The 55,921-nt window shown below is 67.9% G+C and carries 56 protein-coding genes and 1 tRNA gene (1 of these 57 cut by a window edge); 42 read left to right on the forward strand and 15 right to left on the reverse strand.

The annotated features are described in order from the left end of the window. The first annotated feature begins 157 nt into the window (after positions 1 to 157). Positions 158 to 1,213, forward strand: a complete 1,056-nt coding sequence (locus tag ACWEKM_RS21230) for a UDP-N-acetylmuramate dehydrogenase (protein ID WP_451622749.1) — start codon at positions 158 to 160, stop codon at positions 1,211 to 1,213. A 116-nt stretch (positions 1,214 to 1,329) separates the two neighbouring features. Here ACWEKM_RS21230 and ACWEKM_RS21235 read toward each other — a convergent pair whose 3' ends face one another. Continuing rightward, positions 1,330 to 1,962 carry an NAD(P)-dependent oxidoreductase gene (locus ACWEKM_RS21235; RefSeq protein ID WP_451622750.1) on the reverse strand — a complete coding sequence of 211 codons (633 nt, stop codon included), beginning with the start codon at positions 1,960 to 1,962 and terminating at the stop codon, positions 1,330 to 1,332. Between the two features lie 146 nt (positions 1,963 to 2,108). Between ACWEKM_RS21235 and ACWEKM_RS21240 the strand changes: the two genes are divergently transcribed. After that, entirely contained in the window at positions 2,109 to 2,720 is a 612-nt protein-coding gene (locus tag ACWEKM_RS21240) for a TetR/AcrR family transcriptional regulator (protein WP_451622751.1), read from the forward strand. 567 nt (positions 2,721 to 3,287) lie between these two features. On the opposite strand, the gene ACWEKM_RS21245 is transcribed toward ACWEKM_RS21240, so the two are convergent. Next, positions 3,288 to 4,328 (reverse strand): adenosine deaminase, encoded by a 1,041-nt coding sequence (locus tag ACWEKM_RS21245; protein ID WP_451622752.1) that lies wholly within the window; start codon positions 4,326 to 4,328, stop codon positions 3,288 to 3,290. A gap of 126 nt (positions 4,329 to 4,454) precedes the next feature. Next, positions 4,455 to 5,681 carry a pyridoxal phosphate-dependent aminotransferase gene (locus ACWEKM_RS21250; RefSeq protein WP_451622753.1) on the reverse strand — a complete coding sequence of 409 codons (1,227 nt, stop codon included), beginning with the start codon at positions 5,679 to 5,681 and terminating at the stop codon, positions 4,455 to 4,457. 259 nt (positions 5,682 to 5,940) lie between these two features. Between ACWEKM_RS21250 and ACWEKM_RS21255 the strand changes: the two genes are divergently transcribed. The 11 genes from ACWEKM_RS21255 to ACWEKM_RS21305 all read left to right on the forward strand — a co-directional run bounded on the left by ACWEKM_RS21255 (position 5,941) and on the right by ACWEKM_RS21305 (position 20,253). Next, positions 5,941 to 6,013: transfer RNA gene (locus tag ACWEKM_RS21255), tRNA-Trp, on the forward strand. A 106-nt stretch (positions 6,014 to 6,119) separates the two neighbouring features. Then, complete coding sequence (secE, locus tag ACWEKM_RS21260; protein WP_451376957.1) at positions 6,120 to 6,407, forward strand: preprotein translocase subunit SecE; 288 nt, start codon at positions 6,120 to 6,122, stop codon at positions 6,405 to 6,407. 80 nt (positions 6,408 to 6,487) lie between these two features. Continuing rightward, complete coding sequence (gene nusG, locus ACWEKM_RS21265) at positions 6,488 to 7,324, forward strand: transcription termination/antitermination protein NusG (protein WP_451622754.1); 837 nt, start codon at positions 6,488 to 6,490, stop codon at positions 7,322 to 7,324. A 172-nt stretch (positions 7,325 to 7,496) separates the two neighbouring features. Then, the gene (rplK, locus tag ACWEKM_RS21270) at positions 7,497 to 7,931 is read left to right on the forward strand and encodes a 50S ribosomal protein L11 (protein ID WP_451622755.1); all 435 of its coding nucleotides are present in this window, start codon (positions 7,497 to 7,499) and stop codon (positions 7,929 to 7,931) included. A gap of 99 nt (positions 7,932 to 8,030) precedes the next feature. Beyond that, a complete protein-coding gene (gene rplA / locus ACWEKM_RS21275; RefSeq protein WP_451622756.1) occupies positions 8,031 to 8,756 on the forward strand; it encodes a 50S ribosomal protein L1 in 726 nt (241 codons plus the stop codon). Positions 8,757 to 8,924: 168 nt separating this feature from the next. Further along, on the forward strand, positions 8,925 to 9,854 hold the full coding sequence (locus ACWEKM_RS21280) for a hypothetical protein (protein WP_451622757.1): 930 nt from the start codon (positions 8,925 to 8,927) through the stop codon (positions 9,852 to 9,854). A 193-nt stretch (positions 9,855 to 10,047) separates the two neighbouring features. Beyond that, on the forward strand, positions 10,048 to 10,881 hold the full coding sequence (locus ACWEKM_RS21285) for a DUF1396 domain-containing protein (protein WP_451622758.1): 834 nt from the start codon (positions 10,048 to 10,050) through the stop codon (positions 10,879 to 10,881). A 294-nt stretch (positions 10,882 to 11,175) separates the two neighbouring features. After that, the gene (gene rplJ / locus ACWEKM_RS21290; RefSeq protein WP_451622759.1) at positions 11,176 to 11,706 is read left to right on the forward strand and encodes a 50S ribosomal protein L10; all 531 of its coding nucleotides are present in this window, start codon (positions 11,176 to 11,178) and stop codon (positions 11,704 to 11,706) included. Positions 11,707 to 11,821: 115 nt separating this feature from the next. Next, positions 11,822 to 12,202, forward strand: a complete 381-nt coding sequence (gene rplL / locus ACWEKM_RS21295; protein WP_451622760.1) for a 50S ribosomal protein L7/L12 — start codon at positions 11,822 to 11,824, stop codon at positions 12,200 to 12,202. 560 nt (positions 12,203 to 12,762) lie between these two features. Beyond that, positions 12,763 to 16,248: a DNA-directed RNA polymerase subunit beta gene (gene rpoB, locus ACWEKM_RS21300; protein WP_451622761.1), complete on the forward strand. Its 3,486-nt coding sequence runs from the start codon at positions 12,763 to 12,765 to the stop codon at positions 16,246 to 16,248. A 105-nt stretch (positions 16,249 to 16,353) separates the two neighbouring features. Further along, the gene (locus tag ACWEKM_RS21305) at positions 16,354 to 20,253 is read left to right on the forward strand and encodes a DNA-directed RNA polymerase subunit beta' (protein ID WP_451622762.1); all 3,900 of its coding nucleotides are present in this window, start codon (positions 16,354 to 16,356) and stop codon (positions 20,251 to 20,253) included. 66 nt (positions 20,254 to 20,319) lie between these two features. On the opposite strand, the gene ACWEKM_RS21310 is transcribed toward ACWEKM_RS21305, so the two are convergent. From ACWEKM_RS21310 to ACWEKM_RS21335, 6 genes are all read right to left on the reverse strand, one after another. Further along, a complete protein-coding gene (locus tag ACWEKM_RS21310; protein WP_451622763.1) occupies positions 20,320 to 21,345 on the reverse strand; it encodes a M48 family metalloprotease in 1,026 nt (341 codons plus the stop codon). 42 nt (positions 21,346 to 21,387) lie between these two features. After that, on the reverse strand, positions 21,388 to 21,900 hold the full coding sequence (locus tag ACWEKM_RS21315; protein WP_451622764.1) for a Pycsar system effector family protein: 513 nt from the start codon (positions 21,898 to 21,900) through the stop codon (positions 21,388 to 21,390). After that, positions 21,897 to 22,952, reverse strand: a complete 1,056-nt coding sequence (locus tag ACWEKM_RS21320) for a hypothetical protein (RefSeq protein ID WP_451622765.1) — start codon at positions 22,950 to 22,952, stop codon at positions 21,897 to 21,899. The genes ACWEKM_RS21315 and ACWEKM_RS21320 overlap by 4 nt, the downstream gene beginning before the upstream one ends. Before the next feature lie 34 nt (positions 22,953 to 22,986). Beyond that, on the reverse strand, positions 22,987 to 25,104 hold the full coding sequence (locus ACWEKM_RS21325; protein WP_451622766.1) for a hypothetical protein: 2,118 nt from the start codon (positions 25,102 to 25,104) through the stop codon (positions 22,987 to 22,989). Further along, a complete protein-coding gene (locus ACWEKM_RS21330; RefSeq protein WP_451622767.1) occupies positions 25,101 to 25,829 on the reverse strand; it encodes a hypothetical protein in 729 nt (242 codons plus the stop codon). The genes ACWEKM_RS21325 and ACWEKM_RS21330 overlap by 4 nt, the downstream gene beginning before the upstream one ends. A gap of 121 nt (positions 25,830 to 25,950) precedes the next feature. Beyond that, complete coding sequence (locus tag ACWEKM_RS21335; protein WP_451622796.1) at positions 25,951 to 26,667, reverse strand: Crp/Fnr family transcriptional regulator; 717 nt, start codon at positions 26,665 to 26,667, stop codon at positions 25,951 to 25,953. Positions 26,668 to 27,073: 406 nt separating this feature from the next. Between ACWEKM_RS21335 and rpsL the strand changes: the two genes are divergently transcribed. From rpsL to tuf, 4 genes are all read left to right on the forward strand, one after another. Beyond that, entirely contained in the window at positions 27,074 to 27,445 is a 372-nt protein-coding gene (gene rpsL, locus ACWEKM_RS21340; RefSeq protein ID WP_003948652.1) for a 30S ribosomal protein S12, read from the forward strand. 2 nt (positions 27,446 to 27,447) lie between these two features. After that, entirely contained in the window at positions 27,448 to 27,918 is a 471-nt protein-coding gene (gene rpsG / locus ACWEKM_RS21345) for a 30S ribosomal protein S7 (RefSeq protein WP_389012175.1), read from the forward strand. Between the two features lie 39 nt (positions 27,919 to 27,957). After that, positions 27,958 to 30,084, forward strand: coding sequence for an elongation factor G (gene fusA, locus ACWEKM_RS21350; protein ID WP_451622768.1), 2,127 nt, complete (start codon positions 27,958 to 27,960; stop codon positions 30,082 to 30,084). Positions 30,085 to 30,241: 157 nt separating this feature from the next. After that, the gene (gene tuf, locus ACWEKM_RS21355; RefSeq protein WP_376533047.1) at positions 30,242 to 31,435 is read left to right on the forward strand and encodes an elongation factor Tu; all 1,194 of its coding nucleotides are present in this window, start codon (positions 30,242 to 30,244) and stop codon (positions 31,433 to 31,435) included. A gap of 84 nt (positions 31,436 to 31,519) precedes the next feature. Here the strand turns inward: tuf and ACWEKM_RS21360 are convergent, their stop codons facing one another. Then, complete coding sequence (locus ACWEKM_RS21360) at positions 31,520 to 31,861, reverse strand: hypothetical protein (protein WP_451622769.1); 342 nt, start codon at positions 31,859 to 31,861, stop codon at positions 31,520 to 31,522. 97 nt (positions 31,862 to 31,958) lie between these two features. Here ACWEKM_RS21360 and ACWEKM_RS21365 point away from each other — a divergent pair, with 97 nt between their 5' ends. Next, complete coding sequence (locus ACWEKM_RS21365) at positions 31,959 to 32,606, forward strand: hypothetical protein (protein ID WP_451622797.1); 648 nt, start codon at positions 31,959 to 31,961, stop codon at positions 32,604 to 32,606. Positions 32,607 to 32,628: 22 nt separating this feature from the next. On the opposite strand, the gene ACWEKM_RS21370 is transcribed toward ACWEKM_RS21365, so the two are convergent. Continuing rightward, positions 32,629 to 33,054 carry an ATP-binding protein gene (locus ACWEKM_RS21370; protein ID WP_451622770.1) on the reverse strand — a complete coding sequence of 142 codons (426 nt, stop codon included), beginning with the start codon at positions 33,052 to 33,054 and terminating at the stop codon, positions 32,629 to 32,631. Positions 33,055 to 33,209: 155 nt separating this feature from the next. On the opposite strand from ACWEKM_RS21370, the gene ACWEKM_RS21375 reads away from it, so the two are divergent. From ACWEKM_RS21375 to ACWEKM_RS21410, 8 genes are all read left to right on the forward strand, one after another. After that, on the forward strand, positions 33,210 to 34,088 hold the full coding sequence (locus ACWEKM_RS21375; RefSeq protein WP_451622771.1) for a helix-turn-helix domain-containing protein: 879 nt from the start codon (positions 33,210 to 33,212) through the stop codon (positions 34,086 to 34,088). After that, complete coding sequence (locus tag ACWEKM_RS21380; protein ID WP_451622772.1) at positions 34,085 to 34,294, forward strand: DUF397 domain-containing protein; 210 nt, start codon at positions 34,085 to 34,087, stop codon at positions 34,292 to 34,294. The genes ACWEKM_RS21375 and ACWEKM_RS21380 overlap by 4 nt, the downstream gene beginning before the upstream one ends. A 101-nt stretch (positions 34,295 to 34,395) precedes the next feature. Further along, positions 34,396 to 34,605, forward strand: a complete 210-nt coding sequence (locus ACWEKM_RS21385; protein ID WP_451622773.1) for a DUF397 domain-containing protein — start codon at positions 34,396 to 34,398, stop codon at positions 34,603 to 34,605. Between the two features lie 154 nt (positions 34,606 to 34,759). Beyond that, a complete protein-coding gene (gdhA, locus tag ACWEKM_RS21390) occupies positions 34,760 to 36,145 on the forward strand; it encodes an NADP-specific glutamate dehydrogenase (protein ID WP_451622774.1) in 1,386 nt (461 codons plus the stop codon). A gap of 328 nt (positions 36,146 to 36,473) precedes the next feature. Continuing rightward, the gene (locus tag ACWEKM_RS21395) at positions 36,474 to 41,036 is read left to right on the forward strand and encodes a DUF6531 domain-containing protein (protein WP_451622775.1); all 4,563 of its coding nucleotides are present in this window, start codon (positions 36,474 to 36,476) and stop codon (positions 41,034 to 41,036) included. 24 nt (positions 41,037 to 41,060) lie between these two features. Next, positions 41,061 to 41,528, forward strand: coding sequence for a hypothetical protein (locus tag ACWEKM_RS21400; RefSeq protein ID WP_451622776.1), 468 nt, complete (start codon positions 41,061 to 41,063; stop codon positions 41,526 to 41,528). 170 nt (positions 41,529 to 41,698) lie between these two features. Then, complete coding sequence (locus tag ACWEKM_RS21405) at positions 41,699 to 41,827, forward strand: hypothetical protein (RefSeq protein WP_451622777.1); 129 nt, start codon at positions 41,699 to 41,701, stop codon at positions 41,825 to 41,827. 263 nt (positions 41,828 to 42,090) lie between these two features. Then, positions 42,091 to 42,213 carry a hypothetical protein gene (locus ACWEKM_RS21410; protein WP_451622778.1) on the forward strand — a complete coding sequence of 41 codons (123 nt, stop codon included), beginning with the start codon at positions 42,091 to 42,093 and terminating at the stop codon, positions 42,211 to 42,213. A 52-nt stretch (positions 42,214 to 42,265) separates the two neighbouring features. Here the strand turns inward: ACWEKM_RS21410 and ACWEKM_RS21415 are convergent, their stop codons facing one another. Genes ACWEKM_RS21415 through ACWEKM_RS21425 form a run of 3 tightly spaced genes read right to left on the reverse strand, consistent with a single transcriptional unit; the run spans position 42,266 to position 44,832 of the window. Next, on the reverse strand, positions 42,266 to 43,198 hold the full coding sequence (locus tag ACWEKM_RS21415; protein ID WP_451622779.1) for a hypothetical protein: 933 nt from the start codon (positions 43,196 to 43,198) through the stop codon (positions 42,266 to 42,268). Next, on the reverse strand, positions 43,195 to 43,779 hold the full coding sequence (locus ACWEKM_RS21420) for a DUF6932 family protein (protein WP_451622780.1): 585 nt from the start codon (positions 43,777 to 43,779) through the stop codon (positions 43,195 to 43,197). The genes ACWEKM_RS21415 and ACWEKM_RS21420 overlap by 4 nt, the downstream gene beginning before the upstream one ends. Before the next feature lie 60 nt (positions 43,780 to 43,839). Continuing rightward, on the reverse strand, positions 43,840 to 44,832 hold the full coding sequence (locus ACWEKM_RS21425; RefSeq protein ID WP_451622798.1) for a helix-turn-helix domain-containing protein: 993 nt from the start codon (positions 44,830 to 44,832) through the stop codon (positions 43,840 to 43,842). 586 nt (positions 44,833 to 45,418) lie between these two features. Between ACWEKM_RS21425 and ACWEKM_RS21430 the strand changes: the two genes are divergently transcribed. Beyond that, complete coding sequence (locus ACWEKM_RS21430) at positions 45,419 to 46,294, forward strand: helix-turn-helix domain-containing protein (protein ID WP_451622781.1); 876 nt, start codon at positions 45,419 to 45,421, stop codon at positions 46,292 to 46,294. Beyond that, the gene (locus ACWEKM_RS21435) at positions 46,291 to 46,500 is read left to right on the forward strand and encodes a DUF397 domain-containing protein (protein ID WP_451622782.1); all 210 of its coding nucleotides are present in this window, start codon (positions 46,291 to 46,293) and stop codon (positions 46,498 to 46,500) included. The genes ACWEKM_RS21430 and ACWEKM_RS21435 overlap by 4 nt, the downstream gene beginning before the upstream one ends. 74 nt (positions 46,501 to 46,574) lie before the next feature. Here the strand turns inward: ACWEKM_RS21435 and ACWEKM_RS21440 are convergent, their stop codons facing one another. After that, positions 46,575 to 48,812, reverse strand: coding sequence for a type ISP restriction/modification enzyme (locus tag ACWEKM_RS21440; RefSeq protein WP_451622783.1), 2,238 nt, complete (start codon positions 48,810 to 48,812; stop codon positions 46,575 to 46,577). 709 nt (positions 48,813 to 49,521) lie between these two features. Here ACWEKM_RS21440 and rpsJ point away from each other — a divergent pair. From rpsJ to rplE, 14 genes are all read left to right on the forward strand, one after another. Beyond that, positions 49,522 to 49,830 (forward strand): 30S ribosomal protein S10, encoded by a 309-nt coding sequence (gene rpsJ, locus ACWEKM_RS21445; RefSeq protein ID WP_003948644.1) that lies wholly within the window; start codon positions 49,522 to 49,524, stop codon positions 49,828 to 49,830. Between the two features lie 18 nt (positions 49,831 to 49,848). Further along, on the forward strand, positions 49,849 to 50,493 hold the full coding sequence (gene rplC, locus ACWEKM_RS21450) for a 50S ribosomal protein L3 (protein WP_451622784.1): 645 nt from the start codon (positions 49,849 to 49,851) through the stop codon (positions 50,491 to 50,493). An 8-nt stretch (positions 50,494 to 50,501) separates the two neighbouring features. Continuing rightward, positions 50,502 to 51,167, forward strand: coding sequence for a 50S ribosomal protein L4 (gene rplD / locus ACWEKM_RS21455; RefSeq protein WP_451622785.1), 666 nt, complete (start codon positions 50,502 to 50,504; stop codon positions 51,165 to 51,167). Next, positions 51,167 to 51,586 carry a 50S ribosomal protein L23 gene (rplW, locus tag ACWEKM_RS21460; RefSeq protein WP_451622786.1) on the forward strand — a complete coding sequence of 140 codons (420 nt, stop codon included), beginning with the start codon at positions 51,167 to 51,169 and terminating at the stop codon, positions 51,584 to 51,586. The genes rplD and rplW overlap by 1 nt, the downstream gene beginning before the upstream one ends. Positions 51,587 to 51,636: 50 nt before the next feature. Then, positions 51,637 to 52,473: a 50S ribosomal protein L2 gene (rplB, locus tag ACWEKM_RS21465; protein WP_451622787.1), complete on the forward strand. Its 837-nt coding sequence runs from the start codon at positions 51,637 to 51,639 to the stop codon at positions 52,471 to 52,473. A gap of 12 nt (positions 52,474 to 52,485) precedes the next feature. After that, positions 52,486 to 52,767 carry a 30S ribosomal protein S19 gene (gene rpsS / locus ACWEKM_RS21470; RefSeq protein ID WP_003948639.1) on the forward strand — a complete coding sequence of 94 codons (282 nt, stop codon included), beginning with the start codon at positions 52,486 to 52,488 and terminating at the stop codon, positions 52,765 to 52,767. A gap of 43 nt (positions 52,768 to 52,810) precedes the next feature. After that, complete coding sequence (rplV, locus tag ACWEKM_RS21475; RefSeq protein WP_121894851.1) at positions 52,811 to 53,158, forward strand: 50S ribosomal protein L22; 348 nt, start codon at positions 52,811 to 52,813, stop codon at positions 53,156 to 53,158. Then, the gene (gene rpsC, locus ACWEKM_RS21480; protein WP_451622788.1) at positions 53,158 to 53,988 is read left to right on the forward strand and encodes a 30S ribosomal protein S3; all 831 of its coding nucleotides are present in this window, start codon (positions 53,158 to 53,160) and stop codon (positions 53,986 to 53,988) included. The genes rplV and rpsC overlap by 1 nt, the downstream gene beginning before the upstream one ends. A gap of 5 nt (positions 53,989 to 53,993) precedes the next feature. Beyond that, positions 53,994 to 54,413: a 50S ribosomal protein L16 gene (gene rplP, locus ACWEKM_RS21485; protein WP_009327094.1), complete on the forward strand. Its 420-nt coding sequence runs from the start codon at positions 53,994 to 53,996 to the stop codon at positions 54,411 to 54,413. Continuing rightward, positions 54,413 to 54,637 (forward strand): 50S ribosomal protein L29, encoded by a 225-nt coding sequence (gene rpmC / locus ACWEKM_RS21490; protein ID WP_121894850.1) that lies wholly within the window; start codon positions 54,413 to 54,415, stop codon positions 54,635 to 54,637. Before rplP ends, rpmC begins: the two co-directional genes overlap by 1 nt. Further along, positions 54,637 to 54,918 carry a 30S ribosomal protein S17 gene (gene rpsQ, locus ACWEKM_RS21495; RefSeq protein WP_451622789.1) on the forward strand — a complete coding sequence of 94 codons (282 nt, stop codon included), beginning with the start codon at positions 54,637 to 54,639 and terminating at the stop codon, positions 54,916 to 54,918. The genes rpmC and rpsQ overlap by 1 nt, the downstream gene beginning before the upstream one ends. Before the next feature lie 104 nt (positions 54,919 to 55,022). Continuing rightward, entirely contained in the window at positions 55,023 to 55,391 is a 369-nt protein-coding gene (gene rplN / locus ACWEKM_RS21500) for a 50S ribosomal protein L14 (protein WP_003998823.1), read from the forward strand. Positions 55,392 to 55,393: 2 nt separating this feature from the next. Then, positions 55,394 to 55,717, forward strand: coding sequence for a 50S ribosomal protein L24 (gene rplX, locus ACWEKM_RS21505; protein WP_451622790.1), 324 nt, complete (start codon positions 55,394 to 55,396; stop codon positions 55,715 to 55,717). Then, positions 55,717 to 55,921, forward strand: partial view of a 50S ribosomal protein L5 gene (gene rplE / locus ACWEKM_RS21510; RefSeq protein WP_351735978.1) — the 5' portion only. Its footprint extends 353 nt past the window's final position; the window shows 205 of its 558 coding nt (coding positions 1–205); the start codon lies at positions 55,717 to 55,719; the stop codon falls past the right edge of the window. Before rplX ends, rplE begins: the two co-directional genes overlap by 1 nt.

The raw sequence follows: 55,921 nt of genomic DNA on the forward strand, positions 1-55,921 counted from the left end.
CCCCCCCCCCCCCCCCCCCGCCGCCGCCCGCCCCCCCCCCCCCGGGGGGGCCGTACACGCGCGTGGCCACCAGGCCCGTCTCGACGCGTTCGGCGCCGAGTTCGGGAACGGGCCGGGCCGACCGGGGATGTCGGTGCCGTCTCGTAGTCTTGGGCGCGTGCAGGAACTCCACGAAGCCCCGCTCGCCCCGCTGACCACCTTCCGGCTGGGCGGACCCGCCGCCCGGTTGGTCACCGCCACCACCGACGCCGAGGTCGTCGCCGCCGTCCGCGAGGCCGACGACAGCGGTACCCCTCTGCTGCTGATCGGCGGCGGGTCGAACCTGGTCATCGGCGACAAGGGCTTCGACGGCACCGCACTGCGCATCGCCACCCGCGGATTCGAACCCGACGGCACGCACCTGGAGCTGGCGGCCGGCGAGGTGTGGACCGACGCCGTCACCCGTGCCGTCGAGGCCGGACTCGCGGGCATCGAGTGCCTCGCCGGAATCCCGGGCTCGGCGGGCGCGACACCGATCCAGAACGTCGGGGCGTACGGCCAGGAGGTCTCCGCCACCATCACCGAGGTGATCGCCTACGACCGGACGGCCCGGGAGACGGTCACGCTCACCAACGCCGAGTGCGCGTTCTCGTACCGGCACAGCCGCTTCAAGGCCGACCCAGGGCGGTACGTCGTGCTCCGCGTCCGCTTCGCCCTGGAGGACGCGGACGGGCTGTCGGCGCCGGTCAGGTACGCCGAGGCGGCCCGGGCGCTCGGGGTGGAGCCCGGCGACCGGGTACCGCTGGCCGCGGCGCGCGAGGCCGTTCTGAAGCTGCGGGCGGGCAAGGGCATGGTCCTCGACCCCGAGGACCACGACACCTGGTCGGCGGGGTCCTTCTTCACCAACCCGATCCTCACGGAAGCGGAGTTCGCGGCGTTCCACGCGCGCGTGCGGGAACGGCTCGGCGACGGCGTCGAGCCGCCCGCGTATCCCGCGGGTGACGGCCGTACCAAGACCTCCGCGGCCTGGCTGATCGACCGGGCGGGCTTCACCAAGGGGTACGGCAGCGGGCCCGCGCGCATCTCCACCAAGCACACCCTCGCCCTCACCAACCGGGGCGGGGCCACCACGGAAGACCTGCTCGCGCTGGCCCGGGAGGTCGTCGCCGGAGTCCGCGCGGCCTTCGGGATCACCCTGGTCAATGAGCCTGTGACGGTCGGCGTCAGCCTGTAGCTCCGCCGGCCGAGCCGATTGGCGTGCGGCCGCGTTGGGACCGGTCGCGCGGTTTCCCGCGTCCCTTGAGGCGGTCGGTGGGTCCCATGAGGTGGCCGGTGGGCCACTTGAGGTGGTCAGTAGGCCACGCCCACTCCCTGGCGTATGGTCTTCGGGTCGTCGATCATCGTCAGCATCGCGTGGGCCACGTCCGACCGGGCGATGAACCGGCCCCCGCGCGGGAAACCCCCGACGACCGTGCGGTACGTGCCGGTGAGCGGCTTGTCCCGCAGGCGCGGGGGGCGTACGGACGTCCAGTCCGTTGCGCTGCGCGCCAGTTCGGCCTCCGTCTCCCGCAGGTCCGTGTACACGTCCTTGAGGATCGCGGAGACCAGGCCGCGCACGGTGCGGTCGAGGAGGCCGTCACCCTCCGGGGCGGGGCCGACCGGACCGGCGCTGACCACCAGCAGTCGTCGTATGCGCTCCGCCTCCATGGCCTCCAGGACCGTACGGGTCAGCCGGGTCGTCACCCCGGCATCCTTGCGGCCGCGCGCGCCGAGGCCGGACAGCACCGCGTCCCGGCCGGCGACGGCGGGGCGCAGCGACTCCGGTTCGGTGAGGTCGGCGCGGACCACCTCCAGGTCGGCCCCGGTCACGGTCAGCCGCGCCGGGTCACGGACGACGGCCGTGACCTTGTGGCCGGCGGAGAGCGCCTGGCGGACGATCTCCTGGCTGATTCCGCCGGTGGCGCCGAAGACGGTGAGGTTCATGACGTGCTCCCGGTCTGCGAGATGTCGACGAGCGGGTAGGTGCCCATGGGTGGGTGAGTGTTCACTCACCCCTCTCCTCCCTAGGGTGAGTAAGTGCTCACCCATCCGTCAAGACCGCGGCAGTCGCCATGCCATCCTTGGACGCCATGGAGCAGAAACCGGCCCGTGTCCGCATCCTCGACGCCGCCCACGAGCTGATGCTCACCGTCGGACTGGCCCGCGCCACCACCAAGCGGATCGCCAAGGCGGCCGGCTGCTCCGAGGCGGCGCTCTACAAGTACTTCGCCAGCAAGGAGGAGCTGTTCGTCCGCGTCCTCACCGAGCGGCTGCCCCCGCTGACCCCCCTGCTCAGCAGCCTCGCGACCGAAGCGGGCAAGGGCACACTGGAGGAGAACCTCACCGAGATCGCCCGCCAGGCCGCCCTCTTCTACGAGCAGAGCTTCCCGATCGCGGGCTCCCTGTACGCCGAGATCCAGCTCAAACGCCGGCATGACGACGCCCTGCGGCAGCTGGGCTCCGGCCCGCACCGGCCGATCGAGGGCCTGGACGCCTATCTGCGCGCCGAACAGAAGGCCGGACGCGTCCGCCCCGACGCCGACACCTTCGCCGCCGCCTCACTGCTGCTCGGCGCCTGCGCCCAACGGGCGTTCGCCTACGAGGCGTCGGGGACGGGCGAGCGCCCTCCGGTCGACGACTTCGCCCGCCGCCTGGCCCGCACCCTGCTGGGCGGAATCTCCGTTGTCGAGCGCCCCGCCTGACCGCGAACCTCAAGGACATGAGGCACCCCGCAGGTGACTGAGACTGCGCGCGTTCAGGGCCCAGGACGGGCCCCCGCGCGCACCGGGTCGTCCCGCCGTGCGTGGCACACACCGCGCCACACCTCCCCGCGCGGACAGGCCCCCGCCTGACCGCTGTCGGCCGACCACGACGGCCCGAGCCGGCTCTCGGGCCTGTGTTTCTTCGCCGCCTACGCGCGCCCCCGACCGTCCCTGTGCCGCTGCGGGAGGCGGTCCCGCCGGACGAGGGCTGCGGCGAACCGCTCGACCTCGTCCTGACCCGCCACTCCTACGGGCTGCGGCCCTCCGCCGGGCCCGCGCCGCGCCGCTCGCTCGGCCACGGCACCCCGCGCACCGTCGGCACCGACGAGGCCCGCACCGCACGGAACGCCGCCGCCCGGCGGGAGCGCGTTCACCGCCCGGACCGCCGGGACGTACCGCGGCACACCACGCAGGCCCGCACCCTCCTTGGCGCACCGTCCCGGCGGCGGGCACCCCGAGGAGATCCTGATCCGCTTCAAGCCCTATCCAAATCCCCCTACGCCCACTTCAGGCGGCCGGGCGGGCGAGCCAGTCGTCGACGCCTGCCAGCAGCTTCGCCCGCACGTCCGGCGGCGCGGCCGAGGCCCTGACCGACTGCCGGGCCAGCTCCGCCAGTTCCGTGTCCGTGAAGCCGTGGTGCTCACGCGCCAGCCGGTACTGGGCCGCCAGGCGCGAGCCGAACAACAGCGGATCGTCGGCGCCCAGCGCCATCGGTACCCCCGCCTCGAAGAGCGTGCGCAGCGGGACGTCCTCCGGCTTCTCGTACACGCCCAGCGCCACGTTCGACGCCGGGCACACCTCGCAGGTCACCCCCCGGTCCGCGAGCCGCTTCAGCAGGCGCGGGTCCTCCGCCGCGCGCACCCCGTGGCCGACCCGGTTCGCGTGCAGGTCGTCGAGGCAGTCGTGGACCGAGGACGGGCCGGTCAGCTCGCCGCCGTGCGGCGCCGACAGCAGGCCGCCCTCGCGCGCGATGTGGAACGCGCGGTCGAAGTCCCGCGCCATGCCCCGGCGTTCGTCGTTCGACAGACCGAAGCCGACCACGCCCCGGTCCGCGTACCGCACCGCAAGCCGGGCCAGGGTACGGGCGTCCAGCGGGTGCTTCATGCGGTTGGCGGCCACCAGCACCCGCATGCCCAGGCCGGTGTCCCGCGACGCCGTGTCCACCGCGTCCAGGATGATCTCCAGCGCCGGGATGAGGCCGCCGAGGCGCGGTGCGTACGAGGTCGGGTCGACCTGGATCTCCAGCCAGCCGGAGCCGTCCTTCAGGTCCTCCTCCGCGGCCTCCCGGACCAGCCGCCGGATGTCCTCCGGTTCCCGCAGGCAGGAGCGCGCCGCGTCGTACAGCCGCTGGAAGCGGAACCAGCCCCGCTCGTCCGTGGCCCGCAACCGCGGCGGCTCCCCGCTGGTGAGTGCGTCGGTCAGCGCCTCGGGCAGGCGCACGCCGTACTTGTCGGCCAGTTCCAGCACGGTGCCGGGCCGCATCGAGCCGGTGAAGTGCAGGTGGAGATGGGCCTTGGGCAGGTCAGAGACATCGCGTACACGCTCCATTGGAGGATCCTGCCGCACGTCGCCCGCGTCCCGGTAGCCGTTTCCCCGTTCGTGGTCTTGCTCGCACGCAGAAGCGGGCCGTCTCCCGAAGGAGACGGCCCACCGGCCCGCTGATCGTGAGTGGGTTCAGTCCCTGGCCTCCGCCAGCAGCTTCTGGATCCGGCTCACGCCCTCGATCAGGTCCTCGTCACCGAGGGCGTAGGACAGCCGCAGATAGCCCGGGGTGCCGAATGCCTCGCCCGGGACGACCGCGACCTCGGCCTCCTCCAGGATCAGCGCGGCCAGCTCCACCGAGCTCTGCGGGCGCCTGCCCCGGATCTCCTTGCCGAGCAGCGCCTTCACCGACGGGTACGCGTAGAACGCGCCCTCCGGCTCCGGGCAGACCACGCCGTCGATCTCGCCGAGCATCCGCACGATCGTCCGGCGCCGCCGGTCGAACGCCTCGCGCATCTCCGCCACGGCCTTCAGGTCGCCGGAGACCGCGGCGAGGGCCGCCACCTGCGCGACGTTCGACACGTTCGACGTGGCGTGCGACTGGAGGTTCGTGGCCGCCTTGACCACGTCCTTCGGGCCGATGACCCAGCCCACGCGCCAGCCGGTCATCGCATACGTCTTCGCGACGCCGTTGACGACGATGCACTTGTCGCGCAGCTCCGGCAGGAGCGCGGGCAGCGAGGTGAACGTCGCGTCGCCGTACACCAGGTGCTCGTAGATCTCGTCCGTCAGCACCCACAGGCCGTGCTCGACGGCCCATCGGCCGATCGCCTCGGCCTCCTGCTCGCTGTAGACCGCTCCGGTCGGGTTGGAGGGGGAGACGAAGAGGACGACCTTCGTCTTCTCCGTGCGTGCCGCCTCCAACTGCTCCACGCTCACCCGGTAGCCGGTCGTCTCGTCCGCGACGACCTCCACCGGGACACCGCCGGCGAGACGGATCGACTCCGGGTACGTCGTCCAGTACGGCGCCGGGACGATGACCTCGTCGCCCGGGTCGAGGATCGCGGCGAATGCCTCGTAGATGGCCTGCTTGCCGCCGTTGGTGACCAGGATCTGCGACGGATCGACCTCGTAGTTCGAGTCCCGCAGTGTCTTCGCGGCGATCGCGGCCTTCAGCTCGGGCAGCCCGCCCGCCGGGGTGTACCGGTGGTACTTCGGGTTCTTGCAGGCTTCGATCGCGGCCTCGACGATGTAGCCGGGCGTCGGGAAGTCGGGCTCGCCGGCGCCGAAGCCGATCACCGGACGCCCGGCGGCCTTGAGGGCCTTGGCCTTGGCGTCCACGGCGAGGGTGGCGGACTCGGAGATCGCGCCGACTCGGGCGGAGACCCGGCGCTCGGTGGGAGGGGTTGCAGCGCTCATGGAGCCATCGTTTCAGACCGGAAATGTTCCCGGCACGCGGGTTTCACAGACTGAACGGTAAGGGGCCGACCGGTGAACAAGCGTCCGGATTCGGCCCCCGGCCAGGACGATCTTGCGGTCGGAGCCCCCGGGCGGGCACTAACTGTTCGACGCCGGGCCCGGGACCACGTACACTCTTCCCTCGTTGGCCTTCGGCAGCCACCTTCGAGCCGGTGCACACCCCGCACTCGGTCGGATGCGGTACGTTGGGGGACATCAAAGGGTCGTAGCTCAATTGGTAGAGCACTGGTCTCCAAAACCAGCGGTTGGGGGTTCAAGTCCCTCCGGCCCTGCTACACACACCGCCAGGATGTGTGCGGATGTACGTACAGCATTGCACCGCCGTGCGGCTCAGAACCGGGCGCGGCACGGCCACGACCCGGGATCAGGTGAGGGCGAATGACGGACGCCGTAGGCTCCATCGACACTCCTGATGCCCAGGACGAAGTGCCGGAGTCCAAGAAGAAGGCCCGCAAGGGTGGCAAGCGCGCCAAGAAGGGGCCGCTGAAGCGACTTGCGATCTTCTACCGTCAGATCGTCGCGGAACTCCGCAAGGTCGTCTGGCCGTCGCGTAACCAGCTGACGTCGTACACGACCGTGGTGATCTTCTTCGTCGCCATCATGATCGCGCTGGTGACCGTGATTGACTATGGGCTCAACCACGCGGCCAAGTACGTCTTCGGCTGAGCCAAGAGCGAAGGGCGCCGTGGTACCGGCGCCCGTTTTCGCATGTTCCACCTCTATGTATCCAGGAAGAAGCAGCCATCGTGTCTGACCCGAACCTGAACGACGCCATCGAGCCTCGCGCGAATGCCGCCGAGGCGGTGGACGACGAGCTCGACATCGTCGAGGGCGCGGACGAGCAGGACGAGTTCGAGGCTGCCGAGGCCGAGGCGGGGGAGCCGGCCGAGGAGGCCGCTCTGCAGGTCGTGGACGAGGACGCGGATGCCGAGGGCGACGCGGCCGAGGAGGAGCCCGCGGAGCCTGTCGACCCCGTCGCGGCGCTCCGCGAGGAGCTGCGTTCGCTGCCCGGCGAGTGGTACGTCATCCACACCTACGCCGGCTACGAGAACCGAGTGAAGACCAACCTGGAGCAGCGCGCCGTCTCGCTGAACGTCGAGGACTACATCTTCCAGGCCGAGGTGCCGCAGGAGGAGGTCGTCCAGATCAAGAACGGCGACCGCAAGACGATCAAGCAGAACAAGCTGCCGGGTTACGTCCTGGTCCGCATGGATCTGACCAACGAGTCCTGGGGCGTCGTCCGCAACACCCCGGGCGTCACCGGCTTCGTCGGCAACGCCTACGACCCGTACCCGCTGACCCTGGACGAGATCGTCAAGATGCTCGCCCCGGAGGCCGAGGAGAAGGCCGCCCGCGAAGCCGCCGAGGCCGAGGGCAAGCCTGCTCCGCAGCGCAAGGTCGAGGTCCAGGTGCTGGACTTCGAGGTCGGCGACTCGGTCACCGTCACCGACGGCCCGTTCGCCACGCTGCAGGCCACCATCAACGAGATCAACCCGGACTCGAAGAAGGTCAAGGGCCTGGTGGAGATCTTCGGCCGGGAGACGCCGGTCGAGCTGTCCTTCGACCAGATCCAGAAGAACTGACGTCCTCTCGGACGACCGCTTCCGAGCAGGTCGGGCGATCGCGTAAGCGGCCGCCTGACCTGCTCGGTTTTTGGCCGTGCATGGGTACCCGTTATCGTTGCGCGGTATGCCTCCGCCCGGATGATCCGGATCGGATGGCGGAACACTCTCACTAAGGACCCGGAGAGAGCACATGCCTCCCAAGAAGAAGAAGGTCACGGGGCTGATCAAGCTCCAGATCAAGGCCGGCGCCGCCAACCCGGCCCCGCCGGTCGGCCCCGCGCTGGGTCAGCACGGCGTCAACATCATGGAGTTCTGCAAGGCCTACAACGCCGCGACCGAGGCGCAGCGCGGCTGGGTCATTCCGGTGGAGATCACGGTCTACGAGGACCGTTCCTTCACTTTCGTGACCAAGACCCCGCCGGCCGCGAAGATGATCCTCAAGGCCGCGGGTGTGGAGAAGGGCTCCGGCGAGCCGCACAAGACCAAGGTCGCCAAGATCACCGAGGCGCAGGTCCGCGAGATCGCCGAGACCAAGATGCCCGACCTCAACGCCAACGACCTGGACGCCGCCTCGAAGATCATCGCCGGCACCGCCCGTTCCATGGGTGTCACGGTCGAGGGCTGAGTCCCCACCTCGCAGAACCATGCGGCGGTTTGATGCCGCACGTGGCAGGGCCTGCTCGGCCCGTACCACGACTCCTTTCAGAACACTTCAGGAGCAGTTGTGAGCAAGCGCAGCAAGGCCCTCCGCGCTGCGGACGCCAAGATCGACCGGGAGAAGCTGTACGCCCCGCTCGAGGCCGTCCGTCTCGCCAAGGAGACCTCCACGAGCAAGTTCGACGGCACCGTCGAGGTCGCCTTCCGTCTGGGTGTCGACCCGCGCAAGGCCGACCAGATGGTCCGTGGCACCGTGAACCTTCCGCACGGCACCGGTAAGACCGCCCGGGTCCTGGTCTTCGCGACCGGTGACCGTGCCGAGGCCGCGCGTGCCGCGGGCGCCGACATCGTCGGCGCCGACGAGCTGATCGACGAGGTCTCGAAGGGCCGTCTGGACTTCGACGCCGTCGTCGCCACCCCGGACCTCATGGGCAAGGTCGGCCGTCTCGGCCGCGTCCTCGGCCCGCGTGGTCTGATGCCGAACCCGAAGACCGGCACCGTCACCCCCGATGTGACCAAGGCCGTGAGCGAAATCAAGGGCGGCAAGATCGAGTTCCGCGTCGACAAGCACTCGAACCTGCACTTCATCATCGGCAAGGCGTCGTTCGACGACAGCAAGCTGGTGGAGAACTACGGCGCCGCGCTGGAGGAGATCCTGCGTCTGAAGCCGTCCGCCGCCAAGGGCCGCTACATCAAGAAGGCCGCCATCACCACCACGATGGGCCCCGGCATCCCGCTCGACCCGAACCGCACCCGTAACCTCCTCGTCGCGGAGGACCCGGCCGCCGTCTGAGCCTGAGCTCACCCCGGTCGCCGTGTCAGGCACGCGTCGACAAGGGCGGGTCCCGCAGCCTTTCGAGGTGCGGGGCCCGCTCTTTCTTTTCTTTGTGCGACTTCCCGTACGGCTGTCAGTGCACTGCGTTAGCGTGCGCACACAGGACTCGCACAGGGGTGGGACGACATGAAGAGCAAGGCCGTGCGCCGCATAACCCTCTCGACGGCGGTGGCGGTCGCGCTGTCGGCGGTGGCCGCCTGCGGTTTATCGGGCTCCTCCGGCGCTTCTCCCGATGGCTTGGCCGGGGGCGACAGGGCGGCCGGGAAGAGCGCGACGCGCGTCAGCCCCATCGCGGCCCTGCGCTCCGCCGAGAAGTCCACGGACCGGGCCGAGTCGGCCAAGGTCCGCTCCACGACCACCATGGGCTCCCTGATGTCCATGACGGCGGACGGCTCCCTCGGCTGGGGCGGCGGTGTCACCGGCACGCTCACCATCACCTACACCGGCGGTACGGTGGCCGAGGCGATGCGCCGGCTCGGCTCCCCATCGATGCAGGCCCGCTATCTCTCCGACGCCTACTACGCCAGGATGAGCGACACCTTCGCCGAGCGGATGGGCGGCAAGCACTGGATCGAGTACGCCTACGACGATCTGGCCGACCTCGGCGGCGGCTCCGGCGGGTACCTCAAGGATCAGATGCGGAACTCCACGCCGGACCAGTCGGTGAAGCTCCTGCTGGCCTCCGGGGACGTGCGGAAGGCCGGCGAGGAGACGGTGTCCGGCCAGCACACCACGCACTACTCCGGGACGGTGGAGGTCGCCGACCTCGCCACCCGGAACTCCCACCTCGGTGCGGGTCGGCGAGCCGACCTGAAGAAGCAGCTCGACCAGGCCGGCATCACCACCGAGACGGTCGACATCTGGGTCAACGACCAGAACCTGCTGGTCAAGAAGGTCGAGCAGGGTGACACGGCGAACGGCACGATGACCAGCACCGCGTACTACAGCGACTACGGTGTGCGGGTTTCCACCCAGAAGCCCCCCGCCACCGACACCCAGGACTTCAAGGCCCTCATCGGCAAGCAGGGCGGAAGCGGTATCGGACCGGCTTCCTGAGTCCCGCTCGGTCAAGCGTTCGCCAAGGGGACACCAACAAACCCGGAAGACCCCGCAGGTTCCGGCCATATACGATCTAGCCCTTACTGTGAATCGGGCATGTGTTCCATGTGTGCCTCGTGCGCCTCGTGTGTTTCATGTGCTCCACATATTCCATGTGTGACGTGGGGGGAAGATGAGGTCTGCTGTGTCCATGAGGTCTTCTGTGGGGGCCACCGGTCTCGCCGTCCTGCTGCTCGCCGGGGGCGCGGTCGGCTGCGGTGCGAAGGACGACGCGGGGCCCGCGATGGAGCCGGCCGCGGCCGTCGCCGCGGCCGCGAAGAACGCCGACGACATCACCTCGTTCCGCTACCGGCTGACCGGCAGCGTCCCGGGTGAGGGCAAGGTCAAGGGCGAGGCGGCGATGAGCGTCGAGCCGCTGGCCATGAGCATGAAGATGGAGGTCGCGGACCAGGCCGCCGGCGGACAGGTCGAGATCCGGCTCATCGACAAGGCGATGTACATCGGCGGCAACACCGAGATGGCCAAGGAGATGGACGGCAAGAGCTGGCTCAAGTTCGACATGTCCGCCCTCGGCGAGGACAGCGGGCTCAACATGGACCAGCTCGGCGCCGGCGAGGCCGGCAAGAACCCGGCCGCCGACTCCACCTTCCTCACCGGCTCCAAGGACGTGAAGAAGGTCGGCACCGAGACCGTCGACGGCGTGGAGACCACCCACTACAAGGGCACGGTCGGCCTCGACGAGCTGCGGGCCATGCTCAAGGACGAGGGCAAGGAGGTCCGCGAGCGGCGTGAGACGAGCATCGAGCAGTACGAGAAGATGGGCGTCGACTCGATGACCATGGACATGTGGATCGACGGCGAGAACCACACGAAGCAGTTCCGCATGCGCAGCGACGCCGAGAAGGGCCCGCTCGACATGACGATCACCTTCCTCGAGTACAACAAGCCGGTGACGGTCACCGCTCCGGCCGCCAAGGACACCGCCGACCTGGCCGAGCTGATGGGGGCGGGGCAGCAGAGCTGAGCCCGAGCCCGTAGGGGCGGATTTGCTTGACGGCGATCCGTTCCCTTACTCTTCTACGGAAGCCAAAGACCGCTGGTCGTTGCCGCGCGCTCGGACGAGCGCGCGGTGGCCGAAGGATCCGCTGAAAAGTGGGCGACCCGCGCAGGTGACAGAGGAAGAACTCCCGGAGTGTGCGCTCCCAGGCGTGCACACCGGTCGAGTCCGCCCCGTGCGCCTGCGCCGGGGCGTTTCGTTTTACCCAGTCCTCCTTCGGGTCCGCGCGGTCAGAATCACCCGGAAGGAGGCCGAGGCTCTATGGCGACGCCCGACAAGGCTGCCGCAGTGGCCGAGTTGACGGAGCAGTTCCGCAACTCCAGCGCTGCCGTGCTGACCGAGTACCGCGGTCTCACCGTGGCGCAGCTCAAGACGCTGCGCCGGTCGCTCGGTGAGAACGCCCAGTACGCCGTGGTGAAGAACACGCTGACCAAGATTGCGGCCAACGAGGCCGGGATCTCGACGCTGGACGACCTGTTCAACGGTCCGACGGCTGTCGCCTTCGTCACCGGTGACCCGGTGGAGTCGGCGAAGGGTCTCCGTGACTTCGCCAAGGACAACCCGAATCTCGTCATCAAGGGCGGTGTCCTTGACGGCAAGGCGCTGTCCGCCGACGAGATCAAGAAGCTCGCGGACCTTGAGTCCCGTGAGGTTCTGCTCGCCAAGCTGGCGGGCGCTCTGAAGGGCAAGCAGACCCAGGCTGCCCAGGTCTTCCAGGCGCTCCCGTCGAAGCTCGTCCGCACCGTGGACGCGCTTCGTGCCAAGCAGGACGAGCAGGGCGGTGCCGAGTAATTCGGCTCGCGACATGACCAGTGCCGCCTGAGCGGCTCAGGTCGTAGCGGGCCGTACGTACGCCCGCCAGACATGTACATCCGGCACCAGCCGAATTAGTGGAAGGAAAGCCACCATGGCTCTCACCCAGGACGAACTGCTCGCCGAGTTCGAGACGATGACCCTCATCCAGCTCTCCGAGTTCGTGAAGGCGTTCGAGGAGAAGTTCGACGTCACCGCCGCCGCTGCCGCGGTCGCCGTCGCTCCGGGCGTCCCGGGCGTCCCGGTCGAGGCCCCCGAGGAGAAGGACGAGTTCGACGTCGTCCTCACCGGCGCCGGCGACAAGAAGATCCAGGTCATCAAGGTCGTGCGCGAGCTGACCTCGCTGGGCCTGAAGGAGGCCAAGGACCTGGTCGACGGTGCGCCGAAGGCGGTTCTGGAGAAGGTCAACAAGGAGGCCGCGGACAAGGCCAAGGAGTCCCTTGAGGGCGCCGGCGCCTCCGTCGAGGTCAAGTAAGACCTTCCGGGGTTCCGCGAACCCCGTCGCACGCCCCTTGCGGCCCCTGAGTGGGCTGTAACGCGAGCACACCGAGGAGCGATCATCCATCCGGGTGGTCGCTCTTCGGCTTTCCCGAGGGTCCGACCACGGTTGCCTTGCACCCGCGTGAGCGGGGGGTATGGTGATCTTCATCGTGTCCCCGGAAGCCCGGGTTGGACTGGGGGGCCTTGACGAACCGCACGCAGCGCGCAATTCTCAGGACGCGTCGTCACACCAATCCGGGATCCGAGGCATGGATCGGCGACGAAGAGGGCAGTATCAACGTGCGTTGAAGGCAGGCATGGCGCAGGCGTTGAAGACAACGAGGGTCCCAGAAAAGTGGGACTGGACATCAGTGTGCCAAGTGGCTACACTGACCCTTTGCGCTGCCTGTTAACTGTCCCCTGTCCGTCACCAGGGGTCTGTCCTCCCCCGAGCATCGATGACCGAACCCCCCTTGACCTGGGGTTTCTGTCTTCGTACATGGGAGAGGGGCCGGTACGCGCGTAGTGAGTCCGAGCCCTCGGAAGGACCCCCTCTTGGCCGCCTCGCGCAACGCCTCGACCGCGAATATGAACAACGGCGCCAGCACCGCCCCGCTGCGCATCTCCTTTGCAAAGATCAAGGAGCCTCTCGAGGTTCCGAACCTGCTCGCGCTGCAGACCGAGAGCTTTGACTGGCTGCTCGGCAATACCGCCTGGCAGAGTCGGGTCGAGGAGGCTCTTGAGAACGGTCAGGACGTCCCCACCAAGTCCGGTCTGGAGGAGATCTTCGAGGAGATCTCCCCGATCGAGGACTTCTCCGGGTCGATGTCGCTGACCTTCCGGGACCATCGCTTCGAGCCGCCGAAGAACTCGATCGACGAGTGCAAGGAGCGCGACTTCACGTACGCCGCCCCGCTCTTCGTCACGGCCGAGTTCACCAACAACGAGACCGGCGAGATCAAGTCCCAGACCGTCTTCATGGGCGACTTCCCGCTCATGACGAACAAGGGCACCTTCGTCATCAACGGCACCGAGCGTGTCGTGGTGTCCCAGCTGGTCCGTTCCCCCGGTGTCTACTTCGACTCCTCCATCGACAAGACGTCCGACAAGGACATTTTCTCCGCCAAGATCATCCCGTCCCGGGGTGCCTGGCTGGAGATGGAGATCGACAAGCGCGACATGGTCGGTGTCCGCATCGACCGCAAGCGCAAGCAGTCCGTCACCGTCCTCCTGAAGGCGCTCGGCTGGACGACCGAGCAGATCCTGGAGGAGTTCGGCGAGTACGAGTCGATGCGCGCCACCCTGGAGAAGGACCACACCCAGGGCCAGGACGACGCGCTGCTCGACATCTACCGCAAGCTGCGCCCGGGCGAGCCCCCCACGCGTGAGGCCGCGCAGACGCTTCTGGAGAACCTCTACTTCAACCCGAAGCGCTACGACCTGGCGAAGGTCGGTCGCTACAAGGTCAACAAGAAGCTCGGTGCGGACGAGCCGCTGGACGCCGGCGTGCTCACCACCGACGACGTCATCGCCACCATCAAGTACCTGGTGAAGCTGCACGCCGGCGAGACCGAGACGGTCGGCGAGTCCGGTCGCTCGATCATGGTCGAGACCGATGACATCGACCACTTCGGCAACCGTCGTATCCGCAGCGTCGGCGAGCTGATCCAGAACCAGGTCCGTACGGGTCTCGCCCGTATGGAGCGCGTCGTGCGCGAGCGCATGACCACCCAGGACGTCGAGGCGATCACGCCGCAGACCCTGATCAACATCCGGCCGGTCGTCGCCTCCATCAAGGAGTTCTTCGGCACCAGCCAGCTGTCCCAGTTCATGGACCAGAACAACCCGCTGTCGGGGCTGACGCACAAGCGGCGTCTGAACGCCCTGGGCCCGGGTGGTCTCTCCCGTGAGCGGGCCGGCTTCGAGGTCCGTGACGTGCACCCGTCGCACTACGGCCGCATGTGCCCGATCGAGACGCCGGAAGGCCCGAACATCGGTCTGATCGGCTCGCTCGCCTCGTACGGCCGGGTCAACGCGTTCGGTTTCATCGAGACGCCGTACCGCAAGGTCGCCGAGGGCACGGTCAGCGACGAGGTCGACTACCTGACCGCCGACGAGGAGGACCGCTTTGTCATCGCGCAGGCCAACGCGCCGCTGACCGACGAGTTCCGCTTCGCCGAGAACCGCGTGCTGGTCCGCCGCCGTGGCGGCGAGGTCGACTACGTCGGTCCCGAGGACGTGGACTACATGGACGTCTCGCCGCGCCAGATGGTGTCGGTCGCGACCGCCATGATCCCCTTCCTGGAGCACGACGACGCCAACCGTGCCCTCATGGGCGCGAACATGATGCGCCAGGCCGTGCCGCTCATCAAGTCGGAGTCGCCGCTCGTCGGCACCGGCATGGAGTACCGCTCCGCCGTCGACGCCGGCGACGTCGTCAAGGCCGACAAGGCCGGTGTGGTCCAGGAGATCTCCGCGGACTACATCACCACGGCCAACGACGACGGCACGTACATCACCTACCGGCTGGCCAAGTTCGCCCGCTCCAACCAGGGCACCTCGGTCAACCAGAAGGTCATCGTCAACGAGGGCGACCGGGTCGTCGAGGGTCAGGTCCTCGCCGACGGCCCGGCCACCGAGAACGGCGAGATGGCGCTCGGCAAGAACCTGCTCGTGGCGTTCATGCCGTGGGAGGGTCACAACTACGAGGACGCGATCATCCTGTCGCAGCGCCTCGTGCAGGACGACGTCCTCTCCTCGATCCACATCGAGGAGCACGAGGTCGACGCCCGTGACACCAAGCTCGGCCCCGAGGAGATCACCCGGGACATCCCGAACGTCTCCGAGGAGGTCCTGGCCGACCTCGACGAGCGCGGCATCATCCGCATCGGTGCCGAGGTCATCGCCGGTGACATCCTCGTCGGCAAGGTGACCCCGAAGGGTGAGACCGAGCTGACCCCCGAGGAGCGTCTGCTGCGCGCGATCTTCGGTGAGAAGGCCCGTGAGGTCCGTGACACCTCGCTGAAGGTGCCGCACGGCGAGACCGGCAAGGTCATCGGTGTGCGCGTCTTCGACCGCGAGGAGGGCGACGAACTGCCGCCGGGCGTGAACCAGCTGGTCCGCGTCTACGTTGCGCAGAAGCGCAAGATCACCGATGGTGACAAGCTCGCCGGCCGGCACGGCAACAAGGGCGTCATCTCCAAGATCCTGCCGATCGAGGACATGCCGTTCCTGGAGGACGGCACCCCGGTCGACATCATCCTCAACCCGCTCGGTGTGCCGTCCCGAATGAACCCGGGACAGGTGCTGGAGATCCACCTCGGCTGGCTCGCCAGCCAGGGCTGGGACGTCTCCGGTCTCGCCGACGAGTGGGCGCAGCGGCTGCAGGCCATCGGCGCCGACCAGGTCGACCCGCGCACCAACGTCGCCACCCCGGTGTTCGACGGTGCCCGCGAGGACGAGCTGGCGGGTCTGCTGGAGCACACCATCCCGAACCGCGACGGTGACCGCATGGTCCTCCCGTCCGGCAAGGCGCGGCTGTTCGACGGCCGCTCCGGTGAGCCCTTCCCGGACCCGATCTCGATCGGCTACATGTACATCCTGAAGCTGCACCACCTGGTCGACGACAAGCTGCACGCCCGCTCGACCGGCCCGTATTCGATGATCACCCAGCAGCCGCTGGGTGGTAAGGCCCAGTTCGGTGGCCAGCGGTTCGGCGAGATGGAGGTGTGGGCGCTGGAGGCGTACGGCGCCGCCTACGCCCTCCAGGAGCTGCTGACCATCAAGTCCGACGACGTCACCGGCCGCGTGAAGGTCTACGAGGCCATCGTCAAGGGCGAGAACATCCCCGAGCCCGGCATCCCCGAGTCCTTCAAGGTGCTCATCAAGGAGATGCAGTCGCTCTGCCTGAACGTGGAGGTGCTGTCCAGCGACGGTATGTCCATCGAGATGCGTGACACCGACGAGGACGTCTTCCGCGCTGCGGAGGAGCTCGGCATCGACCTGTCCCGGCGCGAGCCGAGCAGCGTCGAAGAGGTCTGACGGGAGTCCGGCCGGGGACCGGACCGTGAAGGTCCAGTCCCTCGCCGACCCCCAGGCCCCCGTTTCAGACCACAGACTTACAACCCTGAGAGGGATTGACGCATAGTGCTCGACGTCAACTTCTTCGACGAGCTCCGGATCGGCCTGGCCACCGCTGACGACATCCGTCAGTGGAGCCACGGTGAGGTCAAGAAGCCCGAGACCATCAATTACCGCACCCTCAAGCCCGAGAAGGACGGCCTCTTCTGCGAGAAGATCTTCGGCCCCACCCGGGACTGGGAGTGCTACTGCGGCAAGTACAAGCGGGTGCGCTTCAAGGGCATCATCTGTGAGCGCTGTGGCGTCGAGGTCACCCGCGCCAAGGTGCGCCGTGAGCGGATGGGCCACATCGAGCTGGCCGCGCCCGTCACGCACATCTGGTACTTCAAGGGCGTTCCGTCGCGCCTCGGCTACCTGCTCGACCTCGCCCCGAAGGACCTGGAGAAGGTCATCTACTTCGCGGCGTACATGATCACGTACGTCGACGAGGAGCGCCGCACCCGCGACCTGCCCTCCCTGGAGGCGCATGTCTCCGTGGAGCGGCAGCAGGTCGAGAACCGTCGCGACGCCGACCTCGAAGCCCGCGCCAAGAAGCTGGAGGCGGACCTCGCCGAGCTGGAGGCCGAGGGCGCCAAGGCCGATGTGCGCCGCAAGGTGCGCGAGGGTGCCGAGCGGGAGATGAAGCAGCTGCGCGACCGTGCGCAGCGCGAGATCGACCGGCTCGACGAGGTGTGGACCCGGTTCAAGAACCTCAAGGTCCAGGACCTGGAGGGCGACGAGCTGCTCTACCGCGAGCTGCGTGACCGCTTCGGCACGTACTTCGACGGCTCGATGGGTGCCGCGGCGCTGCAGAAGCGCCTGGAGTCCTTCGACCTCGACGAGGAGGCCGAGCGGCTCCGCGAGATCATCCGCACCGGCAAGGGCCAGAAGAAGACCCGTGCGCTCAAGCGGCTGAAGGTCGTCTCCGCGTTCCTGCAGACGTCCAACAGCCCCAAGGGCATGGTCCTCGACTGCGTGCCGGTCATCCCGCCGGACCTGCGGCCGATGGTGCAGCTGGACGGTGGCCGCTTCGCGACCTCCGACCTCAACGACCTGTACCGCCGGGTCATCAACCGCAACAACCGACTGAAGCGGCTTCTCGACCTCGGCGCGCCCGAGATCATCGTGAACAACGAGAAGCGCATGCTCCAGGAGGCCGTCGACGCGCTCTTCGACAACGGCCGCCGCGGCCGCCCGGTGACGGGTCCCGGCAACCGTCCGCTGAAGTCGCTGTCCGACATGCTCAAGGGCAAGCAGGGCCGCTTCCGGCAGAACCTGCTCGGCAAGCGAGTCGACTACTCGGCGCGTTCCGTCATCGTCGTCGGCCCGCAGCTCAAGCTGCACCAGTGCGGTCTGCCCAAGGCCATGGCGCTGGAACTGTTCAAGCCGTTCGTGATGAAGCGCCTGGTCGACCTGAACCACGCGCAGAACATCAAGAGCGCCAAGCGCATGGTGGAGCGCGGCCGCACCGTCGTGTACGACGTCCTCGAAGAGGTCATCGCCGAGCACCCGGTGCTGCTGAACCGTGCGCCCACCCTGCACCGCCTCGGCATCCAGGCGTTCGAGCCGCAGCTGGTCGAGGGCAAGGCCATTCAGATCCACCCGCTCGTGTGCACCGCGTTCAACGCGGACTTCGACGGTGACCAGATGGCCGTGCACCTGCCGCTGTCCGCGGAGGCGCAGGCCGAGGCCCGCATCCTGATGCTGTCCTCGAACAACATCCTCAAGCCGGCCGACGGCCGTCCGGTGACGATGCCGACCCAGGACATGGTTCTCGGTCTGTTCTTCCTCACCACCGACAGCGAGATGCGCGACGTCAAGGGCGAGGGCCGTAACTTCGCGTCCGTGGCCGAGGCGATCATGGCGTTCGACGCCGGTGAGCTGTCGCTCCAGTCGAAGGTGGACATCCGCTTCCCGGTGGGCACCATCCCGCCGCGCGGCTGGACCCCGCCTGCCGTCGAGGAGGGCGAGCCGGAGTACCAGAGCGGTGACAGCTTCCGGCTGAAGACCACGCTGGGCCGTGCGCTCTTCAACGAGCTGCTGCCCGAGGACTACCCGTTCGTCGACTACGAGGTCGGCAAGAAGCAGCTCTCCGAGATCGTCAACGATCTCGCCGAGCGCTACCCGAAGGTCATCGTGGCGGCGACGCTCGACAACCTGAAGGCGGCCGGCTTCTTCTGGGCGACCCGTTCCGGTGTCACCGTGGCCATCTCCGACGTCGTCGTTCCCGAGGCGAAGAAGGAGATCGTCAAGGGTTACGAGGCGCAGGACGAGAAGGTCCAGAAGCAGTACGAACGCGGTCTGATCACCAAGGACGAGCGCACCCAGGAACTCATCGCGATCTGGACCAAGGCGACCAACGAGGTCGCCGAGGCGATGAACGAGAACTTCCCGAAGACCAACCCGATCTTCATGATGGTGAACTCGGGTGCACGAGGCAACATGATGCAGATGCGTCAGATCGCCGGTATGCGTGGTCTGGTGTCGAACGCGAAGAACGAGACGATCCCGCGTCCGATCAAGGCGTCGTTCCGTGAGGGCCTGTCCGTGCTGGAGTACTTCATCTCCACGCACGGTGCCCGTAAGGGTCTCGCGGACACCGCCCTGCGTACCGCCGACTCGGGTTATCTGACCCGTCGTCTGGTGGACGTCTCGCAGGACGTCATCATCCGCGAGGAGGACTGCGGCACCGAGCGCGGCCTCAAGCTGCACATCGCCGAGCGCGGCGAGGGCGGCGTTCTACGCAAGGCGGAGAACGTCGAGACGTCCGTGTACGCGCGCTGCCTCGCCGAGGACATCGTGGTCGACGGCAAGGTGCTGGCCCCGGCCGGCACCGACCTGGGCGACGTCCTCATGGACGAGCTGATCGCCCGGGGCGTCGACGAGGTCAAGACCCGCTCGGTCCTGACCTGCGAGTCCGTGGTCGGCACCTGCGCCATGTGCTACGGCCGCTCGCTCGCCACCGGCAAGCTGGTCGACATCGGTGAGGCGGTCGGCATCATCGCCGCCCAGTCCATCGGTGAGCCCGGCACCCAGCTGACGATGCGTACCTTCCACACCGGTGGTGTGGCCGGTGACGACATCACCCAGGGTCTGCCGCGTGTCGTCGAGCTGTTCGAGGCCCGTACCCCGAAGGGTGTCGCCCCGATCTCCGAGGCGAGCGGCCGCGTGCGCATCGAGGAGACGGAGAAGACGAAGAAGATCGTCATCACGCCGGACGACGGCAGCGACGAGACGGCCTACCCGATCTCGAAGCGCGCCCGACTCCTGGTCAGCGAGGGCGAGCACGTCGAGGTGGGCCAGAAGCTCACCGTGGGTGCCACCAACCCGCACGACGTGCTGCGCATCCTGGGCCAGCGTGCCGTCCAGGTCCACCTGGTCGGCGAGGTCCAGAAGGTGTACAACTCGCAGGGTGTGTCGATCCACGACAAGCACATCGAGATCATCATCCGGCAGATGCTGCGCCGAGTGACGATCATCGAGTCCGGCGATGCCGAGCTGCTGCCCGGCGAGCTGGTCGAGCGCACGAAGTTCGAGCACGAGAACCGTCGTGTGGTCCAGGAGGGCGGTCACCCGGCCTCGGGTCGTCCGCAGCTCATGGGTATCACCAAGGCGTCGCTGGCGACGGAGTCGTGGCTGTCGGCCGCGTCCTTCCAGGAGACGACCAGGGTTCTCACGGACGCGGCGATCAACGCCAAGTCCGACTCCCTGATCGGCCTCAAGGAGAACGTCATCATCGGTAAGCTCATCCCGGCCGGTACGGGTCTGTCCCGCTACCGCAACATCCGGGTCGAGCCGACCGAGGAGGCCAAGGCCGCGATGTACTCGGCCGTCGGCTACGACGACATCGACTACTCGCCGTTCGGCACGGGCTCCGGCCAGGCCGTCCCGCTGGAGGACTACGACTACGGTCCGTACAACCAGTAGGCGAGCCGCTTGATGAGATGAAGGGCGGTCACCCCGGCGTACGGGGTGACCGCCCTTCGGCGTGTTTCAGCGCTCGCGTTCCAGGCGAGCCTGCAGATGATGCAGGCGGGTGTGGACGTCCGGGTGCGAGTCCAGCAACCGGGCGATTACCGATTCCCTGTCCGGCGGGACCTCCGGGGACGCGGAGTCGGCGCGCTGAGAGTGCCTCCGGTCGTGTTCCTCGCTGAGCAGCGCCATGAGCTGCTGTCCGAAGCCCAGATCCACCGCTTGCTCGTCGGCCCGTAGTTCGGCCCGCCGGGAGACGGCTGCCGTCAGGTAGGGGGTGGCCAGAGGCAGGAATATCAACCCGTAGGTCGCCGTGGCCAGCGCGATCACGGCCGCCCCGAGCAGGCCCACGACGAGCACGGTCGCACCCGTCGACAGACGTTCGACCCGCCTGGCCGGCCGCAGTAGCAGACGCCAGGCGAGCCGACCGGGCAGCGCGTACCAGAAGGTCAACAGCGAGGCCCACGTATGTCCGCGCGTGTGATGTCCCAGTTCGTGGGCGAGCACACCCGCGAGCTGGGGAGGCGGCAGCGCCCTCAAGGAATGGCTGGTCACACCGACGATATGGCCGGCCGTTGCCATCGCATTGATGTCGTGGCTGTCCTCCACCCACAACTGGTAGGCGTCGCCGGCCACCCCGGCGCGGGCGGTGACCTCACGCCAGACGGTCCGAAGCGTGAGTGACTCCTCCGGTGTGGGGTGACGCAGTCCGAACAGCCACCGGGCCATGAGGCGCTCGCAGGGCCTGTGGAAGACCAGGGCGCCGCTGAGCACCCAGCAGCCGAGGGGGATCCACCAGATGGGGCCGCCCAGGGCGGCCACGGCGTAGGCGGCCACGAAGACCACGGCCAGACTGGCGAGGGCATGGGGAAGATGCAGAGCCAGGGTGACGAGAACCGTTGCATCTGCGCCGCGCTGACGGGCGGCAATGTGGACACGGCCGGCGCGGAACAGCACCTTGTCGTCGGCGTCGGGTGGGGCGCAGGTGTCGGGGGTGCCGCCGGGGGAGGCCGGCTCGGGCTTCTCGGCGTGGTGGGGAACGGACATGGCACTCCTCCGGGGTGCTGTCGGTGAATGGAACCGGTCGCTTCAGACGAGCAGCACAGAACCCGGAAGCAGCACCGCGGCACTGACGTAGGCGAGCAGACCCGTACGGATCCACAGGTGCTTGCGCGCCGCGATGCGGCTGGCCTCGGTGAGGGCGAGGAGCAGTGCCACGGTGGGATCCCTGCCGGTGTCCACCAGGGCCTCGGCCAGTTCACTTGTTCGCGCTGCGCGCTGGATGTCGCCGAAGTACGTCAGCGGTCGGCCGGGTTCCCAGCGGCTCCTGCCGTACCGTGGGATCACTGCGAGGAGCAGCGACAGAAGCGCGACGATCAGGCAGGTCGCCCCAGCCCACCACACCAGGGCCGTGGCCGAGGTCGGTATGCGGCGGATGCGGCCGGTCGGCAGCACGGTGAGCACACCGCTCGTCAGACCCAGCACACCGACGAGGACCGCGGCTTTGGCGTCCGCTCGGGTGATCTCCGCGCGGATGTCGGCGAGGAGTCGCGTACCTGCTTGCACCTGCGGGCTGTCCCACGCCGTGGACGCCGACGTCATGTTCCGGACTCCCGGCGATCCTTGGCCAGGGACTGCTTCGGCAACTCCGCCGGTGGTTCGGAAGCATGCTCGGAGGTGGCGGTTGCCCGCAGGATGGCTGTCATGCGCTCGGCGATGAGCTGGTGGGGTTCGTCCAGGTGGTAAGCCTCAAGCCGGTCGCTGCCCAGGGCTTGGTCGATCAGGTGCAGTTGGTGCTGCACCAGCGTCGCCTGCTCCGTGCTGAGATGGGTGAGGACCAAAGGCGTGTCATCGGGGTGAGTGGCCAAGTGCAGGGCGAGCGCCGCGCTGCCGCCCCTGGCCAGATGGCCCTCGTAGAACGCGATCTTCTCGGCCCGCCGTGTGGCCTCGTGCCGCTCGCGGAGCAGGGACGCCTCGTGCTCCGGCGGCAATGCCTCGGTCTCGTGCCGGGCGGTGCGCAGCCTGGCCTGGTGGGACCGTTCGGCCGCGTCCCGCCGCAGCCGTATCGAGCAGGCGACGCGCAGCCCCTGGTCCGCCCCGATCCACGAGGCATGCTTCACCGCCTGCTGCACGGAGTGTTCGGCTTCGGCGCTCGCCTCGATGCGGTGCCTGCGGGAGACGGATCGCATCACTGGCAGCAGTTCCCGGGTGACGAGGCCGGGTACGTCCCGCTCCTGGCTCTTGACGAACGACTCAGGGTCGTCGACGCGCCACGTGACGTCGGCGGTGACCTCGAACTCGAAACTGTCGACGAGGCTGGGCAGGGGCAGCCGCAGCCCAAAGCTGTGCGGATCGGTGTCCACCTCGTAGAGGGCGACGTAGCGCCGTACGGACGTGGGCCGACCGGGCGGGAGAAAGGTGTCGTACTCACCCCTGCGGGTGACACAGACCAGGGCGTGGTCGATGCGCCCGGTGAAGCGTCGGCCGCCGAGACGGAAGCGCGGCAGCTGCCAGACGGTACGGACCGGGTCCGGGTCCAGGCGGCCGGATCCAGGATGTTCGGGTTGACGTTGGAACCAGTCGAGCCGCTCATCGGCGGGTTCCGGCGGCTCGGACGCGGCGGGCCGTACGGGCTCGGAGGGGATGTCTTCCATGATCGGTCTCCTGTGCCGGTGTGGGGGCTGGGTATCAACGGCGGGCTACGCGGTCCAGCAGCCGTGCGGCGGCCGACGACGGGGCCACCGGGGAGTCGCGCAGTGTGCGGAGCAGGTGGCCGACGCGGCGGTCGTTGGCCGAAACGGCGGTGATGGCCGGCAGCAGGGAGGCCAGGGCCCATTCGGCGTCGGGGTTGTCGTCCGCCCTGTGCACCCAGCCGCCGAGGGTTTTCAGCGCCTCCTCGTTGCACGTGCGGTCGGCCAGCAGTCGCTCCCAGAACATGGCGAGGTGGCGTGCCGTGGACATGTCGTCGGTGGCGACGGCCTGGGCGTACCAGTGCAGGATCAGCGGCCGGTCGTCGGGCTCCTCGGTCTGCTTGCATGCCTGTAGGAAGGCGCGGACCGCGTAGGCACGGACCGTGCGATCGATGTCGAGGCGTTCGGCGAGCGCAGCCAGCACGGATTCCCGTACCACGAGGAGCAGCAGTTCGAGGGCGTCGGCGAACTGCTGTACGTCTTCGGTGAGTTCACCCTCCTCGTCGAACGGGTCGGGCTGCTGCCGGACGGCGTCCAGGAGAACGTCCAGGGTCTCCTCGGGCGCCACCGGTCCGAGCAGGCCGTACGCACGGATGGCTGTCCAGCGGCGGCTGTCGGTTCCTTTGGTGCACCAGTCCCGTAGGACGGGCAGGACGGTTCGGACCTCCAGCAGGTGGGCCAGGGTGAGGGCGTTGGCGGCGGTCAGCCAGGAGTCAGGGAAACGGGCGTCCGCCCACGGTTCGATGAGGTGGGCCATGGCGGACGAGAAGTCGGCGGCGGCAAGCTGCGCGGTCGCCGATGCCGCCCGCGTCCGGACGAGGGGACGGCCGTCCCGCGCGAGTCGGCTGATCCACTCGACGAGGGCCGGCCGGGCGGAGGGATGGAGGTTCCATACGGCCTCCAGCAGCGTCTTGGCCGTGCGCTCCTCGCGGAACTCGGCGATGAACTGGCCGACGACGCCCCACTGGGTGACCTCCGTGCCGTGGTAACCGCGGGCGTGGGCGAGCCCGAGCCGGTTCTCACGGGAACTGCCGAAGACCGGGATCACCGGCCGATCGCGAGGGTCAGCCGTGTGCTGCAGGCGTGCGTAGAGCACGTCGGCGAGCTCGGCGGCCACCGCGTACGGCGCCTTGTCGAAGACGGCGAGCGAGATGAGGAACGCCTTGTCGCGCAGTCCGCGCTGGTCGTCGGTGAGCCAGCGGGACACCTGTGCGTCAATGGCCTGCTCACTGTAGGCGGCGAGTGCCTGCTCATCGGTTTCACCGCGCTGTACGGCGACGAGCCGCTGGGCGAACTCCTTGATCGCGGTGGGCTGCTGCTGCCGGGCGAGGAACTCCTGCACCGGGGCCCGCCCGCACAGGTTCTGCCACTCCGCCTCCCCGACGCACGGTGTGACGTGTGCGTGCAGCATTTCTTCGGTGGGCGGCGGCTCCCACCGTACGAACGGAACGTCGTCCAGGGCCGCGGACGGTTCGACCGTGATGACGAGGTGACCGCCGGAGCGCTCCAACTGCTCACGCAGGCTGAGCAGGTGGGGCTCGCGCAGGGGGGTGCTCCGGTCGGCGGCGAAGTCCTGCAGGAGATAGCCGTCCGCGCGGTCCAGATGGTCGAGCAGCGCGGACAGCGAGCGGGGCTGGACGAGTGTGCGCACCGTGCCGCCGGTTGCTCGTTGCAGCAGCATCAGCGCGGCGGACTGGCGGCCCGTGTCCCTCCCGCCGGACAGGATCACGACCCTGTCGCCACGAAGCCGGACGAGAGCCTCATCGAAGCTCGGGCAGCTGCGGAAGACATCCGCCAGCTCCTTGATCTTTTCTGCCGGGACCACACCGGAGAGGTGCTCGGGGCGCTCGGCGGGGCCGCCGAAGTAGTTGGTCACGTTGCCGTGGACCGTGCCGCCGCTGACGCCGAACTGGTCGCGGCCGACCTGAGTGGCCGAGGCGGTCCGGTCCAGCGACATGACGAAGGACGGGCCATGCTGGATCAGAGCCTTGCGGGCGGCCCATGCCTCCTGGCGCTGTCCTTCCGCTGCCTCTGTCTGTTCCTCCTGCTTCTGCTCGGTCTCCTGAGCGGACTGCCCCTCAGCCGGCGTGGTGGGGGTCGCTGTCTCCTGGCTCATCGGTGTTCACCCCGGCCGGGGCTGCCGAAGTGGAGACCACCGTGCACGGTGCCGCCGCTGACGCCGTACTGGTCTCCGGCGATGCTGGTGTGGCTGACCGGGAGGCCGGCGGCCGGGTCCGCGGGTGAGGTGCCGGAGGTGTTCGCCGCGGCCTGGGACGGCCGGCCGTGCAGCCAGGCCACGGTCGGCCCCTCCTTCGTGTCCACCGTCACGGGGTGGAAGTCGTCGGGGCGGACACCAAGCGGGCCGTGCCGGACCACTCCCTTGTAGACGCCGTCCGACACACACAGCACGCAGTCGTCTTCTCGCTGCTTCAGGGCATCCCGGAGGGCATCGGCGTCGAGGAGACGTACCGCGTGGTTGAGATCCGAGCCGACCCAGCCGTCGAGTTCGTCGACGGCGACGTATCCGGATGAGAGCACGATGCGCAGCCGCATCCGGGTGCTTCTGGCGAGCAGCCGGTTCTTGCTGTGGAGCAGGGAAGGAGTCTCGGTCAGCAGGGTCTTCACCAGGGCCTGAACGGGGACCTGGGCGTCGATGAGCTCCATGACGGAGTCCCCGCGGTCCGCGCGCAAGGCGGTCGTCTCGTCCACGGTGGCGGCGACCAGGGTGGCGTCGACGACGTCGTAGAGGACTCGCCGCAGGTACGCCTGCTCCACGTCGTCGCGTGCGCCGAACTGTTCGATGTCGAAGAGCAGGATGGTGCGGTTCACGGGATCGGTCATGGCTGCCTCTCGTACGAGTTGGGTTACCGGCACGATGGCGGTCCGGAGCCGTGTCGCGGAGGGGCGGATGGCGCGGAAGAACTGTGACCGTGTGCGCAGACAAGACGCGGCGCGATGTGCGTCAGGCAGGGCCCTCGCCGGCGATGCGGCGCAACACGTCGGGGCGCAGTACGACGATGCGTCGTCGGCGGGTGACGACGACCTCGCGGGCACGCAGCTCCTTGAGGAGCCGGGCCACCGCCTCCCTGGAGGAACCGACCGAGCCCGCGAATTCGTGCTGGCTCAGCCCGATGGTGAGTTCGATGCCCTCGTCGGTGCGGTTGCCGTGGGTGCGGACCAGTTCGAGCAGGAGGACTGCCAGCCGCTCGCGCACGGTGAGAGCGGCCCATTGCAGCCGACGGCGGTCGGTGCTTCGCTGCCGGTCGGTGGTCAGGCTCAGCAACTGCAGCGCCACCCGGGAGTTCTCCGCGAGGAAGGAAGTGAAGCGGCCTTGATCGATGACGATCGCCTCGACCGGTTCCAGGGCCGTCACGGTCGCTGAGCGGTGGCGGCCGCTCAGCGCCGCGCCCTCACCGAGGATGTCACCGGGTCCACGCAGGGCGAGAAGGGCTTCGTAACCGTTGGCCGCGCTGGCTGTGACCTTGGTCCAGCCGTGCAGTACGAGAAGGACGTGGGCGGAGGGCTCGGCCTGGTGTATGAGGACGGCGCGGGCCCGGTAGTGCAGGGGGCGGCCGATCGAGAGCAGGGCCACCCGGTCCTGCTTCTCCAGCCTCGCCAGAAAGGGCACGGCATCGTCGAAACCATCGTCGTCCCATGCACGCGTGCGCCCCCCGACCATCCCGCCCCCACTGAGCTGCTGTAGTGTCGCAATCACTCAACGTACTGGAAGCGCTCGCACGTGAGACCGGCGGCAATCGGCCATGATCAGGGCGGCTGAGCGGGCCCGATCGGCGATTTGAAGATCACACAGTGTGCCCGGGCTCGACCTCATTCGCGGGGCGAGACGGTCGTGGTCCATTTGTTTTGACCGCAGCGAATGCGCTGGGTACGCTCAGACCTTGTGCCTGGGGTGTGCCCTGGCTCTGGTGCGTGCCTTCAACCGCATCGCGAGCCGACACCGGCCACCGTAATCTGCGATCTTTTCGCCGCGCGGCGGGAGTCCGCGGGTTCGACACACCCGACCGCGTGGGTCGGAGGCGTTCCAGGTTAGCTGTACCCATCGGCACACAGAAACCGGAGAAGTAGTGCCTACGATCCAGCAGCTGGTCCGTAAGGGCCGGCAGGACAAGGTCGAGAAGAACAAGACGCCCGCACTTGAGGGTTCCCCTCAGCGTCGTGGCGTCTGCACGCGTGTGTTCACGACCACCCCGAAGAAGCCGAACTCGGCCCTGCGTAAGGTCGCGCGTGTGCGTCTGACCAGCGGGATCGAGGTCACCGCTTACATTCCGGGTGAGGGACACAACTTGCAGGAGCACTCCATCGTGCTCGTGCGCGGCGGCCGTGTGAAGGACCTGCCGGGTGTTCGCTACAAGATCATCCGCGGCTCCCTCGACACCCAGGGTGTCAAGAACCGCAAGCAGGCCCGCAGCCGTTACGGCGCCAAGAAGGAGAAGTAAGAATGCCTCGTAAGGGCCCCGCCCCGAAGCGCCCGGTCATCATCGACCCGGTTTACGCCTCCCCTCTGGTGACCTCCCTGATCAACAAGGTGCTAATGAACGGCAAGCGCTCCACCGCCGAGCGCATCGTCTACGGCGCCATGGAGGGCCTGCGCGAGAAGACCGGCAACGACCCGGTCATCACGCTCAAGCGCGCCCTTGAGAACATCAAGCCGACCCTTGAGGTCAAGTCCCGCCGTGTCGGTGGCGCCACCTACCAGGTTCCGATCGAGGTCAAGCCCGGTCGTGCCAACACCCTGGCGCTGCGCTGGCTGGTCGGTTACTCCCGCGCCCGTCGCGAGAAGACCATGACCGAGCGGCTGCTGAACGAACTCCTCGACGCCTCCAACGGCCTCGGTGCCGCGGTGAAGAAGCGCGAGGACACGCACAAGATGGCCGAGTCCAACAAGGCCTTCGCGCACTACCGCTGGTAGTCGCTACCCACATCGAGACCGAGAGAAGACCGAAGCCTTATGGCTACTACTTCACTTGACCTGGCCAAGGTCCGCAACATCGGGATCATGGCCCACATCGACGCGGGCAAGACGACCACCACCGAGCGGATCCTGTTCTACACCGGCGTTTCGTACAAGATCGGTGAGGTCCACGACGGCGCCGCCACCATGGACTGGATGGAGCAGGAGCAGGAGCGTGGCATCACGATCACCTCTGCTGCCACCACCTGTCACTGGCCGATGGACGACGTCGACCACACCATCAACATCATCGACACCCCGGGCCACGTCGACTTCACGGTCGAGGTGGAGCGCTCCCTGCGCGTCCTCGACGGTGCCGTGACGGTGTTCGACGGCGTCGCCGGCGTGGAGCCGCAGTCCGAGACGGTGTGGCGTCAGGCGGACCGCTACGGCGTTCCGCGTATCTGCTTCGTCAACAAGCTCGACCGCACCGGTGCCGAGTTCCACCGCTGCGTCGACATGATCTCCGACCGTCTGGGCGCCCAGCCGCTGGTCATGCAGCTGCCGATCGGTGCCGAGGCGGACTTCAAGGGCGTCGTCGACCTGGTGCAGATGAAGGCCCTGGTGTGGTCCGCCGAGGCCACCAAGGGTGAGATGTACGACACCGTCGACATCCCGGCCACCCACACCGAGGCCGCCGACGAGTGGCGCGGCAAGCTGCTTGAGGCCGTCGCCGAGAACGACGAAGAGCTGATGGAGCTGTACCTGGAGGGCGAGGAGCCCTCCGTGGAGCAGCTGTACGCGGCGATCCGTCGTATCACCATCGCGTCCGGCAAGGGCACCGGCACCACCGTCACCCCGGTGTTCTGCGGTACCGCCTTCAAGAACAAGGGCGTTCAGCCCCTGCTCGACGCGGTCGTGCGCTACCTCCCCTCGCCCCTGGACGTCGAGGCCATCGAGGGCCACGACGTCAAGGACCCCGAGGTGGTCGTCAAGCGCAAGCCGTCGGACGAGGAGCCGCTGTCCGCGCTGGCGTTCAAGATCATGAGCGACCCGCACCTGGGCAAGCTCACCTTCGTCCGGGTGTACTCCGGCCGCCTGGAGTCCGGCACCGCCGTGCTGAACTCCGTCAAGGGCCGCAAGGAGCGCATCGGCAAGATCTACCGCATGCACGCCAACAAGCGTGAGGAGATCGAGTCGGTGGGCGCCGGCGACATCGTCGCCGTCATGGGCCTGAAGCAGACCACCACCGGTGAGACGCTGTCCGACGACAAGAACCCGGTCATCCTGGAGTCCATGGACTTCCCGGCGCCGGTCATCCAGGTCGCCATCGAGCCCAAGTCGAAGGGCGACCAGGAGAAGCTGGGCATCGCGATCCAGCGGCTGGCCGAGGAGGACCCGTCCTTCCAGGTCCACTCGGACGAGGAGACCGGTCAGACCATCATCGGCGGCATGGGCGAGCTGCACCTGGAGGTGCTGGTCGACCGTATGCGCCGTGAGTTCAAGGTCGAGGCCAACGTCGGCAAGCCGCAGGTCGCGTACCGCGAGACCATCCGCAAGGCCGTCGAGAAGGTCGAGTACACCCACAAGAAGCAGACGGGTGGTACGGGCCAGTTCGCCCGCGTCATCATCGCGATCGAGCCGATCGAGGGCGGCGACGCCTCGTACGAGTTCGTGAACAAGGTGACCGGTGGCCGCGTCCCGAAGGAGTACATCCCTTCCGTGGACGCCGGTGCGCAGGAGGCCATGCAGTTCGGCATCCTCGCCGGCTACGAGATGACCGGCGTGCGCGTCACCCTGCTCGACGGTGCCTACCACGAGGTCGACTCCTCCGAACTCGCGTTCAAGATCGCCGGTTCGCAGGCCTTCAAGGAGGCTGCGCGCAAGGCCAGCCCCGTGCTCCTGGAGCCGATGATGGCCGTCGAGGTCACCACGCCCGAGGACTACATGGGTGAGGTCATCGGCGACATCAACTCCCGCCGTGGTCAGATCCAGGCCATGGAGGAGCGGGCCGGTGCCCGCGTCGTCAAGGGCCTCGTGCCCCTGTCGGAGATGTTCGGCTACGTCGGCGACCTCCGCAGCAAGACATCGGGTCGCGCAAGCTACTCGATGCAGTTCGACTCCTACGCCGAGGTTCCGCGGAACGTCGCCGAGGAGATCATCGCGAAGGCCAAGGGCGAGTAACGCACCCCGTTCACACGCCGTAGGCTTGACTCCGGAGCCTCCAGGGGCATTCCCCCGCAAACGCGGACGGAATGCCCCCGGGTTCCGGGCCTTTACAGCAAAGATCACCTGGCGCCGATGAGTAAGGCGTACAGAACCACTCCACAGGAGGACCCCAGTGGCGAAGGCGAAGTTCGAGCGGACTAAGCCGCACGTCAACATCGGCACCATCGGTCACATCGACCACGGTAAGACGACCCTCACGGCCGCCATTACCAAGGTGCTGCACGACAAGTACCCGGACCTGAACGAGGCCTCGGCCTTTGACCAGATCGACAAGGCTCCCGAGGAGCGTCAGCGCGGTATCACCATCTCCATCGCGCACGTCGAGTACCAGACGGAGGCGCGCCACTACGCCCACGTCGACTGCCCGGGTCACGCGGACTACATCAAGAACATGATCACCGGTGCCGCGCAGATGGACGGCGCCATCCTCGTGGTCGCCGCCACCGACGGCCCGATGCCGCAGACCAAGGAGCACGTGCTCCTGGCCCGCCAGGTCGGCGTTCCGTACATCGTCGTCGCCCTGAACAAGGCCGACATGGTGGACGACGAGGAGATCCTGGAGCTCGTCGAGCTCGAGGTCCGTGAGCTCCTCTCCGAGTACGAGTTCCCGGGCGACGACGTTCCGGTCGTCAAGGTCTCGGCGCTCAAGGCCCTTGAGGGCGACAAGGAGTGGGGCCAGTCGGTCCTGGACCTGATGGACGCCGTCGACAGCGCGATTCCGGAGCCGGAGCGCGACGTCGACAAGCCGTTCCTGATGCCGATCGAGGACGTCTTCACGATCACCGGTCGTGGCACCGTCGTCACCGGTCGTATCGAGCGCGGCATCCTCAAGGTCAACGAGACCGTCGACATCATCGGCATCAAGACCGAGAAGACCACCACCACGGTCACCGGTATCGAGATGTTCCGCAAGCTGCTCGACGAGGGCCAGGCCGGTGAGAACGTCGGTCTGCTCCTGCGCGGCATCAAGCGTGAGGACGTCGAGCGCGGCCAGGTCATCATCAAGCCGGGCTCGGTCACCCCGCACACCGAGTTCGAGGCGCAGGCGTACATCCTCTCCAAGGACGAGGGTGGCCGTCACACGCCGTTCTTCAACAACTACCGTCCGCAGTTCTACTTCCGTACGACGGACGTGACCGGCGTGGTGACCCTCCCCGAGGGCACCGAGATGGTCATGCCGGGTGACAACACCGAGATGAAGGTGGAGCTCATCCAGCCCATCGCCATGGAAGAGGGCCTGAAGTTCGCCATCCGTGAGGGTGGCCGCACGGTGGGCGCCGGCCAGGTCACCAAGATCAACAAGTGATCTCGGACTGATCCGGCAGGTCTTTGGGAGGCCCGTACGACTTGAGGTCGTACGGGCCTCTCGGCGTTCAGGGTCCGCGTAGGGTCACTTCGCCCCCTGTTGCCGCGGGCCTCGTTTGTCCTCCGTCTTCACCGCGTCGTTGACCTTCTTCGCCAGGTCGTCGTCGAGCTTCCTGAACTCGCGTACCACCGTGTCGGACATGTCGGCGAGGGCGTCCAGTTGCTGGGTGATGTCCTCGCGGCCGTCCTCCCAGTTCGACTCGAAGTCGTCCAGGGCGTCGTTGACCTTGCCGTCGCCGATGTCGTCCTTGTAGGACTCGAACAGCTTCTTGGTGTGGTTCAGGCGGGTCTTGATCGAGCGCAGACGCCGGCCGTAGTCCTCAAGCTCGGTCAGCGGGAGCGAGAGGTCGCTCTTGCCCTTGCCCATGCGTCCGTCCCCCGTTCTCGGTTCTCGTAGGCTGGCCGCACCGTACAACAGCATGCTGCCTGGACAAGTGGTCGACGAAACGGGGGACACGACAGCCATGGCCCGCTACATGGAGACGCTCACCATCGAGCGCGGCGGCTTCCGCATCAAGGTGCCGGAGTCGTGGTGGGAGTTCGACGTACGCCCGGAGTCGCGTGACGACTCGATCCGGCGCATGGTGAACGAGCGGGTCGAGCAGCACCCGGAACTGGCCCCGTACCGCGACACGTACACCGACTTCCTGCGGAAGGCCGCGGCCGACGCCTGGAAGTCCGGCGCGCTGTACTGCGGTTGCATGGCGGAGAGCTTCGGCGGCGACACTCCGATCACCGGCTCGGTCACCGTCTCGCTCGTCGGCGGACGCACCAGCGAGGGCGCGCCCCTGCCCAACGACCCCGGCGCGATCGCCGCCCAACTCGCCGTCAAGGAAGCGAGGAAGCCCGGCGACTCCTGGCGGAAGGTGACGACCGTCGACCTGCCCGGAGTCGGCCCGGCCGCCCGCACCCACGGCATCGAGGACATCCCCGTACCGGGCGACAGCCTGAACCGCACCGTCCGGGCCGTGCTGATGCAGACGTATATCCCGGTGCCGGGGCAGGAGGGCAAGGTGGCCCTCGTCGCGGGCAGCAGCCAAGTCCTGGACCTGGCCGACTCGTTCTTCGACATCTTCGACGCGATCACCTCCACCTTCCGCTTCGCGGACTAGGGCAGGAGGGAACGGGTTCCGGTCAGGTGACGCGCAGTTCGGCCCAGATCGTCTTGCGTCGAGCGGGACCTCCGGTCGCTCCCCAGCGGTCGGCGAGCGCTTCCACGAGCAGTAGACCGCGGCCCGATTCACCGCAGGGAACGCCGTGTTGGACGTGCGGCAGCCGATCCCCTCGGGCGTCGCTGACCTCGATACGGAGCGTGTCGCCCACGACGTAGAGGGTCAGCCGGAAGTCCCGGCCGGGGGCGTGACCGTGGGTGACGGCGTTGGCCGCCAGCTCGGCCACGATCTGTTCCGCGGAGTCCGGCGGCAGACCCCAGCCGCGAAGGCGCGCGGTGGCGAGTAGCCGGGCGAGCCGGGCTCCGCGCGGCGTGGGAGACAGCAGGACGCTGAAGTGCCGGATGGTGTGGTCGAGTTGGGCGTGCGGCCCGGCGATTTCCTGGTTCACATCACTCAGCGTGGCCCAGTCTGCGTACCGTGAGGAGTGAGTAATCGGTTGCGTACGGTGACTGTCGGCGGGTTGTCCGGTGCTGTCCGGGCCGTCGCGGCGGTTGGTACGGGTAGGGCGCCGCGGTACGGCGCGGGACTACGGAGGAGTGCGGAATGTCGGTGGACGGTGAGGCGGTAGGGCGCAGGGACGAGGCGGATGAGCCGGGGTGGGAGGTGGACCCCGACGACGAGTGGGGCGTGGCCGTGATCACCACCGTGGGACGGCAGTTGAAGCTGCGGCGCGAGGCGGCGGGGATGCGGGCCGCCGAGTTCGGGTTGGCGGTGGGGTACGGGGAGGACCTGGTCTACAAGGTCGAGGGCGGCAAGCGGATTCCTCGGCAGGAGTACCTGATCAAGTCGGACGAGGTGTTGGGGGCGGATGGGCTCATCGCGGCTACGTGGGAGGACGTGAAGAAGGTCCGGTACCCGAAGACGGTTCGGGCGCTGGCCAAGTTGGAGGCGCAGGCGGTCGAGATCGGGGTCTACGTCTGCAACAGCATCAGCGGGCTGTTGCAGACACCTGATCATGCACGCGCGCTCTTCCAAGCAGCGCAGCCGCCGTACTCGCCCGATGATGTGGAGCGCATGGTGGCTGCTCGCATGGCCCGACGGTCGATCTTCGAAGGGGACCCGGCTCCCTCCATCAGTTTCGTGTTGGAGGAGGCAACGCTGAGGCGGGAAGTCGGAGGCACAATGGTGTGGGGACAGCAACTCGAACGCCTGCTGGAGGTGGGGCGGTTGCACAACGTCACTCTTCAGATGATGCCAACGAAGACTGATGCCCACCCCGGCGTGGACGGCAGGATTGAGGTTCTGAAGTTCGCGGACGGTACGGCGGTGGGGCGCTCCGACGGCGCGTTCAACGGTCGGCCGACCTCCGACCCGAAGCAACTGCGCATCCTTGAGTTGCGTTATGGGACTATCCGTGCGCAGGCTCTCACGCCCCGGGAGTCGCTGGTCTTCATCGAGCAACTACTGCTGGGAGAAACATGATTCGCAATGCCTCTGCCAAGGATGCCTCCGAGCTGGCGTGGTTCAAGAGCAGCTACAGCGACGGCACTGATGGCGAGTCCTGTGTCGAGGTCGCGACCGGTCCCGGCGAGGTACACGTCCGCGACTCCAAGAACATCAGCGGCCCTCGGCTCGCTCTCACACCAACCGCGTGGGGAGCCTTCGTGACGTACGCGTCCGAGGGCTGATCTCGGGGCTCGGTCCGCCTCCTGCTCCGGTGGCAGGCGGACCGACTGGTCGAGATCTTCAGCCTCTGGGGAGTCCGCGACGAGCAACTGCTGGAGGAGACATGATCCGCAAGCCCACCGCAGGAGACGCCTCCGAACTGGTGTGGTTCAGGAGCAGTTACAGCGGCGGTACCAATGGCGAGTCCTGCGTCGAGATCGCCACCCGCCCCGGCACCGTCCACGTGCGGGACTCCAAGAACACCAGCGGTCCCCGGCTCGCTCTCACACCGACCGCCTGGTCGGCCTTCGTGACGTACGCCTCGGAAAGCTGACCCTGTCTGGCCTCCGCGTTTGCCCGGAGGGACACTTAAGGGTCGGCCGCTTCCGGATGTCCATCCCGGGGCGGCCAAGTCCTGCGCGCGGCAACGGCGCCGAGCGCTCATCACCGGTGCGTACCGGTAGCAGCCGTGCCCGGAAGGGGACCACGTGACGACCCGACCCGAGGCGAGGATCTCGCCGACCCTGCCGTCCTCGCCGACCTCGCTCGACAACCTGCGGGCCGAGATCGAGCACCGCAATCCGGCCCAGCCCGAGTTCCACCAGGCCGTCCACGAGGTGCTGGAGACGCTCGCGCCGGTGCTCGCGGCCCGTCCGGAGTACGCGGAGCCGGGGCTCGTCGAGCGGCTGTGCGAGCCGGAGCGGCAGATCATCTTCCGGGTGCCGTGGCAGGACGATCACGGCCGGGTTCACGTCAACCGTGGTTTCCGTGTCGAGTTCAACAGCGCGCTGGGCCCGTACAAGGGGGGCCTGCGCTTCCACCCGTCGGTGAACCTCGGCATCGTGAAGTTCCTCGGTTTCGAGCAGATCTTCAAGAACGCGCTCACCGGGCTCGGCATCGGCGGCGGCAAGGGCGGCAGCGACTTCGACCCGCACGGCCGCAGTGACATGGAGGTCATGCGGTTCTGCCAGTCGTTCATGACGGAGTTGCATCGGCACATCGGGGAGCACACCGACGTTCCGGCGGGTGACATCGGCGTAGGCACCCGTGAGATCGGTTACCTGTTCGGCCAGTACCGGCGGATCACCAACCGCTGGGAGGCCGGTGTCCTCACCGGCAAGGGTGCGCTGTGGGGTGGTTCCCTGATCCGGCCGGAGGCGACCGGGTACGGGAACGTACTGTTCGCGGCGGAGATGCTGCGCGAGCGGGGCGAGGACCTGGAGGGCCAGACGGTGGTCGTCTCCGGCTCGGGGAACGTCGCCATCTACTCGGTGGAGAAGCTGCTGGCCCTCGGCGCGAACCCGCTGACCTGCTCGGACTCCAGCGGGTATGTGGTGGACGACAAGGGCATCGACCTGGATCTGCTCAAGCAGGTCAAGGAGGTCGAACGCGGCCGGATCAGCACCTACGCGGAGCGTCGGGGCGCGTCCGCGCGGTTTGTGCCCGGCGGGCGGGTCTGGGAGGTCCCGGCCGATGTCGCGCTGCCGTCGGCGACGCAGAACGAGCTGAACGAGAACGACGCGGCCACCCTCATCCGTAACGGTGTGAAGGCTGTGTCGGAGGGCGCGAACATGCCGACGACACCAGAGGCCGTGCGGCTGTTCCAGAGTGCGGGGGTGGCCTTCGGCCCCGGCAAGGCGGCGAACGCGGGCGGGGTCGCGGTCAGCGCGCTGGAGATGGCGCAGAACGCGTCGCGCACCGCGTGGCCAGCCGCCCGGGTCGAGGAGGAGCTGGCCCGCATCATGCAGGACATCCACACCACCTGTCATGAGACCGCCGCACGCTACGGCGTCCCCGGCGACTACGTGGCCGGCGCGAACATCGCCGGCTTCGAACGGGTCGCCGACGCGATGCTGGCACAGGGCGTCATCTGACACGACCGCCACGATGCCCGTCTGGCCCGCCCCCCCCGACGGGGCGGCCGGGCGACCGCCGCCGGGAGCCCACCGGGAGGCCCGGCGTCCGGGTCGTGCTGTCTGCGTGGACCACCGCTGCCCGGCGTCCTCGGCGGCTTCACGGCGTCGAGCAGCCGCCAGAACGGGTGAGTACCCGAGGGTGCACCCGGCGCCCGGCCGGCGGTCCCGGTACGCGGTCCCGGTACTCGGATGGCTGTTCGGCACAGGGTTCTCTCGCGCAGCCGTTCCTTGTAAGTTCGCGTGTGCACAGGGCTGTTGAGGATGCGCGCGTGACGGGGGTTGCGGGATGGTGGGGCATCGGCCTGCGGACTGGCATCCGCTGGATCTGGACAAGGACCCGACTCCGGGGGACCCGCAGCGGGTGCGTTCGCTGGCGAAGCAGCTTCATGATTTCGCGGACGACGTGTCCGACGCGCTGCGTCTGGTCAAGGGGATGGCGGGCGAGGACACGCTGCTGGAGTGGGCGGGCAAGTCCGCGGAGGTCTTCAAGGAGCAGTTCGGGGGCGTCCCGAAGGACCTGAAGAAGCTGAAGAAGTCGTACGAGATGTGCGGTGACGCGCTCGCCGGTTTCTGGCCGGAGCTGGAGCGGGCGCAGGCGCTGGCGGACCGGGCGCTGGCGAAGGCGAAGGAGGCGCAGTCCGATCTGGCGTCGGCCAAGTCCCGCCTGTCCTCGGCCGATTCGTGGGTGACCCGCGCGGGCAAGGAGGCGGACAAGTACAAGGACGACCCGACCGGCCGCAGGAGTGACGGGGACAAGCCGGACGAGGCGAAGGTCCGTGCCGCCACCCGGGACGTGCAGAACGCCAAGTCGGCGCACGAGAAGGCGCAGTCGGACGTCACCACCGCGCAGAACGCCCTCGACGCGGCGAAGAAGATGGCCGAGGACGCGCGGAAGATGCGTGACGAGGCGGCGCGTGAGGCGAAGTCGAAGATCGACGAGGCGTCGGACGCGGGGATCCAGAACCGGTCGTGGTGGGAGGACATCGGCCACTGGTTCGAGAACAACTGGGACACCATCGTCGCGGTGTGCAAGGTGGTCGTCGCGGTCGTCGGCATCGTCGCGATGATCATCGGCGGTCCGATCCTGGGCGCCATCGTCCTGATCGCGGCCCTCGTCGTCCTCGCCGACACCCTCTACAAATACTCACAGGGCAAGGCGTCCCTGTGGGACGTGGCCTTCGCGGCCCTGGACTGCATACCCGGCGGCAAGGGCCTGACCACCCTCGGCGGCCTCGCCCGGGGGATGAAGGGCCTGGGCAAGATGGGCCTCAAGGGGATGGCCAAGGGGCTTGGGAAGGGACTGCGTCGGGAGGCGGACGACGCTGTCGCCAAGAGCAAGCCCGGCAAGGGGCGATGCCTGAACGGCGATCCCATCGACATGGTTTCCGGCGAGATGCTGATGGCGGAGACCGACGTCGACCTGCCGGGCCTGCTCCCGCTGGTCCTGCGCCGCACCCACCTGTCGACCTACTGGGCGGGCCGCTCCTTCGGCCCCTCCTGGGCCTCCACGCTCGACGAACGCCTGGAGTTGGACGACCAGGGCGCCGTGTACGCCACCGAGGACGGCATGATCCTCTTCTACCCCGTGCCCGAGCCCGGCGCGGCGGTCCTGCCGGTGCAGGGCCCGCGTCGGCCACTGGACTGGGACGGCACGCCCCACGCCCCCCTGCGTGTCACCGACCCGTTGACGGGGATCACGCGCCACTTCGCCCCATCGCAGCGGCCCGCCGCGGCCGACGAGGGGTTCTCACTCCTGCTTGCCGCGATGACCGACCGTAACGGCTACCGAATCGACTTCGACCGCGATCCCGAGGGGAAGCCTGTCGCCGTCCGTGATTCCGGCGGCCGCTACATCCACGTGGACACGGTGGGCGAGCGGGTCACCGGTCTGCGTCTGCGCAATCCGGAGGACGGCCCCCAGGGGACGGTTCTCAGGCGCTTCGGATATGGCCCCAACAGCGATCTCACCGAGATCCACGACCACAGCGGCCAACCTCTCAAGCTGACGTACGACGACCGTGCGCGCATCACGTCGTGGACCGACCGCAACGGTTACTGCTATTGCTTCACCTACGACGCCGTGGACCGCTGCGTTCGAGGCGAGGGCGCCGACGGCAGCCTTTCCTGCGCCATCGAGTACGACATCGAGGGCCGCGAGACGCGCTACACGGACGCCCTCGGTCAGACGACGACGTTCCGCCACAACGAGCTGTACCAACTTGTCGCCGTGACCGATCCCCTCGGCCACTCCGAGTACTCGGAGTGGGACCGCTACGGGCGGCTGCTGTCCCGTACCGACCAACTGGGCAACACGACCCGCTTCAGTCTGGGCGCGCACGGCCAACCGGTCCGGATGGAACGGCCGGACGGGACCGGTATCCAGGTGGAGTACAGCGACGACATGCTGCCTGTCGCCCTCACGGAAGCCGACGGCGCACGCTGGGAATGCACGTACGATGACCGGGGCAACCTGCTCACCAGCACCGATCCGCTGGGAGCCGTGAGCGAGTACACCTACGACGAACGCGGACACAGGATCGCGCAGACCGACGCGCTCGGCAACACGTTCCGCTTCGACACCGATGATGCCGGGCTGCCTGTGGGGGTCGTGGACCCGCGGGGGAGCGTCGTCACTGTGCACCGGAACGCGTTCGGCCGCGTCGTGCGAATCAACGACGCGGTCGGCGGGACCGTCCGGCAGGGCTGGAGCCCGGACGGTCGGCTGCTGTGGCGGGAGCGCGCGGACGGCGGACGGGAGACCTGGTCGTACGACGCACAGGGCAACCTCACCGAGCGGTGTGAGCCGGGAGGGTTCACCACCTCGTTCGAGTACGGCGCCTTTGATCTCCCCAGGGCCCGAACCGACCCGGACGGTACCCGCTACGTCTTCGCCCATGACGCTGAGCTACGGCTCATCGGCGTGACCAATCCGCACGGCGACGAATGGAGTTACCGCTACGACGCGGCAGGCCGCCTGACCGGCGAGACTGACTTTGACGGCCGTACGCTCGGCTACGTCCACGACGCGGCCGGCCGCCAGATCGAACGGACGAACGGTACCCGTCAGACGGTCCGTCTCACCCGGGACCCTGCCGGGCGCGTGGTGACGGCCCGTACGGACGACGGCGCCGTCACCACGCTGCGGTACGACGCGGTCGGACGGCTGGTCGAGGCGATGAACCCCGGCAGCACGGTCGTCTACGGCTACGACGCGATGGGCAGGACCGTCGCCGAGACCGTCGACGGCCGGACGGTTAGCAGCGTGTACGACCCACTGGGCCGACGCGTACGGCGCACCACGCCCTCGGGAGCGACCTCGGACTGGTCGTACGACTCAGCGGGTATGCCCACGTCGCTCGTCACCGCGGCGGGTGAGCTGACGTTCACGCACGACGCGGCCGGCCGCGAGATCGCCCGTGACTTGGCAGGAGCGGCCACACTGACGCAGTCCTGGGACGCCGGTCACCGCCTCGTCGAGCAGGTCATCCGCTCGGGACCCAGCGCGGACGCCGTGCGGCAGGCCCGCTCCTTCGCCTACCGCGGGGACGGCCACGTCACCGCGATCACCGAGCGACTGGGCGGCACCCGAAGGTTCGATCTCGACCGCGCGGGCCGTGTCACACAGGTGTCCGCCGAGACCTGGACCGAGACGTACGCCTACGACGAACTCGGCAACCTCACCGCCGCCGCCCACCCCGCGCCTGGCGGGCAGGACGCACAGGGCCCGGTCGGGCACTCCGGTACGAAGGCCACGTCGGCGGGTCGTACCAGGTACGAACACGACGGCCAGGGCCGCGTGGTCCGGATGGTCCGGCGCACGCTGTCCGGGCTTCGGCGGATCTGGACGTACGCCTGGGACGCCGACGACCGACTCACGGAGGCGGTGACGCCCGAGTGTGGGGTGTGGCGGTACGGCTACGACGTGCTGGGCCGGCGCATCGCCAAGTGGCGTGTGCACGAGGACGGTTCGAGCACGGACGAGACCCTCTTCACCTGGGACGGTGCCAACCTCGCGGAGCAGCAGACAGTCCGTGACGGCCGGGTGGAGACTGACACATGGGACTGGGAGCCGGGCACCCATCGTGCGGCGGCCCAGGTACGGAGACGTTGGCGAGCCGACGACCCGGAGGCGATCGACAGGCAGTTCTACGCCATCGTCACCGACTTGGTCGGCACCCCCAGCGAACTCGTCGGGGAGGACGGCACGATCGCCTGGCGGTCCGCGACGAGTCTGTGGGGCCGCCCCCTCGCTGACGACGGCGGCGACCTGTGCCCACTGGCCTTCCCGGGCCAGTACCGCGACGCCGAGACGGGCCTGCACTACAACCTGGCGCGCTACTACGACCCGGACACGGCGAGCTTCCTCACTCCCGATCCACTTGGTCTGGTCCCCGCCCCGAACCCGCACGCATACGTCGACAACCCCTTCCGCTGGACTGACCCGCTCGGTCTGGAGGGAGACAGCACTGAGCCAGTCCGCGTCTATGACGACTCGGAGTACAGCAAGCACGGTTCGGCCAGCGGCTCGTCGGCCAAGGGCGAAGTCAGCCGTGCGCCCACCAACGGGCAGGCAGCGCTCGACCGGTCCATCGACTTGGACCCGAACAACCCGGACGTCACCAGGCGCCTCGGAGTGGACCACGTGAACAACGAGATCGTGGTGCTGGACCGACACCGCGCGATCACGGACAAGGACGGCAATATCGTCAAGGAGCTCTACCACGGCCATGTGCAGTCCTCGTATCCGTCGAAGAGTGTCACGCAGGGCGATCTGACCAAGCTGAAGAAGGCAGGCATGATCGACAACATCAAGAAACAGCGGGTGCTCCCGCCCAAGTGCGACGGATGACAGATTGAAGCGGGGGAGTCGGCCATGACGTCAGGGTGGGACTGGGAGAACGGCGAGGGGCTGCTGGGGCTCGATGACCCCGGGGAGTGGGATGCCGCGTTCGAGCGCGGGGAGGACCACCTGGGTACGGCGGTGATCGGGTTGGCGTTCCAGTGTCCGTTGGAGGAGGCGTCGCCTCGGATCGTCAGGGCGATGCGGCTTCCGGACCGCGGTCAACGGGGGTATGCGTTCACCGCGGCGGGACATGCGGCGCGGCTCAACGGGGACTTGACCCCCGAGCTGTTCACGGCGCTGAGGGCCGAGGGTCCCGGCGGCGTGGCCGAGCACGCCATCAGGGACGCCCTGGCGTACGTACCGTTCCGGAAGCTGCCGCCGTGGTTCAAGCGCCGGTGGGTGTATGTGACGGTGCGAGCCAAGCTGGAAGGCTGGTGGCTGCGTTCCACGGAGGCGATCGGGGATGCCTGGCGCTCGCTGCGCGGACGCCGCTCGTAAGCCGTAGACGTTCGCGTGGAAGGCAACCCCGCGCACGGCACCCCGAAGGCGCCGTGCGCCTCCTGTCAGCATGTTCTTGATCAACTCGGTGTTCGGGCGGTGTTGTGAATGAGTGATGGCCAGGCGGGGCGTTGATCCCCGCAGACCGACGAGGTGCTGCGGCGTGCGGGATGGCGGCCGGGGCGGGCCGTGCCGACGGACACGTGGAGGCGGTCCTGCTGGAGCGCGGCGGGTTCGTGGCGCACGAGGCCGCGCGCCGGTTCCTCGCCGAGTTCGGTGGGCTGGTGACCTACGGCTGAGCGTTCACCCGCTGTGGCGGTCGTCCGCGATCAGCTTGGCGTGCAGCACTCCCGTGCTCGCTGTGCGGTGCCAGACGTCCACTTCCGGCGGTAAGGACCTGAGAGGGGGAGCGGCTGGGCCGCGAGCCGGAAGGGGTCCTGCACGGCGTCGTCACCTGCCTGCACGGGCAGGGTGACCGGGGGAGGCCACGATCTACGGTTCCTTGCTCCACGAGGACGCCTCACGGGTTCGAAGCGTCCAGGTGGACCTGAGTCCGGAAGACGTGGACAAAGCCACGCACGCGTGGCGGCACGGGCTGGAGGTAGCGGTGACGGGTGACCTGGAGCCGCACGGAACCGGCCTCCGGATGCGGCGGGTGCTCGGATTCGTCACCCGGCCGGAGTGACGAACGGCTGCCACGTCGAGCCTTCTGCCCAGGGCGGACACGGGCAAGCTGCTCAGGAGTCCAGCGGCAGCGACCCCTGTTCCGCCGCCAGCCCCAGGTAGGTGTACTCGGTTGCCCGTGCGATACCGACGGAGTCCAGACGCTGACGGAACCGGACCCGGAAGTGGACGTTGTCCCCGAGACCGGGGCGCATGCGAAGCAGCGCTCCGGGATCCTCGAAGTGGACGTCGTAGGCGGGAGCGTTCTTCGCGGTGCCCGTCTTCACCTTCACCCATCCGCTCTCACGCAGCTCCGTGATCCGGCCGGAGATGGTGATCTCCTGGTCGCGCGGCCTGGTGTCGCGCAGTCGCCCTACGTAGTGCCGACCGCGCTCGGTCAGCCGAGCACTGCGCATGCCGCCATCCGCGTCGTACCAGGTCACGCCCAATTCGAGTTCGTACTTGTCCAGTGCCCGTGCCACCGCGTCCACGGCATCGAAGAGCCGCGCCCATTCGCGGACGTCCTGTTCGGCTTCCAGAGCGTCCAGGAGCCTGGTGAAAGCCTGCATGCCACTGCTGGCCGCAGAGGTGGTGGGGGCGTCCAGAGCCGCCTGGTTCTGCGCATGAGTCGCGGCGACGGGACGGGCGTGAATCACGGTGCTGCCCGGCGAGACGCCGGTGAGTTCCAGTTGAATCGGAGTGCCCGCCGCCGCGGAAACCGCCTTTTCCACCGGGTCGAGAAGGGAATCGCCCCACTGGAAGCGCAAGGCGCCGCCCTCGGTGTCCGGGCCGGTGAGCCGGAGCCGGAGCTCTTCCTCGAGGTGGGCGTCCGGCTCGTACTCGCGTGCTGCTGCCAGGAGGCTCGCCCGGTGATCGGCCTCGACCTCCTCGTCGTCCCGCTCCTCGGTTCCCATCTCCTCCAGCAGGCGGCGTGCGGCCTCCGTGGCGTTCGGGTCGCTCCGGAGGCGTTCACGCCTGCGTTCGCGCCAGCTGTCGCCGGTTGTCACAGTCGCACCTCCAGGTATCCGCGTGCCGGGACGGCACTCTCCTCCGACGGGGAACTGTCTGCCTGGTCAGGCAGCCGACAGCGTTGCCACCAGTCGTCCCACACGCCCCTTTGCATGAAGTATGTCCGCTCCTCGGGCGCCATGCGCTCAGGCTGGAAGACGTGCCCGACGGGGCGGTACCCGACTCTGACCGGCGAGATGCCGAACGTCTTCTTCATGCTGTCCCGGCTTTTGAAGGCCGTGGTCAGCCACTTCGAGCCCGGTCTGCCACGCACCGCGTGCTCAGCCCTGGCATCGATCAGCAGGGTTACGTCGATGTTCCGTGGATCGATCTTGGCGCTGACGAAGCTGCCGCCGAGCCACAGCCTGTGCATGAGCGTGAGCCCGTCCAGGACGTCCAGGTACTGGTCCTCGAGGGCGAAGAAGCGTTCCAGGTAGTCGTGCAACCCGGTCCATAGTTTCCCGCGGGTGGCTGAGCCCCGGAACTGGGGCGCACGGACCAGCATGGATTCCGCGTCGTCGAGGGAGACCGAGTACCGGCCGAGCGGAAGGAATCCGTTCGCGGCGAACGAAGGCAACACGGGCTGTGGGTCCTGTCGATTCGGTGGGCGTCCGAGGGAGGTCACGACCTGCCGTGCGGCTCATCTTGCCGTTTCGCAGACCGGACCGTCGGTGGTTTCCATGACTTGGCGAGCCCCATGACTCGCGGCCGCGGTACGGCAGTCCCCGCAGAGATCTGCGGGCTCGGCCGCGCGGAAGCCGCGGTCGCAGCCGTCGCAGTTCTGCAGGGGGTGCCGTACGGGTGGTGGAGCGGCCGGGGCGCGCACCGGGGGTGGGGGCGGAAGCTGAGCCGTGAGGCGATGGGCAAGGAGGGCCGCTGGGCGGCGTACGCCCTCGGGTGGCAGGTCGGAGGTCAGAGCACGGCGTACCGCGCCCGGGGGCACCTCGTACTGCAGCCAGGCGGCGACGCCGGGGGCGAGATGGGCGGTATCGCAGGCGGAGAGGAGAAGGCGGGAGTCCTCGCGGTGCAGGGTGGCGAGGAGGTCGGCGGCCTCCTGGAGGAGAGCGGGGGAGGGGTACGTCGGCTGGGGGACTGGCGGGAGCGGGTGCCGCTTCTTGCGGGGTTCGCGGGGTTTGCCGTGCCCTGCCGGGGGCTCCTCGGTGGCCGCCGTCCGGTTGCCGGAGGTGGCGGCCGAAACGGGTGCGGATGCGTGGCTTCGGCGTACCGCTGAGTGCGGCTGGTTGCAGCTGATCGTGCGGGTGACCAGGCGGCCGGCGGGGGTGTGTTCGCGTACGCGGCGGAGGTAGCCGTGGGCCTCCAGTTCGCGCAGGCCGGCGGCGATGCGGGTGCGGCCCTCGGGGAAGCGGTCGGCGAGGGTCTTGATGTCCACGGGGGCATGGGCCGGCAGTGACTGGATGTGCACGGCCAGGGCGATGGCCACCAGGGACAGCTCGGGGTGCTGGGCCAGGTGGTTGCCGATCACCGTGAAGCGGGTGGTGTGGCGGGTGTTGTCGTGGGTTACGCCGTAGGCATGCGGGCGTGTGCGTGTGCGTGGATTCGCCCGGGAGGGGGGTTCGATGGCGGCAACGGCTGACTGGGAGTGCGGGGACACGCTAGGGTTCTGGGTACCCATCGGGAAGCCTCTATCTTCCTCGGTGGCCAGGCCCTCGATCGGGATCGCTAGTCCCGGCCGGGGGCCGATGCATGTTTGCGGTTGTTTGCGCTGAGAGTAGGGCAGTTGGAGTCCCTGAAATCCAGTTGAGCCGGTGATGTTCACCCGCCCGAGTGACGGTTGAGCACGGGCGGGTGGGGTGGGGCTTGGCGGGGTTCTTCGTCCCCCGAGTTCTTTCAGTGGATACGGCCTTCGGCACCGGAACCCGTAGGTGCGGATTCCGGCGGTGAGCAGCGCGGTCTCCTTGGGCAGCCCTCGGCGGCGCAGGTGCGCCTCGGCGAGGAGTCGGGCCAGACGGGCTTCGCGTCGTGTGGACGACAGCAGCACGCTGAAGTTGGGGAAATGCTCGGCCGATTGGGCCGTGGTCTCGGGTGCGGCGATTTCCTGATTCACGTCACCCAGCGTTGCCGAGTGCGCTTACCGTGAGGAGTGATCGAGTGCTTGCGTGACGTGACTGTCGGCTCGTTGTCCGGTGCTGTCCGGGCTGTCGGCACCGTTGCTCCGGGCAGGGCGTCGCGGTACGACGCGGGACTACGGAGGGCGCGGTATGTCGGTGGACGGTGAGGCGGGACGGCTCAGGGATGAGGCGGAGGAGCCGGGGTGGGAGGTGGATCCGGACGACGAGTGGGGTGTCGCCGTCATCACCACTGTGGGGCGGCAGTTGAAGCTACGTCGGGAGGCGGCGGGGCTGCGGGCCGCCGAGTTCGGGAAGGCGATCGGGTACGGGGAGGACCTCGTCTACAAGGTCGAGGGAGGGAAGCGGATTCCCCGGCAGGACTACTTGGTTAGGGCCGACGAGGTGTTGAAGGCGGGTGGGCTCATTGCGGCGACGTGGGAGGACGTGAGGAAGGTCCGGTACCCGAAGAAGGTTCGGGAACTGGGCAAGCTGGAGGCCAAGGCGGTGGAGATCGCTCTGTACGAGTGCCACATCATCCCCGGGCTGTTGCAGATCTCGGAGCATGCGCGATCGGTGATCGGGGCTGCGCAGCCGCCGTACTCGCCGGACGATGTGGAACGCATGGTGGCCGCACGTCTGGCTCGGCAGACGGTCTTCGAACGCTCGCCCGCTCCAGCGCTCAGCTTCGTCCTGGAAGAAGGGGTCCTGCGTCGTCCCATCGGGGGCACAATGGCCTGGCGTCAGCAGCTCGAACGCCTGCTGGAGGTGGGACGGTTGCACAACATCGTGCTTCAGGTGATGCCGATGAACTGCGACACCCACTCCGGCCTGGACGGTCGGATCGAACTGCTGAAGTTCCCGGACGGTACGGCGGTGGGGCGCTCCGATGGCGCGTTCAACGGTCGGCCGACCTCCGAACCCAAACACCTGCGCATCCTTGAGCTGCGGTATGGCACCATCCGGGCTCAGGCACTCTCGCCTGGGGAGTCGCTGGCCTTCATCGAGCAACTGCTGGGAGAAACATGATCCGCAAGACCATCGCCGGGGACGCCTCCGAGCTGGCGTGGTTCAAGAGCAGCTACAGCGGCGGCAACGACGGCAACTCCTGCGTTGAGCTTGCCATCACCCCCGGCACCGTGCATGTCCGCGACTCCAAGAACATGCAGGGCCCGTCGTTCGACGTGGGTGGCTCGGCGTGGGTGGAGTTCGTGACCTACGCCCGCGAGGCCTGAGCCTCAAGTGCTCGCGCCCCGCACCTGGACGATGCCAGGGCGGGGCGCGTTGCCGTCAGCGAGGAAGCCGAGGCTCAGGCGGCGTCCTCGATGATGTCGAGCGGCGGCAGGTGTCGGACGATCTCCATCGTCGCGAGGCTGACCGTCACGATGCGCCGGAGTAGGTCGACGACGTAAAGCGGGTCGTCGGACCAGTCGTTGGGGTCGTTGACGATGCCGGACTTCGGATCGGTCTTCACCTGGTACCGGTCGATGATCCACTCGATCGCCGAACGCGCGCCGAGCTGGTACTCGTACGCTTCCTCCGGGATGTTCTCCAGCGTGACGTGGTTGTTGTAGACGATCTGCGTGCGGTCCTGGACGCCCTTCACCTTCGGGATCTTCATCTTGCTCACCCGGAAGAGCTCGGATTCGGGCATGTCCGGGCGGGTGTTCCTGAGCGACATCACGATGCCGCCGAACGGCTTGGCCGTCTCGTATTTGATGTGCAGCTTGGACAGCTCCCGGCCGGCCGCCGAGAAGCCCCGGAAGTCGCGCACCCTTGGGATGCGGGGCAGGGACTTCTTGAGGTCGGCGGCGTAGGCCTCGCGGTAGGCGGGGGAGTGGAGCAACCCGTAGACGTAGAAGAAGATGTCGTCCTTCGTCAGGTCGGGAGCCGTGTCGGCGTACGTCTTGCGGTACGCGGCGAGCGTGGCATCGGTGATGTTGTCGACGCGCTCGTAGGCGGCGGATCCGGCTTCGTCACCGAAGTCGAAGCCGCCTTCCACGGTGAGTTCGCGGTAGGTATAGCGGGGGAAGAACTGGCCACCGCTGCCCGCGCCTGTGACGTGAAGGTCAGGGAGGCAATCCAGCATGAGTACCGAGAAGGGGACTGCCGATCCATTGCCGACGTTGTAGAAGCCGAAATTTTCATGCTCCGGCGTCGGGAATAGTTGTGGCATCTTGCCGGGACGATGGTTGAGGTCTCGGTCAAAATACACCGCTTGGCGGTTGAAGGGACGATACAGGCCCGTTACGACGCGCTCCGCGGCATACTCCAGTTGCTTCCCCTGTGTGAGCTTCGAGATCAGGCTGGTTGTCCAGCTGATTTGCTCCGCATCACGGTCGATGTAGCGGTCCGCATCTGCCACTTGGGATTGGGTAGTGCCCGAGATCCTGCGGTGCTCCTGGTACCCAGTTACCTGCGCGTTGTAGAAGTTGACCATCGATTCCGCATTCTCGCGGAGCTGTTGCCCGGAGAAGTTGTAAACCCATGAGTCTCGGCCGGTCTCAAGCCCACGGGAGAACAGTCGAAAGATACCCTTCTCCACTGCGGATTTGTCTGTCTCCCCGACAGGTTGGAACGTCGCGAACCTCTCGTCCCGCTGGTTGATCCAGTCCCCGTCTGCGTTCGGCGCGATCCGCTGCCACTCCACCGACTCCAGGCTCTGCCCGCTCATGATGCCGAGCTTGTCCTCGCGGCTGAGGTAGTCCCCGATATCCCGGTAGAAGAGCCCGCGTGGCGCGTCCGTACGACCACCCTTGACCAGGACGATCACGGCCACCGTATTGCGGCTGCCCGAACCGAAGATCTTGCCGCCCTCCCTGCGGGACAGCTCGCCAGCCGTGCGCTGGTTGCCCCGCAGGTTGTAGCAGTACACCGCGTCGAACTCGTCCGTCAGGCACTTGCGGACGCCATCGGCCGTGTTCCCGTCGATGTAGCCGCCGTTGGAGACGAACGCCACGACACCCTCGTCCTTGATCCGGTCGGAGGCCCAACGGAAAGCGCGGAGGTAGGAGTCGTAGAGGGAGTTCTTGTTCTTCGCCGTCGACCTTGCCGCGTAGGTCGCCTGGACCCGGCCGTCCAACGCCTCGTACTTCAGATTCTGGTTGTCGTCGTTCTGGCTGTCCTGCCCCACCGAATAAGGCGGATTCCCCAGCACGACCCGAATGTCCTGCCCCATCTGCTTCCGCACCCGCTCGCTGTTCCCCGACAGCACGTCCCCGAACAGCCGTCCCTCCTCGGACTCCGCGAGCTGGAACGTGTCCGTCAGCACGATGCCCTCGAACGGGACGTACGTATTCCCAGTATCAGCCCCGGCCTCCGCGTACACGTCATGGAACGCGGCCTCGACGTTGACCGCCGCGATGTAGTACGCCAGCAGCACGATCTCGTTCGCGTGCAACTCCCGCGTGTACTTGCGGAGCAGGTCCTCCGGCCTGATCAGGCCGGACTGGAGCAGCCGGTGACTGCCGAGCCAGAGATCGGGGCGCTGCTGGAGCCAGACCTTCGTCAGCCGCTGGATGAGCCGGCTGTGCTTCCCGTCGGGCACAGGCTGGCTTCCACTCGATGTGCCCGTACAGGGACTTCAGGCGAGTCCCCTCCAACTCCTTGGTGGCGGAAGCGGCCCGATGTTCGAACTCCTCGACGCTCATCTACGGAGCCACTGGCATGCTGGGGAGCAGTCAGTGGTCACTACCGTCACCTGCTCGCGCTGCTCGTATCCGGACACTATGCCCCTCGTGCACTCGCCCCTCCTGCCTGTCCCTATGAGCACGTACGCATATGGCGTACGGTCCCAGACGCACCCAGTAACGCTGCGTATCCAAAGCAGTGCCACTGGCGGCAGCCGTGGGTTTGACCTAAGTCACGCCCGGGGTAACCTCTTCGGCTCGATTGGCGTCGGTCAAGGGCCCTGTGGCAGACTGTCCGAGTTGCTCGGTCGAGTGTTGATGTTGCGCGCCTCCCGCCGGGAGGACCGGAAGCGAGTCCCACAGTACTCGTCAACCCCGTGTGGGTTGGACGTACGGGAATCTTCCGGGAAGCGTCGGCGCAGCACCGGCCAGGCGCCCGGTGGGCCTTCCGCCCCCGGTCTGCGGTTCCGGAAGGGCCGTGCGCATTCCCCGCAGGGATGTTCGAACAAGGGGCATCTGTGTCAGCGGGAACGCGACACGCCCGACCGCGTGGGTCGGAGCAGGCGAAGGAAACGAAGGGAACACCGGGTTCCAGAGCGTGAGAAGAGACAGGACTGCTGAGTAGCCATGGCGGGACAGAAGATCCGCATCCGGCTCAAGGCCTACGACCACGAGGTCATCGACTCCTCGGCGAAGAAGATCGTCGAGACGGTGACCCGTACTGGTGCGTCGGTCGCGGGCCCGGTGCCGCTGCCCACTGAGAAGAACGTGTACTGCGTCATCAAGTCGCCGCACAAGTACAAGGACTCGCGCGAGCACTTCGAGATGCGCACGCACAAGCGCCTGATCGACATCCTCGACCCGACCCCCAAGACCGTTGACTCTCTGATGCGACTCGACCTCCCGGCCGGTGTCGACATCGAGATCAAGCTCTGAGGCGCGGTGATCTGAGAGATGGCTAAGCAGATCAAGGGCATCCTGGGCGAGAAGCTCGGCATGACGCAGGTGTGGGACGAGAACAACCGCGTTGTTCCCGTCACCGTCGTCAAGGCCGGACCCAACGTCGTCACCCAGGTCCGTACCAATGACGCCGACGGCTACGAGTCCGTCCAGATCGCCTTCGGCGAGATCGACCCGCGCAAGGTGAACAAGCCCCTCAAGGGCCACTTCGCCAAGGCCGACGTCACCCCGCGTCGTCACCTCGTCGAGATCCGCACGTCGGACGCCTCCGAGTACACGCTGGGCCAGGAAGTCACCGCCGAGGTGTTCGAGGCCGGCGTCAAGGTCGACGTCACCGGCAAGAGCAAGGGCAAGGGCTTCGCCGGTGTCATGAAGCGCCACAACTTCCGTGGCCTCGGCGCCGGGCACGGTACCCAGCGCAAGCACCGCTCCCCCGGCTCCATCGGTGGCTGCGCCACCCCGGGCCGCGTGTTCAAGGGCCTCCGCATGGCGGGTCGCATGGGCAACGAGCGGGTCACCACCCAGAACCTGACCGTCCACGCCGTTGACGCGGAGAAGGGTCTGCTGCTCATCAAGGGCGCGGTTCCCGGTCCGAACGGCGGCCTCGTCCTGGTCCGCACCGCGGCCAAGGGGGCCTGAGGTAACCGATGAGCACTGTTGACATCCTTTCGCCGGCGGGCGAGAAGGCCGGTTCCGTCGAGCTCCCCGCGGAGATCTTCGACGCCAAGGTCAGCGTCCCGCTGATCCACCAGGTCGTCGTCGCGCAGCTGGCCGCCGCCCGCCAGGGCACCCACAAGACCAAGACTCGCGGCGAGGTCCGTGGTGGTGGCAGGAAGCCCTACCGCCAGAAGGGCACCGGTCGCGCCCGCCAGGGTTCGACCCGCGCGCCGCAGTTCGCCGGCGGTGGCGTCGTACACGGCCCGCAGCCACGTGACTACTCGCAGCGGACCCCGAAGAAGATGAAGGCCGCCGCCCTGCGCGGTGCCCTCACCGACCGGGCCCGTCACGACCGCATCCACGTCGTCGCCGGCGTGGTCGAGGGCGAGACCCCCAGCACGAAGGCCGCCCGGAGCCTGTTCGGCAAGATCAGCGAGCGCAAGAACCTGCTCCTGGTCGTCGACCGCGCCGACGAGGCCGCGTGGCTGTCCGCCCGCAACCTGCCCCAGGTCCACATCCTGGAGCCGGGCCAGCTGAACACGTACGACGTTCTCGTCTCGGACGACGTGGTCTTCACCCAGGCCGCTTTCGAGTCCTTCGTGTCCGGCGCGCCTTCCGCCGCGCGGAGCAATGACACCGAAGGGAGCGAGGTCTGATGGCAGTCCGTCACCCCGCTATCGCCTCGAAGGCCGCCAAGGCCGCCAAGGCCGCGCGCGTCGCCAAGGCGAGGCGCCACGCCACCGAGGGCAAGAACACCGTCGTCACCCCGGCGAGCAAGGCGTACACGGACCCCCGTGACGTCCTGCTCAAGCCGGTCGTGTCCGAGAAGAGCTACGCGCTCCTCGACGAGAACAAGTACACGTTCATCGTCGACCCGAACGCCAACAAGACCCAGATCAAGCAGGCCGTCCAGGCGGTCTTCTCGGTCAAGGTCACCGGGGTCAACACGATCAACCGCCAGGGCAAGCGCAAGCGCACGAAGACCGGTTTCGGCCAGCGCGCCGCCACCAAGCGCGCCATCGTGACCCTTGCCGAGGGCGACCGCATCGACATCTTCGGCGGTCCGACCGCGTAAGCGGGTCGGATCGTCCAGATAATCGGGAATCTTCCGAGGACTGAGAGACAATGGGAATCCGCAAGTACAAGCCGACTACGCCGGGCCGTCGTGGCGCCAGCGTCGCCGACTTCGTCGAGGTCACGCGGTCCACGCCGGAGAAGTCGCTGGTCCGCCCCCTGCACAGCAAGGGCGGCCGTAACAACGCCGGTCGTGTGACCGTTCGCCACCAGGGTGGCGGACACAAGCGCGCCTACCGTCTGATCGACTTCCGTCGGCACGACAAGGACGGCGTGCCGGCGAAGGTCGCGCACATCGAGTACGACCCCAACCGCACCGCGCGCATCGCGCTGCTGCACTACGCGGACGGCGAGAAGCGCTACATCCTCGCGCCGCGTGGCCTGAGCCAGGGCGACCGCGTCGAGAACGGTCCCGGGGCCGACATCAAGCCGGGCAACAACCTCGCCCTGCGCAACATCCCGGTCGGTACCACCCTGCACGCCATCGAGCTGCGTCCGGGCGGCGGCGCCAAGTTCGCCCGCTCGGCCGGTGCCTCCGTGCAGCTGCTCGCGAAGGAGGGCTCCATGGCCCACCTGCGCATGCCGTCCGGTGAGATCCGCCTGGTCGACGTCCGCTGCCGCGCCACCGTCGGCGAGGTCGGCAACGCCGAGCAGTCGAACATCAACTGGGGCAAGGCGGGCCGCAAGCGGTGGCTGGGCGTTCGTCCGACCGTCCGTGGTGTGGTCATGAACCCGGTCGACCACCCGCACGGTGGTGGTGAGGGCCGGACCTCCGGTGGTCGCCACCCCGTGTCCCCGTGGGGCAAGAAGGAAGGCCGTACTCGTTCGCCCAAGAAGGCGTCGAACAAGTACATCGTCCGCCGCCGCAAGACGAACAAGAAGCGCTAAGGACGGGTTGAGATGCCGCGTAGCTTGAAGAAGGGGCCCTTCGTCGACGACCACCTGATCAAGAAGGTGGACGTACAGAACGAAGCCGGCACCAAGAACGTCATCAAGACCTGGTCCCGCCGCTCGATGATCGTCCCGGCCATGCTCGGCCACACGATCGCGGTGCACAACGGCAAGACCCACATCCCGGTGTTCGTCACCGAGTCGATGGTCGGCCACAAGCTCGGCGAGTTCTCGCCGACCCGCACCTTCCGGGGCCACGTCAAGGACGACCGGAAGTCGAAGCGCCGCTAGTAGCGGATCGCATTCAGACACGTAAGTAACTGAAGGGACAACCATGGAAGCCAGGGCCCAGGCGCGGTACATCCGCGTCACGCCCATGAAGGCCCGCCGCGTGGTGGACCTCATCCGTGGCATGGACGCCACGGAGGCCCAGGCTGTTCTGCGATTCGCTCCGCAGGCAGCCTCCGTGCCGGTCGGCAAGGTGCTCGACAGCGCCATCGCCAACGCCGCGCACAACTACGACCACTCCGACGCCGACTCGCTGTTCGTCTCCGAGGCGTACGTCGACGAGGGCCCGACCCTGAAGCGGTTCCGGCCGCGGGCCCAGGGCCGCGCCTACCGGATCCGCAAGCGGACCAGCCACATCACCGTGGTCGTCAGCAGCAAGGAAGGAACCCGGTAATGGGCCAGAAGGTAAACCCGCATGGGTTCCGGCTCGGTGTCACCACCGACTTCAAGTCGCGCTGGTACGCCGACAAGCTGTACAAGGACTACGTCAAGGAAGACGTCGCCATCCGTCGGATGATGACGTCCGGCATGGAGCGCGCCGGCATCTCCAAGGTCGAGATCGAGCGCACCCGTGACCGCGTCCGCGTCGACATCCACACCGCGCGTCCGGGCATCGTCATCGGCCGCCGCGGCGCCGAGGCCGACCGCATCCGCGGTGACCTGGAGAAGCTGACCGGCAAGCAGGTCCAGCTGAACATCCTTGAGGTCAAGAACCCGGAGACGGACGCTCAGCTGGTGGCCCAGGCCGTCGCCGAGCAGCTGTCCTCCCGCGTCTCCTTCCGCCGCGCCATGCGCAAGAGCATGCAGTCGGCGATGAAGGCGGGCGCCAAGGGCATCAAGATCCAGTGCGGTGGCCGCCTCGGCGGCGCCGAGATGTCCCGCTCGGAGTTCTACCGCGAGGGCCGTGTGCCCCTGCACACGCTCCGCGCAAACGTGGACTACGGCTTCTTCGAGGCCAAGACGACCTTCGGCCGTATCGGCGTGAAGGTCTGGATCTACAAGGGCGACGTCAAGAACATCGCCGAGGTCCGCGCCGAGAACGCCGCCGCCCGTGCGGGTAACCGCCCGGCGCGTGGCGGTGCCGACCGCCCGGCCCGTGGTGGCCGCGGTGGCGAGCGGCGCGGTCGCAAGCCGCAGCAGGCTGCCGGCGCCGAGGCCCCCAAGGCGGAGTCCTCGGCGGCCCCCGCAGCCGCTCCGGCTGAGAGCACCGGAACGGAGGGCTGACCGACATGCTGATCCCCCGTAGGGTCAAGCACCGCAAGCAGCACCACCCGAAGCGCAGCGGCGCTGCCAAGGGTGGCACGCAGGTCGCGTTCGGTGAGTACGGCATCCAGGCGCTGACCCCGGCGTACGTCACGAACCGCCAGATCGAGGCGGCTCGTATCGCCATGACCCGTCACATCAAGCGTGGCGGCAAGGTCTGGATCAACATCTACCCGGACCGTCCGCTGACGAAGAAGCCGGCCGAGACCCGCATGGGTTCCGGTAAGGGCTCTCCGGAGTGGTGGATCGCCAACGTCAAGCCCGGACGCGTGATGTTCGAGCTGTCGTACCCCAACGAGAAGATCGCCCGTGAGGCGCTGACCCGTGCGGCCCACAAGCTGCCGATGAAGTGCCGGATCGTCAAGCGCGAGGCAGGTGAAGCGTGATGTCGGCCGGTACCAAGGCGTCCGAGCTGCGCGAGCTGGGCAACGAGGAGCTGCTGGACAAGCTCCGCGAGGCCAAGGAAGAGCTGTTCAACCTCCGCTTCCAGGCGGCGACGGGTCAGCTTGAGAACCATGGCCGTCTGAAGGCGGTCCGCAAGGACATCGCGCGGATCTACACCCTGATGCGCGAGCGTGAGCTGGGCATCGAAACGGTGGAGAGCGCCTGATGAGCGAGAACAACGTGACTGCAAAGACCGAGCGCAACGCCCGCAAGACCCGTGAGGGCCTGGTCGTCAGCGACAAGATGGACAAGACCGTCGTCGTCGCCGTCGAGGACCGTGTGAAGCACGCGCTGTACGGCAAGGTCATCCGCCGTACCAACAAGCTCAAGGCGCACGACGAGCAGAACGCCGCCGGTATCGGTGACCGCGTCCTCCTGATGGAGACGCGGAAGCTGTCCGCCACCAAGCACTGGCGCGTCGTCGAGATCCTCGAAAAGGCCAAGTAGTAATTCCTGCGGGGCAGTTGCCTCGCAGGTCAGTTCCGCCAGGCTCGGCAGGGGTTCGGTAGCAGAACCCCTGCCGGGAACCGGCAGACAAACAGGAGATAGACGTGATCCAGCAGGAGTCGCGGCTGCGTGTCGCCGACAACACGGGTGCGAAGGAGATTCTCTGCATCCGTGTGCTCGGTGGCTCCGGTCGCCGCTACGCGGGCATCGGTGACGTCATCGTCGCCACCGTCAAGGACGCGATCCCCGGTGGCAACGTGAAGAAGGGTGACGTCGTCAAGGCGGTCATCGTTCGCACCGTCAAGGAGCGCCGCCGTCCGGACGGCTCGTACATCCGCTTCGACGAGAATGCCGCCGTCATTCTGAAGAACGACGGCGACCCTCGCGGCACCCGCATCTTCGGCCCGGTCGGCCGTGAGCTGCGCGAGAAGAAGTTCATGAAGATCATCTCGCTCGCGCCGGAGGTGCTGTAAGCATGAAGATCAAGAAGGGCGACCTGGTCCAGGTCATCACCGGCAAGGACAAGGGCAAGCAGGGCAAGGTCATCGCCGCCTACCCGCGCGAGGACCGCGTCCTGGTCGAGGGTGTCAACCGGGTCAAGAAGCACACCAAGGCCGGTCCGACGGCTGGTGGTTCCCAGGCCGGCGGCATCGTGACCACCGAGGCGCCGATCCACATCTCCAACGTCCAGCTGGTCGTGGAGAAGGACGGCAAGAAGGTCGTCACGCGTGTCGGCTACCGCTTCGACGAAGAGGGCAACAAGATCCGCGTTGCCAAGCGGACGGGTGAGGACATCTGATGGCTACCACCACCATTCCGCGTCTGAAGACGAAGTACCGCGACGAGATCGCCCCGAAGCTGCGTGACGAGTTCAAGTACGAGAACGTCATGCAGATCCCGGGCCTCGTCAAGATCGTGGTCAACATGGGTGTGGGCGACGCCGCCCGCGACTCCAAGCTGATCGAGGGCGCCATCCGCGACCTCACCACGATCACCGGTCAGA

Source organism: Streptomyces sp. NPDC004752, from assembly GCF_053601275.1.

Bases quoted from the DNA above. Each gene is read 5' to 3' on its own strand.
- rplJ (WP_451622759.1), top strand. From the start codon at position 11,176: ATGGCGACGCCCGACAAGGCTGCCGCAGTGGCCGAGTTGACGGAGCAG.
- ACWEKM_RS21325 (WP_451622766.1), bottom strand. From the start codon at position 25,104: ATGAGCCAGGAGACAGCGACCCCCACCACGCCGGCTGAGGGGCAGTCC.
- ACWEKM_RS21375 (WP_451622771.1), top strand. From the start codon at position 33,210: ATGTCGGTGGACGGTGAGGCGGTAGGGCGCAGGGACGAGGCGGATGAG.
- ACWEKM_RS21250 (WP_451622753.1), bottom strand. From the start codon at position 5,681: ATGAGCGCTGCAACCCCTCCCACCGAGCGCCGGGTCTCCGCCCGAGTC.
- ACWEKM_RS21360 (WP_451622769.1), bottom strand. From the start codon at position 31,861: ATGGGCAAGGGCAAGAGCGACCTCTCGCTCCCGCTGACCGAGCTTGAG.
- rpsS (WP_003948639.1), top strand. From the start codon at position 52,486: ATGCCGCGTAGCTTGAAGAAGGGGCCCTTCGTCGACGACCACCTGATC.
- ACWEKM_RS21315 (WP_451622764.1), bottom strand. From the start codon at position 21,900: ATGACGTCGGCGTCCACGGCGTGGGACAGCCCGCAGGTGCAAGCAGGT.
- ACWEKM_RS21400 (WP_451622776.1), top strand. From the start codon at position 41,061: ATGACGTCAGGGTGGGACTGGGAGAACGGCGAGGGGCTGCTGGGGCTC.
- rplP (WP_009327094.1), top strand. From the start codon at position 53,994: ATGCTGATCCCCCGTAGGGTCAAGCACCGCAAGCAGCACCACCCGAAG.
- ACWEKM_RS21430 (WP_451622781.1), top strand. From the start codon at position 45,419: ATGTCGGTGGACGGTGAGGCGGGACGGCTCAGGGATGAGGCGGAGGAG.
- ACWEKM_RS21240 (WP_451622751.1), top strand. From the start codon at position 2,109: ATGGAGCAGAAACCGGCCCGTGTCCGCATCCTCGACGCCGCCCACGAG.
- ACWEKM_RS21380 (WP_451622772.1), top strand. From the start codon at position 34,085: ATGATTCGCAATGCCTCTGCCAAGGATGCCTCCGAGCTGGCGTGGTTC.
- rplK (WP_451622755.1), top strand. From the start codon at position 7,497: ATGCCTCCCAAGAAGAAGAAGGTCACGGGGCTGATCAAGCTCCAGATC.
- ACWEKM_RS21245 (WP_451622752.1), bottom strand. From the start codon at position 4,328: ATGGAGCGTGTACGCGATGTCTCTGACCTGCCCAAGGCCCATCTCCAC.
- ACWEKM_RS21385 (WP_451622773.1), top strand. From the start codon at position 34,396: ATGATCCGCAAGCCCACCGCAGGAGACGCCTCCGAACTGGTGTGGTTC.
- rplW (WP_451622786.1), top strand. From the start codon at position 51,167: ATGGCAGTCCGTCACCCCGCTATCGCCTCGAAGGCCGCCAAGGCCGCC.
- rplB (WP_451622787.1), top strand. From the start codon at position 51,637: ATGGGAATCCGCAAGTACAAGCCGACTACGCCGGGCCGTCGTGGCGCC.
- rplL (WP_451622760.1), top strand. From the start codon at position 11,822: ATGGCTCTCACCCAGGACGAACTGCTCGCCGAGTTCGAGACGATGACC.
- ACWEKM_RS21335 (WP_451622796.1), bottom strand. From the start codon at position 26,667: ATGGTCGGGGGGCGCACGCGTGCATGGGACGACGATGGTTTCGACGAT.
- fusA (WP_451622768.1), top strand. From the start codon at position 27,958: ATGGCTACTACTTCACTTGACCTGGCCAAGGTCCGCAACATCGGGATC.
- rpsG (WP_389012175.1), top strand. From the start codon at position 27,448: ATGCCTCGTAAGGGCCCCGCCCCGAAGCGCCCGGTCATCATCGACCCG.
- rpmC (WP_121894850.1), top strand. From the start codon at position 54,413: ATGTCGGCCGGTACCAAGGCGTCCGAGCTGCGCGAGCTGGGCAACGAG.
- ACWEKM_RS21395 (WP_451622775.1), top strand. From the start codon at position 36,474: ATGGTGGGGCATCGGCCTGCGGACTGGCATCCGCTGGATCTGGACAAG.
- rplX (WP_451622790.1), top strand. From the start codon at position 55,394: ATGAAGATCAAGAAGGGCGACCTGGTCCAGGTCATCACCGGCAAGGAC.
- ACWEKM_RS21405 (WP_451622777.1), top strand. From the start codon at position 41,699: ATGGCGGCCGGGGCGGGCCGTGCCGACGGACACGTGGAGGCGGTCCTG.
- rpsC (WP_451622788.1), top strand. From the start codon at position 53,158: ATGGGCCAGAAGGTAAACCCGCATGGGTTCCGGCTCGGTGTCACCACC.
- rpsJ (WP_003948644.1), top strand. From the start codon at position 49,522: ATGGCGGGACAGAAGATCCGCATCCGGCTCAAGGCCTACGACCACGAG.
- ACWEKM_RS21320 (WP_451622765.1), bottom strand. From the start codon at position 22,952: ATGGAAGACATCCCCTCCGAGCCCGTACGGCCCGCCGCGTCCGAGCCG.
- rplD (WP_451622785.1), top strand. From the start codon at position 50,502: ATGAGCACTGTTGACATCCTTTCGCCGGCGGGCGAGAAGGCCGGTTCC.
- ACWEKM_RS21330 (WP_451622767.1), bottom strand. From the start codon at position 25,829: ATGACCGATCCCGTGAACCGCACCATCCTGCTCTTCGACATCGAACAG.
- ACWEKM_RS21285 (WP_451622758.1), top strand. From the start codon at position 10,048: ATGAGGTCTTCTGTGGGGGCCACCGGTCTCGCCGTCCTGCTGCTCGCC.
- ACWEKM_RS21235 (WP_451622750.1), bottom strand. From the start codon at position 1,962: ATGAACCTCACCGTCTTCGGCGCCACCGGCGGAATCAGCCAGGAGATC.
- ACWEKM_RS21310 (WP_451622763.1), bottom strand. From the start codon at position 21,345: ATGTCCGTTCCCCACCACGCCGAGAAGCCCGAGCCGGCCTCCCCCGGC.
- ACWEKM_RS21365 (WP_451622797.1), top strand. From the start codon at position 31,959: ATGGCCCGCTACATGGAGACGCTCACCATCGAGCGCGGCGGCTTCCGC.
- ACWEKM_RS21435 (WP_451622782.1), top strand. From the start codon at position 46,291: ATGATCCGCAAGACCATCGCCGGGGACGCCTCCGAGCTGGCGTGGTTC.
- ACWEKM_RS21425 (WP_451622798.1), bottom strand. From the start codon at position 44,832: ATGGGTACCCAGAACCCTAGCGTGTCCCCGCACTCCCAGTCAGCCGTT.
- rplC (WP_451622784.1), top strand. From the start codon at position 49,849: ATGGCTAAGCAGATCAAGGGCATCCTGGGCGAGAAGCTCGGCATGACG.
- rplV (WP_121894851.1), top strand. From the start codon at position 52,811: ATGGAAGCCAGGGCCCAGGCGCGGTACATCCGCGTCACGCCCATGAAG.
- secE (WP_451376957.1), top strand. From the start codon at position 6,120: ATGACGGACGCCGTAGGCTCCATCGACACTCCTGATGCCCAGGACGAA.
- ACWEKM_RS21280 (WP_451622757.1), top strand. From the start codon at position 8,925: ATGAAGAGCAAGGCCGTGCGCCGCATAACCCTCTCGACGGCGGTGGCG.
- rpsQ (WP_451622789.1), top strand. From the start codon at position 54,637: ATGAGCGAGAACAACGTGACTGCAAAGACCGAGCGCAACGCCCGCAAG.